Origin of the sequence: Streptomyces toyocaensis (assembly GCF_000725125.1) — a bacterium.
GTDB classification, from domain to species: domain Bacteria; phylum Actinomycetota; class Actinomycetes; order Streptomycetales; family Streptomycetaceae; genus Streptomyces; species Streptomyces toyocaensis.
This window is the reverse complement of the sequence record NZ_JFCB01000004.1, coordinates 1-57,671: the sequence shown is the minus strand read 5'-3', so window position 1 is coordinate 57,671 and position 57,671 is coordinate 1. Positions and strand designations below refer to the sequence as shown.

General features: G+C 71.7%; 47 protein-coding genes, 1 tRNA gene and 1 pseudogene (1 of these 49 running past the window's edge). 16 read left to right on the top strand and 33 right to left on the bottom strand.

Going from position 1 to position 57,671, the window contains the following annotated elements; all coding sequences use genetic code 11:
* Positions 1-739 carry the 3' portion of a trypsin-like serine peptidase gene (locus BU52_RS07075; RefSeq protein WP_037929933.1) on the top strand. Its footprint begins 476 nt before the window's first position, so 739 of the gene's 1,215 nt are visible here — the last part of the coding sequence; its start codon lies beyond the left edge, outside the window; it ends in the stop codon at positions 737-739.
* Between the two features lie 66 nt (positions 740-805).
* On the opposite strand, the gene hflX is transcribed toward BU52_RS07075, so the two are convergent.
* The 6 genes from hflX to miaA form a co-directional block, all read right to left on the bottom strand.
* A complete protein-coding gene (gene hflX, locus BU52_RS07070) occupies positions 806-2,299 on the bottom strand; it encodes a GTPase HflX (RefSeq protein ID WP_037929930.1) in 1,494 nt (497 codons plus the stop codon).
* Positions 2,300-2,455: 156 nt separating this feature from the next.
* Complete coding sequence (locus tag BU52_RS07065) at positions 2,456-3,976, bottom strand: M1 family metallopeptidase (protein WP_037929928.1); 1,521 nt, start codon at positions 3,974-3,976, stop codon at positions 2,456-2,458.
* 100 nt (positions 3,977-4,076) lie between these two features.
* Complete coding sequence (locus BU52_RS07060; RefSeq protein WP_037929925.1) at positions 4,077-6,245, bottom strand: RelA/SpoT family protein; 2,169 nt, start codon at positions 6,243-6,245, stop codon at positions 4,077-4,079.
* A 300-nt stretch (positions 6,246-6,545) separates the two neighbouring features.
* A complete protein-coding gene (gene dapF, locus BU52_RS07055; RefSeq protein ID WP_037929922.1) occupies positions 6,546-7,415 on the bottom strand; it encodes a diaminopimelate epimerase in 870 nt (289 codons plus the stop codon).
* Between the two features lie 63 nt (positions 7,416-7,478).
* A complete protein-coding gene (locus BU52_RS07050) occupies positions 7,479-7,982 on the bottom strand; it encodes a hypothetical protein (RefSeq protein WP_037929919.1) in 504 nt (167 codons plus the stop codon).
* A gap of 108 nt (positions 7,983-8,090) precedes the next feature.
* The gene (gene miaA, locus BU52_RS07045; protein WP_037929916.1) at positions 8,091-9,029 is read right to left on the bottom strand and encodes a tRNA (adenosine(37)-N6)-dimethylallyltransferase MiaA; all 939 of its coding nucleotides are present in this window, start codon (positions 9,027-9,029) and stop codon (positions 8,091-8,093) included.
* Positions 9,030-9,211: 182 nt separating this feature from the next.
* Between miaA and BU52_RS07040 the strand changes: the two genes are divergently transcribed.
* Both BU52_RS07040 and BU52_RS07035 read left to right on the top strand, forming a co-directional pair.
* Positions 9,212-9,475 (top strand): hypothetical protein, encoded by a 264-nt coding sequence (locus BU52_RS07040; RefSeq protein WP_037929913.1) that lies wholly within the window; start codon positions 9,212-9,214, stop codon positions 9,473-9,475.
* Positions 9,476-9,498: 23 nt separating this feature from the next.
* Positions 9,499-9,762, top strand: coding sequence for an antitoxin (locus BU52_RS07035; protein ID WP_037929911.1), 264 nt, complete (start codon positions 9,499-9,501; stop codon positions 9,760-9,762).
* 94 nt (positions 9,763-9,856) lie between these two features.
* On the opposite strand, the gene BU52_RS07030 is transcribed toward BU52_RS07035, so the two are convergent.
* The 3 genes from BU52_RS07030 to BU52_RS07020 all read right to left on the bottom strand — a co-directional run bounded on the left by BU52_RS07030 (position 9,857) and on the right by BU52_RS07020 (position 12,666).
* Positions 9,857-10,570: a class III extradiol dioxygenase subunit B-like domain-containing protein gene (locus BU52_RS07030; RefSeq protein ID WP_037929909.1), complete on the bottom strand. Its 714-nt coding sequence runs from the start codon at positions 10,568-10,570 to the stop codon at positions 9,857-9,859.
* A 74-nt stretch (positions 10,571-10,644) separates the two neighbouring features.
* Positions 10,645-12,162, bottom strand: a complete 1,518-nt coding sequence (gene miaB, locus BU52_RS07025) for a tRNA (N6-isopentenyl adenosine(37)-C2)-methylthiotransferase MiaB (protein ID WP_037929906.1) — start codon at positions 12,160-12,162, stop codon at positions 10,645-10,647.
* A 96-nt stretch (positions 12,163-12,258) separates the two neighbouring features.
* A complete protein-coding gene (locus BU52_RS07020; RefSeq protein WP_037929903.1) occupies positions 12,259-12,666 on the bottom strand; it encodes a pyrophosphohydrolase domain-containing protein in 408 nt (135 codons plus the stop codon).
* A gap of 106 nt (positions 12,667-12,772) precedes the next feature.
* Here BU52_RS07020 and BU52_RS07015 point away from each other — a divergent pair, with 106 nt between their 5' ends.
* On the top strand, positions 12,773-13,768 hold the full coding sequence (locus tag BU52_RS07015; RefSeq protein ID WP_037929900.1) for a TAXI family TRAP transporter solute-binding subunit: 996 nt from the start codon (positions 12,773-12,775) through the stop codon (positions 13,766-13,768).
* On the opposite strand, the gene BU52_RS07010 is transcribed toward BU52_RS07015, so the two are convergent.
* On the bottom strand, positions 13,747-15,180 hold the full coding sequence (locus tag BU52_RS07010; protein ID WP_037929898.1) for a sensor histidine kinase: 1,434 nt from the start codon (positions 15,178-15,180) through the stop codon (positions 13,747-13,749). The two genes, BU52_RS07015 and BU52_RS07010, sit on opposite strands and share 22 nt — an antisense overlap.
* A 12-nt stretch (positions 15,181-15,192) precedes the next feature.
* Complete coding sequence (locus BU52_RS07005; protein ID WP_037929895.1) at positions 15,193-15,879, bottom strand: response regulator transcription factor; 687 nt, start codon at positions 15,877-15,879, stop codon at positions 15,193-15,195.
* Between the two features lie 285 nt (positions 15,880-16,164).
* Between BU52_RS07005 and BU52_RS07000 the strand changes: the two genes are divergently transcribed.
* From BU52_RS07000 to BU52_RS06980, 5 genes are all read left to right on the top strand, one after another.
* On the top strand, positions 16,165-16,941 hold the full coding sequence (locus BU52_RS07000) for an amino acid ABC transporter ATP-binding protein (protein ID WP_037929893.1): 777 nt from the start codon (positions 16,165-16,167) through the stop codon (positions 16,939-16,941).
* Between the two features lie 81 nt (positions 16,942-17,022).
* On the top strand, positions 17,023-17,868 hold the full coding sequence (locus tag BU52_RS06995) for a glutamate ABC transporter substrate-binding protein (protein WP_037929890.1): 846 nt from the start codon (positions 17,023-17,025) through the stop codon (positions 17,866-17,868).
* A gap of 129 nt (positions 17,869-17,997) precedes the next feature.
* Positions 17,998-18,675: an amino acid ABC transporter permease gene (locus BU52_RS06990; RefSeq protein WP_037929888.1), complete on the top strand. Its 678-nt coding sequence runs from the start codon at positions 17,998-18,000 to the stop codon at positions 18,673-18,675.
* On the top strand, positions 18,672-19,574 hold the full coding sequence (locus BU52_RS06985; protein ID WP_037929885.1) for an amino acid ABC transporter permease: 903 nt from the start codon (positions 18,672-18,674) through the stop codon (positions 19,572-19,574). Before BU52_RS06990 ends, BU52_RS06985 begins: the two co-directional genes overlap by 4 nt.
* Positions 19,575-19,865: 291 nt before the next feature.
* Positions 19,866-21,485: an FAD-dependent monooxygenase gene (locus BU52_RS06980; RefSeq protein WP_037929883.1), complete on the top strand. Its 1,620-nt coding sequence runs from the start codon at positions 19,866-19,868 to the stop codon at positions 21,483-21,485.
* Positions 21,486-21,591: 106 nt separating this feature from the next.
* On the opposite strand, the gene BU52_RS06975 is transcribed toward BU52_RS06980, so the two are convergent.
* Together BU52_RS06975 and BU52_RS36190 are read right to left on the bottom strand one after the other, a co-directional pair.
* The gene (locus BU52_RS06975; protein WP_037929880.1) at positions 21,592-22,647 is read right to left on the bottom strand and encodes a TerC family protein; all 1,056 of its coding nucleotides are present in this window, start codon (positions 22,645-22,647) and stop codon (positions 21,592-21,594) included.
* Positions 22,640-23,275, bottom strand: coding sequence for a universal stress protein (locus BU52_RS36190; RefSeq protein ID WP_235216274.1), 636 nt, complete (start codon positions 23,273-23,275; stop codon positions 22,640-22,642). Before BU52_RS36190 ends, BU52_RS06975 begins: the two co-directional genes overlap by 8 nt.
* A 161-nt stretch (positions 23,276-23,436) precedes the next feature.
* On the opposite strand from BU52_RS36190, the gene BU52_RS06965 reads away from it, so the two are divergent.
* Positions 23,437-23,775, top strand: coding sequence for a helix-turn-helix transcriptional regulator (locus tag BU52_RS06965; RefSeq protein WP_268747597.1), 339 nt, complete (start codon positions 23,437-23,439; stop codon positions 23,773-23,775).
* 17 nt (positions 23,776-23,792) lie between these two features.
* On the opposite strand, the gene BU52_RS06960 is transcribed toward BU52_RS06965, so the two are convergent.
* Positions 23,793-24,326: a universal stress protein gene (locus BU52_RS06960; RefSeq protein ID WP_235216273.1), complete on the bottom strand. Its 534-nt coding sequence runs from the start codon at positions 24,324-24,326 to the stop codon at positions 23,793-23,795.
* A 283-nt stretch (positions 24,327-24,609) separates the two neighbouring features.
* Between BU52_RS06960 and BU52_RS06955 the strand changes: the two genes are divergently transcribed.
* The gene (locus tag BU52_RS06955; protein WP_037929874.1) at positions 24,610-25,449 is read left to right on the top strand and encodes a DUF4397 domain-containing protein; all 840 of its coding nucleotides are present in this window, start codon (positions 24,610-24,612) and stop codon (positions 25,447-25,449) included.
* Between the two features lie 5 nt (positions 25,450-25,454).
* Positions 25,455-26,123 (top strand): class F sortase, encoded by a 669-nt coding sequence (locus BU52_RS06950; RefSeq protein WP_037929871.1) that lies wholly within the window; start codon positions 25,455-25,457, stop codon positions 26,121-26,123.
* Between the two features lie 43 nt (positions 26,124-26,166).
* Here BU52_RS06950 and recX read toward each other — a convergent pair whose 3' ends face one another.
* The 4 genes from recX to BU52_RS06930 form a co-directional block, all read right to left on the bottom strand.
* Positions 26,167-26,970: a recombination regulator RecX gene (recX, locus tag BU52_RS06945; RefSeq protein ID WP_037929868.1), complete on the bottom strand. Its 804-nt coding sequence runs from the start codon at positions 26,968-26,970 to the stop codon at positions 26,167-26,169.
* A gap of 3 nt (positions 26,971-26,973) precedes the next feature.
* Positions 26,974-28,092, bottom strand: a complete 1,119-nt coding sequence (gene recA, locus BU52_RS06940) for a recombinase RecA (RefSeq protein ID WP_037929864.1) — start codon at positions 28,090-28,092, stop codon at positions 26,974-26,976.
* Between the two features lie 229 nt (positions 28,093-28,321).
* A complete protein-coding gene (locus tag BU52_RS06935; protein ID WP_200881162.1) occupies positions 28,322-29,584 on the bottom strand; it encodes an AI-2E family transporter in 1,263 nt (420 codons plus the stop codon).
* A gap of 58 nt (positions 29,585-29,642) precedes the next feature.
* Positions 29,643-29,837 (bottom strand): DUF3046 domain-containing protein, encoded by a 195-nt coding sequence (locus tag BU52_RS06930; RefSeq protein WP_037929858.1) that lies wholly within the window; start codon positions 29,835-29,837, stop codon positions 29,643-29,645.
* A 78-nt stretch (positions 29,838-29,915) separates the two neighbouring features.
* On the opposite strand from BU52_RS06930, the gene BU52_RS06925 reads away from it, so the two are divergent.
* A complete protein-coding gene (locus BU52_RS06925; RefSeq protein WP_037929855.1) occupies positions 29,916-30,860 on the top strand; it encodes a hypothetical protein in 945 nt (314 codons plus the stop codon).
* A gap of 50 nt (positions 30,861-30,910) precedes the next feature.
* Here BU52_RS06925 and BU52_RS33300 read toward each other — a convergent pair.
* The 3 genes and pseudogenes from BU52_RS33300 to BU52_RS06915 all read right to left on the bottom strand — a co-directional run bounded on the left by BU52_RS33300 (position 30,911) and on the right by BU52_RS06915 (position 32,835).
* Positions 30,911-31,220: pseudogene (locus BU52_RS33300) on the bottom strand (AzlD domain-containing protein).
* Complete coding sequence (locus BU52_RS06920; protein WP_037929852.1) at positions 31,217-31,894, bottom strand: AzlC family ABC transporter permease; 678 nt, start codon at positions 31,892-31,894, stop codon at positions 31,217-31,219. The pseudogene BU52_RS33300 and the gene BU52_RS06920 overlap by 4 nt, the downstream one beginning before the upstream one ends.
* The gene (locus BU52_RS06915) at positions 31,834-32,835 is read right to left on the bottom strand and encodes an AraC family transcriptional regulator (RefSeq protein ID WP_037929849.1); all 1,002 of its coding nucleotides are present in this window, start codon (positions 32,833-32,835) and stop codon (positions 31,834-31,836) included. The genes BU52_RS06920 and BU52_RS06915 overlap by 61 nt, the downstream gene beginning before the upstream one ends.
* Before the next feature lie 100 nt (positions 32,836-32,935).
* On the opposite strand from BU52_RS06915, the gene BU52_RS06910 reads away from it, so the two are divergent.
* Both BU52_RS06910 and BU52_RS06905 read left to right on the top strand, forming a co-directional pair.
* Complete coding sequence (locus tag BU52_RS06910) at positions 32,936-37,807, top strand: ATP-dependent helicase (protein WP_037929846.1); 4,872 nt, start codon at positions 32,936-32,938, stop codon at positions 37,805-37,807.
* Positions 37,808-37,838: 31 nt separating this feature from the next.
* A complete protein-coding gene (locus BU52_RS06905; protein ID WP_037929843.1) occupies positions 37,839-38,645 on the top strand; it encodes an Fpg/Nei family DNA glycosylase in 807 nt (268 codons plus the stop codon).
* Positions 38,646-38,692: 47 nt separating this feature from the next.
* Here the strand turns inward: BU52_RS06905 and BU52_RS33295 are convergent, their stop codons facing one another.
* From BU52_RS33295 to BU52_RS06860, 10 genes are all read right to left on the bottom strand, one after another.
* Positions 38,693-38,908 carry a hypothetical protein gene (locus BU52_RS33295; RefSeq protein WP_107061098.1) on the bottom strand — a complete coding sequence of 72 codons (216 nt, stop codon included), beginning with the start codon at positions 38,906-38,908 and terminating at the stop codon, positions 38,693-38,695.
* A gap of 64 nt (positions 38,909-38,972) precedes the next feature.
* A complete protein-coding gene (locus BU52_RS06900) occupies positions 38,973-39,443 on the bottom strand; it encodes a Dps family protein (RefSeq protein ID WP_037929840.1) in 471 nt (156 codons plus the stop codon).
* A 192-nt stretch (positions 39,444-39,635) separates the two neighbouring features.
* The gene (locus tag BU52_RS06895) at positions 39,636-40,016 is read right to left on the bottom strand and encodes a helix-turn-helix domain-containing protein (protein ID WP_003993396.1); all 381 of its coding nucleotides are present in this window, start codon (positions 40,014-40,016) and stop codon (positions 39,636-39,638) included.
* 109 nt (positions 40,017-40,125) lie between these two features.
* On the bottom strand, positions 40,126-40,671 hold the full coding sequence (locus BU52_RS06890; RefSeq protein ID WP_037929837.1) for a CinA family protein: 546 nt from the start codon (positions 40,669-40,671) through the stop codon (positions 40,126-40,128).
* Complete coding sequence (gene pgsA, locus BU52_RS06885) at positions 40,668-41,516, bottom strand: CDP-diacylglycerol--glycerol-3-phosphate 3-phosphatidyltransferase (RefSeq protein ID WP_037929834.1); 849 nt, start codon at positions 41,514-41,516, stop codon at positions 40,668-40,670. Before pgsA ends, BU52_RS06890 begins: the two co-directional genes overlap by 4 nt.
* A complete protein-coding gene (gene rimO / locus BU52_RS06880) occupies positions 41,513-42,988 on the bottom strand; it encodes a 30S ribosomal protein S12 methylthiotransferase RimO (RefSeq protein ID WP_078903139.1) in 1,476 nt (491 codons plus the stop codon). Before rimO ends, pgsA begins: the two co-directional genes overlap by 4 nt.
* Positions 42,989-43,081: 93 nt before the next feature.
* Complete coding sequence (locus BU52_RS06875) at positions 43,082-43,915, bottom strand: helix-turn-helix domain-containing protein (RefSeq protein ID WP_037929828.1); 834 nt, start codon at positions 43,913-43,915, stop codon at positions 43,082-43,084.
* A 252-nt stretch (positions 43,916-44,167) separates the two neighbouring features.
* The gene (locus BU52_RS06870) at positions 44,168-46,894 is read right to left on the bottom strand and encodes a DNA translocase FtsK (RefSeq protein WP_200881161.1); all 2,727 of its coding nucleotides are present in this window, start codon (positions 46,892-46,894) and stop codon (positions 44,168-44,170) included.
* A gap of 175 nt (positions 46,895-47,069) precedes the next feature.
* Positions 47,070-47,747 (bottom strand): response regulator, encoded by a 678-nt coding sequence (locus BU52_RS06865; RefSeq protein ID WP_037929825.1) that lies wholly within the window; start codon positions 47,745-47,747, stop codon positions 47,070-47,072.
* Positions 47,748-48,054: 307 nt separating this feature from the next.
* Complete coding sequence (locus BU52_RS06860; RefSeq protein ID WP_037929822.1) at positions 48,055-53,526, bottom strand: HAMP domain-containing protein; 5,472 nt, start codon at positions 53,524-53,526, stop codon at positions 48,055-48,057.
* Positions 53,527-53,939: 413 nt separating this feature from the next.
* Here BU52_RS06860 and BU52_RS06855 point away from each other — a divergent pair, with 413 nt between their 5' ends.
* Positions 53,940-56,684, top strand: coding sequence for a SpoIIE family protein phosphatase (locus BU52_RS06855; RefSeq protein ID WP_037929819.1), 2,745 nt, complete (start codon positions 53,940-53,942; stop codon positions 56,682-56,684).
* A gap of 62 nt (positions 56,685-56,746) precedes the next feature.
* On the opposite strand, the gene BU52_RS06850 is transcribed toward BU52_RS06855, so the two are convergent.
* A tRNA-Thr gene (locus tag BU52_RS06850) sits at positions 56,747-56,819 on the bottom strand.
* Between the two features lie 77 nt (positions 56,820-56,896).
* Positions 56,897-57,559 carry a DegT/DnrJ/EryC1/StrS family aminotransferase gene (locus BU52_RS06845; protein WP_037930342.1) on the bottom strand — a complete coding sequence of 221 codons (663 nt, stop codon included), beginning with the start codon at positions 57,557-57,559 and terminating at the stop codon, positions 56,897-56,899.
* Between the last annotated feature and the right edge of the window lie 112 nt (positions 57,560-57,671).

Sequence of the window (57,671 nt, the reverse complement as noted above, 5' to 3'; positions counted from 1 at the left end):
CGCGCCGGTCGGGAAGGTGTTCTTCGACTCCCCGGAGGGCCCCGCCGTCTGTTCCGGCACGGTCGTCAAGGACGTGAACCACCCGGGCAAGTCCAACCTCGTCTGGACGGCCGGGCACTGCGTGCACGCCGGCGGCAACGGCGGCTGGTACCGGAACCTCGTCTTCGTCCCGGCCTACAACGACCTCGGCAGGTCCGAGGCGGAGCTCGGCAGCGCGAGCGCCTCCGAGATCGCCCCGTACGGCAATTGGTGGGCGGACTGGGCCTCGACGTCCAACGGCTGGATCCAGGGCGGTTCGGAATCCGGCGGTGCCGGGGCCGCGTACGACTACGCCGTGCTGCACGTCAAGCCGGAGCAGGGAGGCAAGTCGCTGGAGGAGACCGTGGGCGCGGCGCTCGACGTGGACTTCTCCGCACCGTCCGCGGCCGCGGCGGGCCAGATGGGCGCCTGGGGCTACCCGGCCGCACCGCCCTACAACGGCCTGCAGATGTTCAAGTGCCTCGACGCGCCGGGCCGCTTCTCCCTCAGTGCGGACCTGCCGTCGATGTACCGCATCGGCTGCACCATGACCGGCGGTTCGTCCGGTGGCGGCTGGTTCCGGGTGCTCGACGGCGAGACGGTGCTGGTCTCCAACACCTCGATCGGCCCGACCGACAACACCTGGCTTGCGGGGCCGCGGCTCGGTGAGGACGCCGAGGCGGTGTACCAGAACATGAGCAGGACCTACGGCGGCCGGTGACGGCACCGCGCGAAGGCCCGCCCCTGCCGTGAGCGGGGGCGGGCCTTCGTCGTGCTGCCGGAGTGATCAGCCGGCCGGAGTGGGAACGTACGGCATGAGTTCCGCCGCCAGTTCCTCGTGCACCCGGACCTTGAGCAGGGTGCCCTCCGGGGTGTGCTCCTCGGAGATCACCTCACCCTCGTCATGGGCGCGGGCGACCAGCTTGCCGTGGGTGTACGGCACGAGCGCCTCGATCTCCACCGACGGGCGGGGCAGCTCGTCGTCGATGAGCGCCAGCAGCTCCCGGATGCCCCGGCCGGTGCGGGCCGACACGGCGATGGAGCGCTTCTCCACCCGCAGCAGCCGCTGGAGCGTCAGCGGGTCGGCCGCGTCGGCCTTGTTGATCACGACGATCTCCGGTACGTCGGTGGCGCCGACGTCCCTGATCACCTCGCGCACGGCGGCCAGCTGCTCCTCGGGGACCGGGTGCGAACCGTCCACCACGTGCAGGATCAGGTCGGCGTCGCCGACCTCCTCCATCGTGGAGCGGAACGCCTCGACGAGGTGGTGCGGCAGGTGCCGGACGAATCCGACCGTGTCGGCCAGCGTGTACAGCCGGCCGCTCGGGGTCTCGGCCCGGCGCACGGTCGGGTCGAGGGTCGCGAACAGGGCGTTCTCCACCAGTACGCCCGCACCTGTGAGGCGGTTGAGCAGCGAGGACTTGCCGGCGTTGGTGTAGCCCGCGATCGCCACGGACGGCACCTTGTTGCGCCTGCGCTCCTGGCGCTTGATCTCGCGGCCGGTCTTCATCTCCGCGATCTCCCGGCGCATCTTCGCCATCTTCTCGCGGATCCGGCGCCGGTCCGTCTCGATCTTGGTCTCACCGGGGCCGCGGGTGGCGAGGCCGCCGCCCTTGCCGCCGCCCATCTGCCGGGACAGCGACTGACCCCAGCCGCGCAGCCGCGGCAGCATGTACTGCATCTGCGCGAGCGCGACCTGCGCCTTGCCCTCTCGGGACTTGGCGTGCTGGGCGAAGATGTCGAGGATCAGGGCCGTACGGTCGATGACCTTGACCTTGACGACGTCCTCGAGGTGGATCAGCTGGCCGGGGCTGAGCTCACCGTCGCAGATGACGGTGTCCGCGCCCGTGTCGAGCACGATGTCGCGCAGTTCCTCGGCCTTGCCGGAGCCGATGTAGGTGGCCGCGTCCGGCTTGTCACGGCGCTGGATCACGCCGTCGAGGACAAGGGCGCCGGCGGTTTCCGCGAGGGCGGCGAGCTCCGCCAGCGAATTCTCCGCGTCCTGCATGGTGCCCGAGGTCCATACCCCGACGAGCACGACGCGCTCCAGGCGGAGCTGCCGGTACTCGACCTCGGTGACGTCCTCGAGCTCCGTGGAGAGGCCGGCGACGCGGCGCAGGGCCGCGCGCTCGGAGCGGTCGAACTGGTCGCCGTCCCGCTCTCCGTCGATCTCGAGGCTCCAGGCGACGTCCTCTTCCATCAGGGCATCGGCCCGAAGACCCTCGGGGTAGGTGTGCGCGAGGCGCTTGGTGTCCTGGGAAGGGGAAGAAGAGGAGGTCATTGGGTCCTTACGTCGTCGGTGAGGATTCTGCGACGGAACCGGTCCTGGGACCTTCCGTCACTGTCCACAACGTCCGGGGGGTTCGGGAGATTCCCCTGCCCTTCGGTGTTGCGGACCTGACGATGGTCGCACGGTACGGCTCGTCTCGTCACCGTCTTATTCCCGGCTCGCGTCCAGTCGATGCGCGGGGGCGACCGGGCGGCGGGCGGGCGTCGCGTCCCGGGCCGCGGCCCGCCATTCCGGATGGCCGGGCATCGGCGGGGTGGCGGTGCCGTAGAGCCAGGGGTGGAGGAAGCCGGTCAGGTCGCGTCCGGCGATGACGGAGGCCAGGCGGACGAAGTCGGAGGTGGAGGCGGTGCCGTCGCGGTGCCGGGTGACCCACTCCCGTTCCAGGCGCTCGAAGGCGGTGCGGCCGATCTCCTCGCGCAGGGCGTACAGCACGAGCGCCCCTCCCGCGTAGACGTTCGGCCGGAAGATGCCGATCTTGCGGCCCGGCTCCGGCGGCTCGGGCCTGGCGGGTGGTCCTCCTGCCGCGCGCCAGCCGTCGGAGGCCTCGTAGGCGGCCTTCATGCGGGCCTCGAGGGATCTGCCGCCCTTCTCCTGCGCGTACAGCGCCTCGTACCAGGTCGCGTGCCCCTCGTTGAGCCACAGGTCCGACCAGCTACGGGGGCTGACGCTGTTGCCGAACCACTGGTGGGCCAGCTCGTGCACCATGATCGATTCCACGTACCAGGCCGGGAGGCCGGGGTCGGTGAACATCTCCCGCTCGAAGAGGGAGAGCGTCTGGGTCTCCAGTGCGAAGCCGATGGAGGCGTCGGCGAGGAGCAGGCCGTAGGTCGCGAACGGGTAGCGCCCGGCCTTCTCCTCCATCCAGGAGATCTGACCGGGCGTCCTCGCCAGCCACGGTTCGGCCTTCGCGGCGTGCGCGGCGGGGACGACGTCCCGCAGGTGCAGCCCGTGCGGGCCGGTGCGGCGCAGGACCGTGGAGCGGCCGATGGACACCTGGGCGAGCTCGGTCGCCATGGGGTGCGGGGTCCTGTACGTCCACGTGGTGGCCCCCCGCGCGCGGCCGACGCCCGCCGGCAGACCGTTCGCGACGGCGGTGTGACCGTCGGGGGCGGTGATCCGGAAGGTGAACATCGCCTTGTCGGAGGGGTGGTCGTTGCAGGGGAACACCAGGTGGGCGGCATCGGCCTGGTTGGCCATGGCGAGACCGTCCGCGGTGCGCACCCAGCCGCCCTCGCGGCCGGCGGGAGCGGGGTCACTGGTGTGCCGGACGGTGATGCGCGTCGACCGGCCCTCGTCGAGAGCCTCCTCAGGGGTGATCACCAGGTCCTCGCCGGCGCCGGTGAAGGACGCGGGGCGGCCGTCCACGTCGACCGAGCGGACGGTGCCGTGGGCGAAGTCGAGGTTGATGCGGTCCAGGTCCGCGGTGACGCGGGCGTCGATCGTGGTGACGGCCTGGAGCGGCTGGTCGTTGCTGCCGGGATAAGTGAGGGCCAGGTCGTAGGACAGCACGTCGTAGCCGGGATTGCCCAGGTGCGGGAAGAGGCGGTCGCCGATGCCGAGGGGAGTGGCGGGCGCGCCCGAGGCGAGCAGGCAGACGGAGACGGCGGAGGCGAGCAGGGTCGTGGCCGCCCTCCGGCGGCGGGTGGCGTGGTGGCGGGTGAGCGGCATGTCCCACGGCTATCAGCGCGCGGTGGCGCGACGGCGACGGCGCGCTTCCGGCCCACCCGATCGGGTAATCACACCGCCGCTCGGACGCCAGGCCCCTCGGTCAGGCGCTCTGGCCGTGCGGCTGGGCCCGGCTCACGTCGTACACACCGGCCACGTCCCGCATCGCGCGCATCAGGGCGGGCAGGTGGGCGGCGTCCGGCAACTGCACGGTGTACGTGTGCCGTACCTGCTGCCGGTCGGGCGGCTCCACGGTCGCGGAGACGATCTCGGCGCCCTCGAGGGCCATGGCCTCCGTGAGGTCCGCGAGCAGATGCGGACGGACGAACGATTCCGCGACCAGCGTGACCCGGCACTCTGCGCCCTCCCCCCAGCGCACGCCGACCTCCGCCCGCCCCGCGCTCCTCATCCGCGCCACCGCGGCGCACTCCGCGCGGTGCACGGCGACCGCTCCCCCGCGCACGGCGAAGCCGGTCACCTCGTCGGGCGGTACGGGCGTACAGCAGCCCGCGAGCCGTGCCGTCGCGCCGGCCCGGTCGGTCAGGACCTGGGCGGCGGCGGGACGGACGGGCGCCGTCTCCGGGGCGTCCGGCGGCTGCGGGACGGCGGGGTCGCCGGCGGCGGGCCGGGGCCCGGCGGGCGCCTCGGCCCTTGCCGCGTCGTCCGGTGCGGGGTGGGTGGTCAGCCACCGCTGGATGGCGATGCGCGCCGCCGGGGTGTGGGCGTGCTCCAGCCATTCCCGGGAGGGCTCGGAGGCCGCGTCCTGGCCCATGAGCAGCTGGACCGTGTCGCCGTCCTTCAGCACGGTGCTCAGCGTCGCCAGCCGGCCGTTGACGCGGGCGCCGATGCACGCGTGGGCGTCCTCCCCGTACTGCGCGTAGGCGGCATCGACGCAGGTCGCCCCCTCGGGCAGGCCCAGCGTGCCGCCGTCGGGCCGGAACACGGTGATCTCGCGGTCCTGGGCGAGGTCCTCACGCAGGGTGGACCAGAAGGTGTCGGGGTCGGGCGCGGCCCGCTGCCAGTCCAGCAGCCGGGAGAGCCAACCGGGCCGGGTGGGGTCGACACGCTCGCCGTCGCCCGTGAACTGGTCCTCCGGCGGAGCGGCGTAGGGATTGCCGAGGGCGACCACTCCGGCCTCGGCGACCTTGTGCATCCGGTGGGTGCGGATGAGGACCTCGACGACCTGGCCGTCCCCGCCGGCCACGGCGGTGTGCAGCGACTGGTACAGGTTGAACTTCGGTACGGCGATGAAGTCCTTGAACTCCGAGACCACGGGCGTCATGCACGTGTGGAGCTCCCCCAGGACGCCGTAGCAGTCGGCGTCCTCGTTCACCAGCACCAGCAGGCGGCCGAAGTCGGCGCCCCGCAGCGGGCCGCGCTTGCGCGAGACCCGGTGCACGGAGACGAAGTGGCGCGGGCGGATGAGGACGTCGGCGGCGATGTCCGCCTCGCGCAGCACCTTGCGCACGTCCTCGGCGACGTCGGCGAGCGGGTCGTCCGCACGGGCGGCGTTGCGGACGATCAGCTCGCGTGTGTGCTCGTACTCGTCGTGGTGCAGGATCGCGAAGACCAGGTCCTCCAGCTCCGTCTTGAGCGCCTGGACACCGAGTCGTTCGGCGAGCGGGATCAGCACGTCCCGGGTCACCTTGGCGATGCGCTCCTGCTTCTCCGGACGCATCACGCCGAGGGTGCGCATGTTGTGCAGCCGGTCGGCGAGTTTGATCGACATCACGCGGACGTCGTTGCCGGTGGCGACGAGCATCTTGCGGAAGGTCTCCGGTTCGGCGGCGGCACCGTAGTCGACCTTCTCCAGCTTGGTGACGCCGTCGACGAGATAGCGGACCTCCTCGCCGAACTGGTCGCCCACCTGATCCAGCGTCACCTCCGTGTCCTCCACGGTGTCGTGGAGCAGGGACGCGGTCAACGTCGTCGTCTCGGCACCCAGTTCCGCCAGGATCAGGGTCACGGCCAGCGGGTGGGTGATGTACGGCTCACCGCTCTTGCGCATCTGGCCGCGATGGGAGGACTCGGCCAACAGGTAGGCACGGCGCAGGATTTCGAGATCGGCGTCGGGGTGGTGGGCGCGATGGGCGTCGACGACGTGTCCGATGGCGTCGGGGAGCCGGTCGCGCGCGGTGGTGCCGAGCAGAGCGGCACGGCCCAGTCGGCGCAGGTCCAGCCGGGGGCGGGCCTTCCTGCGGGACCCCGTGGGTGTGGCGTGATCAGATGTCACAGCGCCTGGGGTCGCAGGATTCACGGCCTCCGCGTTCATTGGGCACCTCCGGCTGCGTGGACCGGCGGACGGCGCGCCCCAGGGCGGACTCGGGCTCGGGGAACGGCGTTCGTCCCCCGTCCGGGCCGGTGCTTGATGCTACCGAGCCCGACCCCGTCGGGCTCACCGCCTCCGGCCGAGCGTGAAACGGATCACCCCATCGAGCGAAGGTCGATCGGAGGCCGCTTTCCGGCCGAAGGAGTGACGGTCCGCCGTGATCCCGAAGCCGAGGGAGCTCCCCTTCCTGCGGATGCGACCTCCGGGCGGGTGCGAGGCTGGGATACCGAGCCGGTGCCCCGGTCAGCGCGGGGCGTTCCCCAGCCACTCGGCGTCGAGCACGCCCTCGGCGACGATCACCGCGGGGCCCGTCATCTCGATCTCGCCGTCCGGCCGTTCGGTGATCACGAGCGTGCCGCCCGGCACGTCCACGGTGTACGTCGCCGGGGTGCCGCTGACCGCCGGGTCGGTGCCGTCCCTGCGGGCGGCGGCCACGGCGACCGCGCACGCGCCCGTGCCGCACGACCGGGTCTCGCCGGCCCCGCGCTCGTGCACCCGCAGCGCCACGTGGCGCGGGCCGCGGTCGACGACGAACTCCACGTTCACACCGTCCGGGTAGGCGGTCGCCGGGCTGACCGGGGGCGGGGTGAGGAGATCGCCCGCGTGGGCGAGGTCGTCCACGAAGGCCACGGCGTGCGGGTTGCCCATGTTCACGTTCCGCGCGGGCCAGTCGCGCTCGCCGACGCTCACGGTGACCTCGCCCTCGGGGAGCCGCGCCCGGCCCATGCCGACGGTGATGTCACCCTCCTTGGCGATGTGCACGGTCTTCACGCCCCCACGCGTGGCGACCGCGAGGTCCCCCTCGGACACATGCCCGGCGCGCTGCAGGTAGCGCGCGAACACACGCACCCCGTTGCCGCACATCTCCGCGACCGAGCCGTCGCCGTTGCGGTAGTCCATGAACCACTCCGCCTCGGCCGCCATCGCGCGGGCCTCGGGGTGGGCGGCGGACCGCACCACGTGCAGCAGTCCGTCACCGCCGATGCCCGCGCGGCGGTCGCACAGGGCGGCGACGGCGGCCGGGGGGAGGTCGACGGCGTTCTCGGGGTCCGGGACGATCACGAAGTCGTTCTCCGTACCGTGCCCCTTGAGGAAGGCGATCCGCGTGCTCATCCCTCGATCGTAAGGGGTGGCCGTCACGGCGCGCGTCGCCTGTGGACGGCGGCCCGAGAGGCGTCAGCGGAGCCGGGCCACCCGCCACACCGCCAGGGTCACCACCGCGGCGACCATCACGGCGTAGGCGGCCACGACCCGCCAGTCGGGTCTGCGCCCGGAGCCCCGGGCCGGCAGGCCCGGCCAGGTGTAGCCCACCCTGCGGGCGGCCATCATGCCCCAGCCCGCCGAGCAGGAGCAGATCAGCAGTCCCAGCATGGCGATCACGGCACCGCTGTCGCCGAAGTCGAAGGCGAGCGGGAAGGCGAACATCAGCGAGCCGACCGCGGCCAGTCCGACGATGGGCGCGAGCTGCCAGATGCGCAGCCTGCGCTGCGGGCGCAGCTCCACCTCGACCTCGTCGCCGCCCGCGAACATCTCGTCCGGCTCCGGGCCGTCGTCGGTCACACCGCCCTGCGTCTCCTCCGGCCCGTCGGGGCTGAGACGGTCGGTTTCCTGCTCCGCAGCACCCCGCTCGGTGATGAGGTGCTCGGTGCCGTGTGCGGTGTCGCGAGGGCCGGCCTCCATCGCCACGCGCCCTCCCAACTAGGACTCCACTTGGTCGATCGAAGCTCGATGATGGCACGGCGTCACGGGCCCCGATGACGGCCTGGGCGTCCCGATGCCAGGACGTGATCAGGCTGTAACCGGTCGTTCGACCAACGACATCGCACGCCGTGGAAGTTCCGCGAGGTCCTCCGCGGCCCCACTCAACCAGTGCACCCGGGGATCGCGCCTGAACCATGAATCCTGACGGCGCGCGAAGCGCTTGGTGGCACGCACGGTCTCGGACCGGGCCTCGTCGAGGGTGCACTCCCCGGCGAGCGCAGTGAGCACCTGCTGGTAGCCGAGGGCGCGCGACGCCGTACGCCCCTCGCGCAACCCCTGCGCCCGGAGTGCGCGCACTTCGTCCACGAGGCCCGCCTCCCACATCCGGTCGACCCGGCGGGCGATGCGCTCGTCCAGTTCGGGACGGGCCACGTCGACGCCGATCTGGAGCGTGTCGTAGACCGAGTCGTGGCCCGGAAGATTGGCGGTGAAGGGCTTGCCGGTGATCTCGATCACTTCGAGCGCGCGGACGATGCGGCGGCCGTTGCTCGGCAGGATCACCCGTGCCGCCTCGGGGTCGGCCACGACGAGACGGGCGTGCAGGGCTCCCGGGCCGCGCAGGGTCAGTTCGTCCTCCAGCCGGGCCCGGACATCCGGGTCGGTGCCGGGGAACTCCAGGTTGTCGACGGCCCCCCGGACGTAGAGACCGGACCCGCCGACCAGGACGGGCCAGCGTCCGTCGGCGAGCAGCGCGTCGATCCGCTCCCGCGCCAGCCGCTGGTACTCGGCGACGGAGGCGGTGACCGTGACGTCCCAGACGTCCAGCAGGTGGTGCGGAACACCGCCGCGCTCCTCGGGCGTCAGTTTGGCGGTGCCGATGTCCATCCCCCGGTAGAGCTGCATGGAGTCGGCGTTGACGACTTCACCGCCGAGCCGCTGGGCCAGAAAGACGCCCAGATCGGACTTTCCGGCCGCGGTGGGTCCGACGACGGCGATGACGCGGGGGGCGAGGGGTGCGCTGCTCACTGATCCAGTCTCGCAAACCTCGCACCCCGCCCTCGATCGGGTTACGTGACGTGGCGTCCGCCGGGTCGTTGCCCGTTGCGAGGTTCATGCCGCCGGATCGCGGTGGCGACGACCCGGGTCACACGAACGGGCACACCGGGCAACGCGGAACTTCGCCCGCACGAGTAACGTATGGAGTGGATATGGGCGTTTTTGCACGACTTTTGTGGAGGTCGAAGACCACGGAGGAGACGCGGACCGCCGAGTCTCAGTCCGGGGCGACCGGTGACACAACGGCGGGCGCGGCAGGGACAGAGGAGCCGAAGGGATCCGCCGAGGCGCGGGAGAGCGCCGAGCCCGCGGTGAAGGAGGCCGGTGAGGTCACCGCCACCGAGGCCGTCGACATTCCGAAGCAGCAGTCCTCCGAGGCCGCCGGCAGCGAAGCCGGTGAGGGCGCCCGCACGTAGATCGCCGCGAGGGAAGGTACATCATGGGTCTGCTGGACAATCTGAAGGCCAAACTCGGCCCGGCCAAGGACAAGGTCTCCGGCCTCGCGCAGCAGCACGAGGGCAAGATCCAGCACGGTCTGGACAGGGCCGCGCGGACCGTCGACGAGCGGACCAAGGGCAAGTACAGCGACCGGATCCAGTCGGGTACGGGCAAGGCGAAGAGCGCCGTGGACCGCATCACGCACAAGAACGAGCCCGGCGCGGGGGGCACCACGCCGCCGGCCGGACCGCCGCCCGCTTCCTGAGCCGAGCGGTACACCGACGGACGGTCGCGGAGCACATCGAGCGCTCCCGGCCGTCCGCCGCCGTCCCGGCGGGTTCCGGCCGTCGGCCGGACACTCAGGACCAGGTGGCCACGATGTAGCCCACCCCGTACGGGGCGTCCTCGTAGAGCAGCGCGCCCTTCAGCCCTCCGTTCGCGGACGCCGCGCCGGCGAGCACCTGCCAGGGGGCGCGGCCGGACACCTTCAGCTCGCGCGCCAGTCCGTCGTCCAGCGCACGCAGCGCTCCGGCGTCGGCGGCGCCCAGGGCGCGGGCGACGCCCGCGTCGAAGGGGGCCGCACGCTCGTCGAGGTAGCCCGGCGCCTTGAGCGTGCGGCAGGCGCTGGCGTCGCCCATCACCAGCAGCGCCACCCGCTCCGCCCGGCCCGCGACGGCCTCTCCCTCCTCGGCACACCGCTCGGCGGCGAGGGGTTCCCCCACACCCCGTCCCTCGACGGGAGCGTCCGCCCACCCGGTCCGGCGCAGCAGCCAGGCGCCGACGGCGAGCCCGTAGGGGAGGTGCCGCCCGGACGTGTCCTCGCCCCGGCCCAGCCGTACGTCCAGGTCGACGCCGAAGCCGCGGAAGGATCCCGGGGTGCCCTCCGGGTAGCTCTCGACGCCGGCGCCGGCCCCCGGTCCCACCACCACGAGCAGATCGGGCCGGGCCGCGGCGAGCACGCCCAGCGCGTCCACGCAGGCCGCACGCGCGGTGTCCAGCTCGGGGGCGGCGCCCGCGGCCACCTCGGGCACGAGCAGTGGCGGGCAGGGGCAGACTGCGGCGGCGACAAGCATGATCAGCAGCCTACTGCGGCGCTCGGGACCGGCCCCGCAAGACGGTAGCTCCGCCGGGCGCCGTGCCGGTTCGGTCAGTCGACGGCACAGCCCCCGGTGACCGCCGGAAGCGGCTCGGGTACGCCCACCGTGGGCAGGCCGAGCATCACGCCCGCGGGCCGGGCCGCCTTCTCGGCGTTCCGCTTCTCCCAGGCGTCACCCGCGCGGGTGCGGCGCAGGTCCAGCACGGTGCCCTCGGCGAGGAGGTGGTGCGGGGCGGCGTAGGTGATCTCGACGGTGACCACGTCGCCGGGGCGTACGTCCCGCTCCGGCTTGGTGAAGTGCACCAGGCGGTTGTCGGGGGCGCGGCCGGAGAGGCGGTGGGTGGTGTCGTCCTTGCGGCCCTCGCCCTCCGCGACCATCAGCTCCAGGGTGCGGCCGACCTGCTTCTTGTTCTCATCCCAGGAGATCTCCTCCTGGAGGGCGACCAGCCGCTCGTAGCGCTCCTGGACGACCTTCTTCGGGATCTGGCCGTCCATCTCCGCGGCGGGGGTGCCGGGACGCTTGGAGTACTGGAAGGTGAACGCCTGGGCGAAGCGGGCCTCACGGACGACGTGCAGGGTCTGCTGGAAGTCCTCCTCCGTCTCGCCGGGGAAGCCCACGATGATGTCGGTGCTGATCGCCGCGTGCGGGATCGCGGCCCGGACCTTCTCGATGATCCCGAGGAAGCGCTCCTGCCGGTAGGAGCGGCGCATCGCCTTCAGGACCGGGTCCGAGCCGGACTGCAGCGGCATGTGCAGCTGCGGCATCACGTTCGGCGTTTCCGCCATGGCGGCGATGACGTCGTCGGTGAAGTCACGCGGGTGCGGCGAGGTGAAGCGGACGCGCTCCAGGCCCTCGATCTTCCCGCAGGCCCGCAGCAGCTTGCTGAACGCCTCGCGGTCGCCGATGTCGGAGCCGTACGCGTTGACGTTCTGGCCGAGCAGGGTGATCTCGCAGACGCCCTCACCGACCAGGGCCTCGATCTCGGCGAGGATGTCGCCGGGGCGGCGGTCCTTCTCCTTGCCGCGCAGCGCCGGGACGATGCAGAAGGTGCAGGTGTTGTTGCAGCCGACGGAGATGGACACCCAGGCCGCGTAGGCGCTCTCACGCCGGGTGGGCAGCGTGGAGGGGAACGCCTCCAGCGATTCGGCGATCTCGACCTGGGCCTCCTCCTGGACGCGGGCGCGCTCCAGCAGGACGGGCAGCTTGCCGATGTTGTGCGTGCCGAAGACGACGTCCACCCAGGGGGCCCGCTTCACGATGGTGTCGCGGTCCTTCTGCGCGAGGCAGCCGCCGACCGCGATCTGCATGCCGGGGCGGCTCGCCTTCTTCGGGGCGAGGTGGCCGAGATTGCCGTACAGCTTGTTGTCGGCGTTCTCACGGACGGCGCAGGTGTTGAAGACGACGACGTCCGCCTCGCCGTCGGAGCCCTCGGGGGCGCGGACGTAGCCCGCGTCCTCCAGCAGCCCGGACAACCGCTCGGAGTCGTGGACGTTCATCTGGCACCCGTAGGTGCGTACTTCATAGGTGCGCGTGCCGCCCACTGACTGGCTCCGGTCGATGCTGCTCATGCCCCTAAGGGTAGGCCGTGCCGCGGACAGCCTTCCGCCGCGGCGGCCCGGGGGCCGGGGCGGGGGGCGGCTGCCCCGGGGTACCGGCCGCCTCCGTCAGGCCTGCCCGCGCGGCACCCACCCCTGCCGCCGCAGCACCCCGGGGACGTCCGGCGCCTCGTAGTGCTCCCCCTTGAGCACCTTGCCGTCGGCACGCCGGCTGACCTGCCCGCCGGGACCGAGCTTGGTCATGTTGGAGCGGTGGATCTCGGCGATCACCGCGTCGAGGTCGATGCCGTGCACCAGCGCCGTGCCGTAGGCGACGTAGACGACGTCGGCCAGCTCGTGCGCGAGCCTGTCGAGCGGTCCGGTCACCGATACCTCGGCGACCTCCTTCGCCTCCTCCGCGAGCAGTTCCGCACGGTGGGCGGCCAGTTCCGGGGGGACCTCGGCCGGTGTGTCACGGGCGTCGAGCGCGAAGGCACGGTGGAACTCGCGGACCAGGTCGGCGGGCGAAGCACTCATGCCGCGACTGTAGCGGCCGCCGCGGACACTCCCCCGGCCCGCGGCAGGTCGCGGTCTGTGAGCTCCGCCCTGGTCAGCTGCCGCACGGGCTGGCAGGATCGCCCGCATGTCCCACGCGCTGTCCCGGATCGGCAGGCGGCGGGCCCTGCGGGGCGCGGCCGCCGCCTTCGTGGCGCTCGGACTGCTGCTGTGGTGGCTGGCGCCGTGGAGCGAGGAGCCTCCCGGGGGGACGGTCACACTGAGCACGGGCACCCGCTCGGGCGTCTACCAGAAGTACGGTGAGCTGCTGCGCACGTCGCTCGGCCGGCACATGCCCGATCTCGAGGTCCGGCTGGAGACGAGTGACGGATCCCAGGAGAACGTGCGGCGCGTGGCGACCGGGGAGGCCGACTTCGCGATCGCCGCGGCCGACGCGGTCGAGACGTACCGGCTGGACGACCGGTCGGGCGCCCGCCGGCTGCGCGGGGTGGCGCGCCTGTACGACGACTACGTGCAGCTCGCCGTCGCGGCCGACTCGGGTATCCGCTCCGTCCAGGACCTGCGGGGCAGGCGGGTGGCCATCGGATCGCCGAACTCGGGGGTCCGGCTCATCGCCGACCAGGTGCTGAAGGCGGCCGGCATCGATCCGGAGACGGACATCAGGCCCTCGTCGGAGGGCATCGACAGCGGGCCGGAGCGGCTGGGCCACGGACTGGACGCGTTCTTCTGGTCGGGCGGACTGCCCACGGACGGTCTGAAGACGTACACCGAGAAGGCCGCGCTGCGGTTCGTGCCGATAGACGCCGATCTGGTGTCCGAGCTGCACGATCAGGGCGGCGCCACTCGCCACTACCGCGCCACCGACATGCCGGAGTCGGCGTACCCGGGCAGTCAGCTCGGCGCGGCCGTCCCGACGATGGCGGTGTCCAATCTCCTGATCACCCGGTCGGACGTGGACCCCCGGCTCGTCGAGTGGCTGACCCGCGTCGTGCTCAAGAGCCGGGACAACATCGGGGCGCACGTCCACTCGGCCCAGCTCGTCGACGTACGCACCGCGATCTACACCGATCCGCTCCGGCTGCACGACGGCGCCCGCCGCTACTACCGGTCCGTCAAGCCCTGAGCCTCCGGCTCACCCGCGGGGGCGTCTCTCGGCACCGTCACGGTCACCCGCAGTCCGTGCGGTTCGTGACGCTCGTACGCGATCGAGCCGCCCCCCGCGGCGAGCAGGGCGCGTGAGATGGACAGGCCGAGGCCCGAGCCCTTGATGTTCTGGTGCCGGCCGCTGCGCCAGAAGCGGTCGCCGACGCGGGTCAGCTCCTCGTCGGTCAGGCCAGGACCGTTGTCGGTGACGACGACGGTCGACACGTCGCCGTTGGAGGTGACGGTCACCTCGACGGTCTCGCCCTCGGGCGTGAACTTCACGGCGTTGTCGATGACCGCGTCCAGCGCGCTGGACAGCGCCACCGGGTCGGCCCAGGCGGTGGTCGGCGGGCAGGTGCCGGTCAGCCGGACGCCCTTGGCCTCGGCGGTGGGCGACCAGGCCGCGACGCGCTCGGCGGCCACGGCGCCGATGTCGGAGACCTGCAGGTCGGCCTCGCTGTGCTCGGCGAGCGCCAGGCCGAGCAGGTCGTCCAGGACCCGCGCGAGCCGCTTGCCCTCGGCCTGGACGGAGGCGATCTCCTCGTTGCCCTCGGGCAGCTCCAGGGCCAGCAGCTCGATGCGCAGCAGCAGTGCCGACAGGGGGTTGCGCAGCTGGTGGGAGGCGTCGGCGACAAAGGCGCGCTGCTGTTCCAGCACGCTCTCGACGTTGTCCGCCATCTCGTTGAACGACCGGGCGAGCCGTCTGAGTTCCGGCGGCCCGCCGGCCGCGGCGACCCGGGACTTCAGCCGCCCGGTGGCGATGTCGTGCGTGGTGGCGTCCAGGATCCGTACGGGACGGAGCACCCAACCGGTCAGCCGCAGGGCCGCGCCGACGGCCAGCAGCATCGCGGCCGCCTCCCCGGCGGCGATGACCAGCCAGCCGCTGAGGATGCGGGAGCGCATCTGCCCGGTGGGCGAGTCGGTGACCACGACCGCGACGACGTCGCCGTCCCGGATGACCGGCGAGGCCACCACCAGGCTGCGCCGCTGCCAGGGCCACACCTGTTCGGGATCGTGGCTGCGGCGGCTGAGCCGCGCCTCCTCGAAGGCGTCGCGCACCTCGCCCGTGCGGGGCAGGAACCAGTCGTCCGGGGCGTGCGCCATGGGTGAGTCGTTGCGGTAGAAGACGCCCGCACGGATGCCGTAGACCTCGTGGTAGCTGCTGAGCTCGCTGCCGAGCGTCTCGCGGCGCTCGTCGACGTCGCCGCCGGCCGGGTCGGCGGGCTCGGTGACGAACTGGGCGAGTGCCGCGAAGCGGGCCGTGTCGTCGATCCGGTCGACGACGACGTTCTGCTGCTGGGCGCCGGCGAGGCTGACGGCCAGCGGTACGCCGAGGGCGAGCAGGACGGCCGCCATCAGGACGATGAGCAGCGGAAGCAGGCGCGTGTGCACCCGGCCGCCCCGCTACGCCGTGGGCGCGACGAGCCGGTAGCCGACGCCGCGCACGGTCTCGATGAGGGCGGGCATGCGCAGCTTCGCGCGCAGGGAGGCGACGTGCACCTCCAGGGTGCGCCCGGTCCCCTCCCAGCTGGTGCGCCACACCTCGCTGATGATCTGTTCACGGCGGAAGACGACCCCCGGCCGCTGGGCGAGCAGGGCGAGCAGATCGAATTCCTTGCGGGTCAGCTGGACGGCCGCGCCGTTCACGCTGACCTGGCGGGTCGGCAGCTCGATGCGGACGGAGCCGAGGCGCAGCTCGGTCTCCGTGCTGACGGTGGCCTCCTCCTGGACGTTGCGCCGGCTGACGGCGTGGATCCGGGCGAGGAGCTCCCCCGTGTCGTACGGCTTGACCACGTAGTCGTCGGCGCCCAGGTTGAGGCCGTGGATGCGGGAGCGGACGTCGGACCGCGCGGTGACCATGATCACCGGAGTGCTGGTGCGCTTGCGGATCTTGCCGCAGACCTCGTATCCGTCCTGGTCGGGCAGCCCCAGGTCGAGCAGCACCACACCGAAGCCCTCACCTCCGGGAACGAGCGCCTGGAGGGCCTCCTCGCCGCTGCGCGCATGGGTGACGTCGAACCCGTGCCGCGCGAGTACCGCCGACAGGGCGGCGGCGACGTGGTTGTCGTCCTCGACGAGAAGCAGTCTCACCAGGGCCCCCTTCGGTTCATCGGCCGTACGATCTCTTCGTGTGGACTACGCGTGCGTGCGTGTCCCGCACCTTGCAGTCACGCCGATGAGGGAGGACGGCGTCAAGAGGGTTCCGGTTGCGCTTCCGTACCGTTACCGCGCCGAAATCACCCCTGCTCACAAGTGCTACGACAGGTGTCCGATTGCTATCGGATCGTGATGCTCAGATTCCCCTCAGATGTAATGACGCACGTCTGACGGGTTACTACTGTCCTCCGAAACCGAGGAGGACGGAGCCCGAGAGCGATGACCGAAGTATCGGTGGCCAAGGAAGAAGTGGCCGCGACCGGCGATCTGGTCGTCCTGAAGAGCGTCAACAAGCACTTCGGCGCGTTGCACGTACTCCAGGACATCGACCTGACGATCGCCCGTGGCGAAGTCGTCGTGGTCATCGGACCCTCCGGGTCCGGCAAGTCCACCCTGTGCCGCACCATCAACCGACTGGAGACGATCGACTCCGGCTCGATCACCATCGACGGCAAGCCCCTGCCCCACGAGGGCAAGGAGCTCGCCCGGCTGCGTGCTGACGTGGGCATGGTCTTCCAGAGTTTCAACCTCTTCGCGCACAAGACCGTGCTCGAGAACGTGACGCTGGGCCAGGTCAAGGTCCGCAAGAAGGACAAGAAGGCGGCCGAGGAGCGGGCCCGTGCCCTGCTCGACCGGGTCGGCGTGGGCGCGCAGGCGGAGAAGTACCCCGCGCAGCTCTCCGGCGGCCAGCAGCAGCGCGTCGCCATCGCACGTGCCCTGGCGATGGAACCCAAGGTCATGCTCTTCGATGAGCCGACGTCGGCTCTCGACCCGGAGATGATCAACGAGGTGCTGGAGGTCATGCAGCAGCTCGCCCGGGACGGGATGACGATGATCGTCGTCACCCACGAGATGGGCTTCGCCCGCTCGGCGGCCAACCGCGTGGTGTTCATGGCCGACGGCCGCGTCGTCGAACAGGCCTCGCCGGACCAGTTCTTCAGCAACCCGCGCAGCGACCGCGCCAAGGACTTCCTGTCGAAGATCCTCCACCACTGACGGCGCGCCTCGCGCCCTGCCGACCTGCGTCACCGGACATGGACCGGGCCGCGTCATTTCACCAGTCAAAGGATGTGCACCATGAAGCTCCGCAAGGTCACCGCCGCCTCGGCCGCCGTGTTCGCCCTCGCCCTGACCGCCACCGCTTGTGGCGGCGACGACGGTGACAGCGGTTCGTCCTCCTCCGGAAGCGGCAGCGACAAGATCAAGATCGGCATCAAGTACGACCAGCCGGGTCTGGGTCTGAAGGAGCCGGGCGGTTCCTTCTCCGGCTTCGACGTGGACGTGGCGACCTACGTCGCCAAGGAACTCGGCTACGGCCCCGACCAGATCGAGTGGGTCGAGACCAAGAGCGCCGACCGCGAGAACGCCCTCTCGCGCGGCGACGTGAAGATCATCACGGCGACCTACTCCATCACCGACGAGCGCAAGGAGAAGGTCGACTTCGCCGGCCCGTACCTGCTCGCCCACCAGGACCTGCTGGTCACGAGTGACTCGGACATCACCGAGGCGACGGACCTGAACAACAAGAAGCTGTGCTCGGTGACCGGCTCGACCTCGGCGCAGAACGTCAAGAAGGACTTCGCGCCGAAGGCCCAGCTCAGTGAGCGCGGTGGCTACTCGGAGTGCCTGTCCGCCCTGCAGACCGGCCAGGTGGACGCGCTGACCACCGACGACTCGATCCTCGCCGGCTACGCCGCGCAGGACCAGTACAAGGGCAAGTTCAAGCTCGCCGGCCTGAAGCTGAGCAACGAGAACTACGGCATCGGCGTCAAGAAGGGCGACACCGAGACCGTGAACAAGGTGAACAAGGCGCTCGAGAAGATGGTCAGCGACGGTTCGTGGCAGAAGGCCGTCGAGGAGAACTTCGGCCCGGCGAACTACAAGAACGAGCAGGCCCCGAAGATCGGCCAGATCGTCAAGTAGCGCGGGACTCCGCCGGCGCAGGATCCCCGCGGCCGACGCGGGGATCCGCCGACGCGCCGCCGCCCACTTCTGCGGGGGCGGCGCGCCACGTCCGCCACGTACGTCACACACCCGGAAGCGCGGGAGATCGTGTTCGACTTTCTTTCAGACTATGACGACCCGTCCCTGCTGGGCGCTTTCTGGGTCACGGTGCAGCTCACCGTCTTCTCGGCCATCGGATCGCTGATCTGGGGCACCCTGCTGGCTGCCATGCGGGTCAGCCCGGTGCCGCTGATGCGCGGGTTCGGCACCGCCTACGTGAACATCGTCCGGAACATTCCGCTGACCGTCATCATCGTCTTCACGTCGCTCGGCCTGGCCGACATCTTCGGCGTGGCGATGGGCGCGCCGGACGACTTCGAACTCAAGTACTTCCGCCTGGCCGTGCTCGGCCTCGTCGCCTACACCGCCGCGTTCGTGTGCGAGGCGATCCGCTCCGGCATCAACACGGTGCCCGTCGGGCAGGCGGAGGCGGCGCGGGCCCTCGGACTGAGCTTCAGCCAGGTGCTGCGGCTCGTCGTGCTGCCGCAGGCGTTCCGCTCGGTCATCGGGCCACTCGCCAACGTGCTGATCGCCCTGACCAAGAACACCACCGTGGCGGCCACCATCGGTGTGGCGGAGGCCGCGCTCCTGATGAAGGAGATGATCGAGAACGAGGCACAGACGCTGCTCATCGGCGCGGTCTTCGCCTTCGGGTTCGTGGTTCTGACCCTGCCCACCGGCCTGATCCTCAACTGGCTGAGCAAGCGCCTGGCGGTGAAGCGATGACTTCTGTTCTCTACGACGCCCCCGGCCCGAAGGCCAAGCGGCGCAATCTGATCTTCTCGGTCGTCTTCTTCGCCCTGCTCGCCCTGCTGCTGTGGTGGGTCTGGCAGGTGCTGGACGACAAGGGCCAGCTGGAGTGGTCCCTGTGGAAGCCCTTCACCACGGCCGACGCGTGGACGACGTACCTGCTGCCGGGCCTGGCCGACACGCTGAAGGCGGCGGGCCTCGCCATGGTCATCGCCCTCCCGCTGGGCGCGGTCCTCGGCATCGCGCGCATGTCCGACCACCGCTGGGTGCGCATCCCGGCCGGCGCCGTGGTCGAGTTCTTCCGCGCCATCCCGGTACTGCTGCTGATGCTGTTCGCCAACGAGTTCTTCGCCCGTTCCACGGACGTCAGCAGCGCGGAAAGGCCGCTCTACGCGGTCGTCACGGGTCTGGTGCTCTACAACGCCTCGGTCCTCGCCGAGGTGGTCCGGGCCGGCATCCTGGCCCTCCCCAAGGGCCAGAGCGAGGCGGCCCAGGCGATCGGTCTGCGCAAGAGCCAGACCATGAGCAGCATCCTGCTGCCGCAGGCCGTCACGGTGATGCTCCCGGCGATCGTCAGTCAGCTGGTCGTCATCGTGAAGGACACGGCGCTGGGCGGTGTGATGCTCGGCTTCACCGAGCTGCTGAACTCGCGCGGCACGCTGGCGGCCAACTACGCCAACGTCATCCCCAGCTTCATCGTCGTGGCGGTCATCTTCATCGTCCTCAACTTCATCCTCACCTCCTTCGCCTCCTGGCTCGAGGGACGCCTGCGCCGCAGCAAGCGCAGCACGGGCGCCGTGCTCGGCGTCGAGGACGTCGACGACCTCAACGCGGCCGAGGTCGGGGGCACCCACGGGACCGGCGCGGAGAAGTGACGCCCGGCCGACACCTGACATGAGTGTGGCCCGCCGGGAAACGGCGGGCCACACTCATGTCGAGTGCCGGCCGGCGCCCATGGCGCTGAAGAGTGGTGCACACCGGACTCATGTGATGAACCGTCAAGTGAAGGGGCGGCCCTGCCCCACTTCATGATCGCCACCGGCCTTCGGTCACTTGACGCAAGCACCGGCAATAGGTTGCATACGTTCTGTGATCGTGCACCCTGCTCCATCTTCCCGTTCCTCCACGTCCCCTCGGACGTCACTCCGGGCAGGGAGCGCCGCGCCGTGGACCCGGTGATCGTCGTCGGAGCGGGGCCGGTCGGGCTCACGCTCGCTCTGGCGCTGGCACGTCAGGAGGTGCCGTGCGTCGTCCTCGATGAAGGGCCGGGCAAGGACGAGCCCCGTCCGGCGCGCACCGTCGTCCTGCGTGAGGACACCGCCGCGCTCCTGGAACGGCTGACCGGTGTGCCGCTCGCGCACGCCGGTGCCCGTTGGGCCGGATGGCGGTCGATGCGGCGCAAGCAGGTGACGCGCGAGGTCGCGTTCGGCGACGCGGATCCCGCTCCCCTGCACATCGCCCAGCACGTCCTGACGGGTGCCCTGCGCGGGGCCCTCGCCGGCGAACGGCTCGTCAGGATCGCCGTGGACAGCCGGCTGGACACCATGGAGCAGGAGCCCTCGGGCGTGACCGCGCACACCCGCGGCTCGACGGGCACCTGGTGGCGCGGAAGTTACCTGGTGGGCTGCGACGGCCCGCGCTCGACCGTGCGCAAGCTCCAGGACATCCGCTTCCCCGGCCGCACCGCGGTGGAACGTCACGCCGTGGCCGCGCTGCGCACCGAACTGCCCTGGCACGACGAGGCACTGCTGCACCGTATTCCGCCGTGGCGTTCGTCCGGGCCCTCAGCCGGGGAGATCACCGCGCGGCCGCTTCCGGACGGGGTGTGGCGCCTGGACTGGCTGCTGCCGCCGGGCAAGGACCTGGTCACGCCCGAACTGCTGCTCGCCCGGGTCCGGGAGACGCTGGCCGGCTGGGCCGGCGGTCCGACGCCGCCGTACGAGTTGCTGGACACCGGGGTCCACACCGTGCACCACCGGCTGGCCCGGCGCTGGCGGGCCGACCGGGTGTTCCTCGCCGGGGACGCGGCCCACCTGCTCGGCTCCCTCGGCACGCACGGGCTGGACGAGGGCCTCCGCGACGCCGACAACCTCGCCTGGAAGCTGGCACTGGCCTGGCACCACGGTCCGCACGAGGCGCTGCTCGACAGTTATCAGACCGAGCGCCGGGCGATCGTCGCCTCCCGGTTGCGCGCCGCCGACCAAGCGCTGCCACTGGTGCGTGGCGGCGGGGGGCTGCGTTCCTGCGTCCCCGGCTCCACGCGGGGGCACGACACGCTCCTGGCGGACGGTCACCTGGGCCACGGCGCGCTGGGTGCGCCCGGCACGTACGCCGGTTCGCCGCTCGCGCCCGGCCGCCTCGAGGGCGAGGCGCCCGTCGGGACGGTTCCCGGCTCGGCGGTGACGGACGTACGGGTCACGGCGGAGGACGGCACGTTCGTCCGGCTGCGGGACCGGCTCGGCCGGGGTGCCCTGCTGGTGGTGCTGATCGCGCCGGGTACCGGTGTGTGGGATCGCCGGCACTGGGTGTCCGCCGGGATCATGCCCCGGCTGGCGGCGGCCGTCTCGGCGCTGCCGCACCGGGCCGAACTGCTGGTGGCCGAGAGCTACCCGGGCGCGGCGGCCCACACCGTGCTGCTGGTACGGCCCGACGGCCACCTGGTCACCGCGCTGAGCGGGGTTCGCCCCGCGGACCTGTACACGGCGGCCGAGGCAGTGCTCGGCGGACCGGGGGCGGCGGAGACGGAGACGGACGCCAAGGCGGACGCCGGGGCGGCGTCGCGCTGAGGCCGGGGGCCGGCGCCGCGTCGACGCCCGGCACCCGGCCCCTCGGCCCTCGGCCCCTCGCCCCCGGTGCGGACAGCGGACCGTGGGCGGCGGAGCGGAATGATCGCTACGGTCGGGGCGGCTCCGTACCGTGCGAGCGGGTGGAAGGCGCAGAGCCCTGGCCCGTCTCCCGGCCGGTGTTGGCGCCGTCCGCGCTGCTCGTACCCGGCGTGGCGCCGCCGTGGTCGCCGTGGTCGTCACGCGTGGCGATGAGGGACCAGCCGATGGACACGGTGATGGTGACGACGATGACGCCGAGGGTCAGGGGAATGGGCAGCTTGCCCACGGGAGTCTCGGACAGGATCAGCTTGACGCCGGCGAAGGCGAGCAGCACCGCGAGCCCGTAGTGGAGGTAGGCGAAGCGGCGCAGCAGGCCTGCCAGGCAGAAGTACAGACTGCGCAGGCCGAGCACCGCGAAGGCGTTGGCGGTCCACACCAGGAACGTGTTGGTGGTGATCGCGAGGATCGCGGCGACGGAGTCGACGGCGAAGATCAGGTCGGTGGCCTCGATCGCGACCAGGGCCACGAACAGCAGGGTGGCCACACGCCGCCCGTTGATCCTCGTGAAGAAGCGGCCACCGTGGAACCTCGGGTCCGTGGGAATGATCCTCTTGACCAGACGGACGACGATGTTGCGGTCCGGATGGACTTCCTCGTCCTTGGAGACGGCCATCTTGTAGCCGGTCCAGATGAGGAACGCACCGAACACGTAGGCGGTCCAGAAGAAGAGCTGCAGCAGTTCGGCGCCGACGAAGATGAAGACCAGCCGGAACACCAGTGCGCCGATGACACCCCAGAACAGGACCTTGTGCTGGTATGCGTCGGGCACGGCGAAGAACGAGAAGACCAGGGCGAAGACGAAGACGTTGTCGATCGACAGTGCCTTCTCGATCAGGTATCCGGCGTAGTAGGTGGAGGACACCTCACCGCCCTGCCACGCGAACAGGACCAGCCCGAAGGCCAGGCCGATCGCGATCCACACCCCGGACCAGACGGCCGCCTCCTTGAACCCGATGACGTGGTTGTCCCGGTGGGCGATCAGATCGACGGCGAGCATGACGGCGATGACGAGCGAGACCGAGGCCCACACCCACAGCGGGACGGTGAACGACAGATCATTCATGGGACATCGAGTTCCTCGGACGGAGTCGGAGCGCGGAGACGGCGGGCGGGCGCCGCCCGGCCGACGTGCCCACGGTGCGCATCACGGCGGGCGACGAATCCGCCGGGACGTGTTGGCATCCGCGGCGGGCGCCGTCCGGGGAGCCGGGTGTGACGGCGTGAACGGAGGGGCCGCCGCACAGGGCGGAGGCCCTGATCAGGCTGTGTGCGTCCAGGCCCGCCGGCCCCCGGGCGGAAGCGACCACGAGGGGCGAGTGGTGCCGCACGGCCAGCGCCAGCACCCCGTCCGCGGCCCTGGGCCTCGTCCGACCGTCCGCGGGAGCCGGTACGTGGTGAACGACGGGGATGTAGCCGACACCGGCGCTGCGAAGCCGGGGCAGTACCCGGGCCAGGGGTGCCCGGTCCGTCTGCGCGTCCGCGCGGGTGCGGTCCGCCGGCTGCCGCCGGGCGGACAGGACGGCGACCAGCAGCACCGGTGCGTTGCGGGCGGCGGCCAGGCGGACCGCCGCGTCCACCACGACGAGGTCGTCGAGCTGGTCGGTGACCAGCGCGGTGACCGGGTGCGGCAGGGAGACCGGGAGCGCCGGGGAGCCGGTCGCGGCGGGACGGGTCTGAGTGCGGACGGACATCGAGGACCCTCTCCGAAGGGGACAAGTGGGGACATCAGGTGATGTGTTCATCATCACCCGGCACCCCGAAACCCGTCAAGAGTTACGCGAAAATGTTTTCGTCAATCAAATTTCGCGAAACACTCTTGGTCGGGTGAAGTCGGCTTCGTATGATGAGGGCCATGAGCCGGCCTTCCTCCGCACGTGGCGACCAGTGGACGTTCCTGACCAATCACGCGCGCGTCCTGATCGCTCTCGCCCAGGACCCCGACGCGCGGCTCCGGGATGTCGCCGAGCGCATCGGCATCACCGAACGCGCCGTCCAGCTGATCGTCGCCGACCTCGAAACGTCCGGATACCTCACGCGCACGCGCGTCGGCCGCCGCAACCGCTACACGATCGACTTCACCGTCGCCCTGCGCCACCCCACCGAGGCCGACCACCCCGTCGGTGACCTGCTGACGACCTTCATCCACCGCGAGGACACTCCGGCAGCCGACTCCGGACACGCCGCCCCATAAGCCTCCCGGCGTCCGCGTCACACGAGGGAGCGCGGGGCGGTCAGCGGCGCCCAGGGCACCGGCGGAGCCTCGTGGACGAACGGGCCGCCCCTGATGGCGGCCGCCTCCATCACCGTGCTCGCGTCGAGCCCTTCCGGTCCGCTGCGGGAGACCACCAGCCGTGAGCAGCCGTGGGCGATGGCCACGTCCAGCAGATCCCTCGCCGCGCGCAGCCGGCCGCCCCGCCCGGCAGGACGGTGACAGACGGCCGGTTCGAATCCGATGCCCGCCCGGGCCAGGTGCGGCAGAGCACGCCCCAGTACCGCGCGGGCCGTGGCGCCGTCCGGTGCCGCCGCCGCGGCTCGCGGCAGCAGCGGCGGCAGCACCGCGATCAGCAGCAGCGGAGCACCGCGCGCGACGGCGAGGCGGGCAGCTTCATCAACCACCGGGACGTCGTCGAGACGGTCGGCCAGCACCGCGGCCACCGGACGCGGTGGACGTGAACGTCCGGACGTCGAGGCGGCGCTGGCGGCCTTCGCGGCGGGCGAGGAGGGCAGGCACAGGGAGGTCATGATCGTCACACCTTCCGGAGGAGGGCACACCTCCAGGCTCTCCTCCCTCAAGAAAGCACGTCAATAGTTACGTGAAAATTTTTTCGCATGATGAGGGCGCATGCGCATCGGCGCGGACCGACCCGCACCAGGTCGGCAACAAGCGGCCATGTGGTGCAAAAATGCACTTATGTGACTCAAGTGGCGGAAAGCCTCATCGCTTCCCACAATGGATCAGGCGCCGCCACGGGGTTCGTGATGACGACCGCGGCAGCGCAGACCGGCCCCCACGAAGGGAGTTCCGATGACGAAGCGCAGCAGGAAGACAGTCGCCGCCACCGCCGGTGCCTGCGTACTGTCCCTCGCCGTGGCCGTTCCCGCCTCCGCGCAGAGTACGGCGCAGGAGGACGGCAAGGCGTCCGTGTCCGTGTTTCACGGCGTTCCCGGCCTCACCGTCGACGTGTTCGCCAACGGGAACGAACTGCTTCCCGACTTCAAGCCCGGCACCCTGACCGAGCCCCAGCCCCTGGACGCGGGCACCTACGACATCAAGATCTTCCCTGACGGCGAGGGCCCCGACGGTGATCCCGCCATCCAGAAGAGCGTCGATGTCCCGGCCGGGGCGAACGCCACGCTCGCGGCCCACCTCGACGCGCAGGGCAACCCCACGCTCACCGCGTTCGTCAACGACACCTCCGAGGTTGCGGCCGGTCAGGCGCGGCTGACCGTCCGTCACGTGGCCGCGGCACCCGCCGTGGACGTCCGAGCGGGCGGCGAGCCGGTCGTCCGGGACCTGACCAACCCGAACGAGAAGTCGCTCGAGGTGCCCGCCGGCACGGTGAACGCCGATGTCGTCCTGGCCGGGACCGACACCGTGGCCATCGGCCCCGCGGACCTCGACCTCGCCGAGGGCACCAGCACGGTCGTCTACGCCTGGGGCAGCGCCGAGGACAAGAACCTCGCGCTGAAGACGCAGACGATCAGCGGCATGGACTCCGCGCCGAACGGTGTGGACGCCGGCGAGAGCGGAGCCATGGCCTCCGACAACGAGTCCGCCACCGCCTGGCTGGCCTGGAGCGCCGCGGGTGCCGTCGCGGTCGCCGGTCTGCTGGCCGCCCGCCACCTGCGCGCCCGGGGCGACTGACGGCCGTGCGTTCCTCCACAGGGGCCGGACGGCCCCCCGCGGCGGCCGTCGTGGCCGCCGCGGTCGCCGCCGTCGTCCTGGCGGCGCTGCTGGTCTGGTCGCTGTGGCCGTCCGGAACCTCGGTGCCGTCGGACTTCGGCGCCCGTCCGCGTGCCCAGGAGCCCGCGACCGCGACGTCGTCCGGGGTTCTCGACGACGCGCCGGGCGAGGGAAAGACAACCGGCCCCGCGTCCGAACCGACGGCGCTGCGCGTTCCCCGGGTTTCCCTGGAGGCCCTTGTCCAGGACGTCGGCGTCCGGGGCGACGGCACGGTCGAGATCCCCGACGACGCGGGGCAGGCCGGCTGGTACCGCTTCGGGCCCGCACCGGGCGCCCCCGCAGGCTCCGCCGTCCTGATCGGCCACGTGGACGACCGCACCGGTGATCTGGGCGCCTTCGCCAAGCTGTACGGGGTCCGGAAGGGCGACGCCATCACCGTCGCCCGCGAGGACGCGCCTCCCGTCCGGTACGAGGTCACGGCCCGTGAGGTGGTCGACAAGGACAGGCTCCCCGACGAGGTGTTCCGGCGTCACGGGCGGCCGGTCCTGACCCTGGTCACCTGCGCGCCCCCGTACGACCGCGAACGCGGCGGTTACCAGCGGAATCTGCTGGTGTACGCCGTCCCCGCCGGATGATCCGCAGGACCGGACACGGGCGACCGAGGCGGGACCCGCCGCTTCAGAACGGCTCGTCGCCGAGGAGGTCCGTGTCCTCGCCCTCCTCCTCGAGCGCCTGCCGGACGACGCGCAGGGCGAGGCCCTCGGGATATCCCTTGCGGGCGAGCATGCCCGCGAGACGGCGGACGCGTTTGTCCCGGTCGAGTCCGCGAGTGGTGCGCAGTTTGCGGGTGACCAGTTCGCGGGCGGTCTCCTCCTCCTGCTCGGCGTCGAGCCGGGAGACGGCCGCGTCGATGAGCGCGGGGTCGACGCCCTTGGTGCGCAGCTCCCGCGCGAGCGCGCGCCGGGCCAGCCCCCGGCCGTGGTGCCGGGACTCCACCCAGGCGTCCGCGAAGGCGCTGTCGTTGATCAGCCCGACCTCCTCGAACCGGGACAGCACCTCCTCGGCGGCCTCGTCCGGGATCTCCCGCTTGCGCAGGGCGTCGGCGAGCTGCTGCCGGGTGCGCGGGGTCCCGGTGAGCAGACGCAGACAGATGGCCCGCGCCCGCTCGACCGGGTCCCCCGGAGGTTCCTCCCGCTCCGCCCTCGACGAGGAAGAGGCGCCCCCGTCCGCCGCGGCCGCGTCGCCGGGGCTCCGGCGTCCGCGCCCGCGTCCACCGCGCGGCCCGCCGTCACGCGAGCCGCCCGCCCGTGCGCCCCGGCCGCGTCGGCCGGGGCCGGAGTCCGCGTCACGGAGGCCGCCCGTGCCGTCGTCGTACTCCGCGTCACCGCCCAGCGCTGGGCCCTCGCCGCCCGCGGTGCCCCTCCCCCGTGGGGCACCGGAGGCATCGAACTCGTACTCGGCCCAGTCGGTTCGTCGGGTCACGGGTCAGCTCTTGGCCGCCGCGGCCTTGGACTTGGTGGCCTTGGCCGCCGGGGCCGCAACCGCGGCCGGCTCGGCCGGAGCCGTGCCCGTGGCGTCCGCGCCCTGCTCGGCCGCGGGCTCCTCGGGCCGTACGCCGACGCCCAGCTTCTCCTTGATCTTCCTCTCGATCTCGTTGGCGAGGTCGGGGTTGTCCTTCAGGAAGTTGCGGGCGTTCTCCTTGCCCTGGCCGAGCTGGTCGCCCTCGTACGTGTACCAGGCGCCCGCCTTGCGGACGAAGCCATGCTCCACGCCCATGTCGATCAGGCCGCCCTCGCGGCTGATGCCCTGGCCGTAGAGGATGTCGAACTCGGCCTGCTTGAAGGGCGGCGCCACCTTGTTCTTGACGACCTTGCAGCGGGTGCGGTTGCCGACCGCCTCGGTGCCGTCCTTGAGGGTCTCGATGCGGCGGATGTCGATGCGCACCGAGGCGTAGAACTTCAGCGCGCGGCCACCGGTCGTGGTCTCCGGCGAGCCGAACATCACGCCGATCTTCTCGCGGAGCTGGTTGATGAAGATCGCGGTGGTCTTGGACTGGTTGAGCGCGCTGGTGATCTTCCGCAGGGCCTGGCTCATCAGGCGGGCCTGCAGACCCACGTGGCTGTCGCCCATCTCGCCCTCGATCTCCGCGCGCGGGACGAGCGCGGCGACGGAGTCGATGACGATGAGGTCGAGGGCACCGGAGCGGACCAGCATGTCCACGATCTCCAGAGCCTGCTCGCCGTTGTCCGGCTGGGACAGGATCAGGTTGTCGATGTCGACGCCGAGCTTCTTCGCGTACTCGGGGTCGAGGGCGTGCTCCGCGTCCACGAAGGCGACCTGACCGCCTGCCTTCTGCGCGTTGGCCACCGCGTGCAGGGTCAGGGTCGTCTTGCCGGAGGATTCCGGTCCGTAGATCTCCACCACACGGCCACGCGGCAGACCACCGACGCCGAGGGCCACGTCGAGCGCCGTCGACCCGGTCGGGATGACCTCGATGGGCTCCCTCGACCGCTCGCCCATGCGCATGACCGCGCCCTTGCCGAATTGTCGTTCAATCTGTGCGAGCGCGGCGTCGAGCGCCTTCTCGCGGTCGGTTCCTGCCATGGGTTCCACCCGGTTTGCTTGAGTCGATCGCTTCACGTCAAAGACGCTAACGCCTGCCACTGACAACGCGCCCCGACGCACGTCCGGCCTGTGGATAACACGGGTGCTTTCCTACCCCTACCGGGACGGAACACCCGCCGTTGAGCCTCACCGGCGTTCCCATAAGAATAGATGTTCGATTTTCGTGTCAAGCCGCGCCGCGCCGCACCCGCACGGGGCGGCCTGCTCTTCAGGAAGCGCCGGTCTCCTCCTTGCCGGGGCGCGCCGCTCCCGGCCGGCGGGCCCACGCACGGCGGATGCGCGTGAGCGCCCGCGGCGCCCCGCCGGGACCGCGGTGGCCGTGCACACGGGGGTCGTCCGTGACGTCGTACCGCTTCACATACGCCCCGAGGAACGCCTGGAGGGTGGCGACGGCGGGGATCGCGATCAGCGCGCCCACGGCGCCCAGCAGGGCGGTGCCCGCAACGACCGACCCGAAGGCGACCGCCGGGTGGATGTCCACGGTCTTGGAGGTCAGCTTGGGCTGCAGCACGTAGTTCTCGAACTGCTGGTAGAACACCACGAAGATCAGCACCCACAGCGCGTACCACGGGTCGACCGTGAAGGCGATCAGCATGGGCAGCGCGCCCGCGAGATAGGTGCCGATGGTGGGGATGAACTGCGACACCAGGCCCACCCACACGGCCAGCACGGGCGCGTAGGGCACTTCGAGGAGTTCCAGCAGGACGTAGTGCGCCAGTCCGGAGACGAGTGCCATCAGTCCGCGCGAGTACAGGTAGCCGCCCGTCTTGTTCACGGCTATCTCCCACGCGCGCAGCACCTCGGCCTGCCGTGCGGGCGGCAGCAGGGAGCAGACGGTGCGCCGCAGCCGCGGTCCGTCGGCGGCGAAGTAGAACGAGAACAGGCCGACGGTCAGCAGCTGGAAGAGACCGCCGAGGACCTGGGCGGACACGTCCAGCACCCCGGTGGCGCTGTTCTGGACGTAATTGCGCAGCCAGTCCGAGCGCAGCAGGCCCTCCTGGATGTCCACCCGCCGCAGTTCGGTGTCGAAGTGGGCGTTGACCCAGTTGATCACGGAGTCGAGGTAGTCCGGGAAGTCCTCGACGATCTTGACGATCTGCCCCGCGAGCATGGACCCGAGCAGGGTGACGAAGCCCGCGCCCACGACCAGGATGCCCAGGATGACGAGGAAGGTGCCCAGACCCCGGCGCACCCCGCGCGCGGCCATCCAGCTCACCGCGGGCTCCACGGCGAGCGCCAGGAAGAACGCGATCAGAACGTTGATCAGCAGGCCGGTGAGCTGGTGGAAGGCCCAGCTGCCCAGCTGGAACACACCGAACAGGGTGAACGCCAGCACCATGGCACGCGGCAGCCAGCGCGGCATACGGGGGCCCGGCGCGACCGCGGGCCCCACCGGAGGCCCTGCGGGCGGCGGCGTGCCGGGCGTGGTGGGTTCCGGGGCCGCCGGCCCGGTCTCGTCGGTGGGTGCCACGGCCCAAGTCTCACCCACGCCGAGGACGGCCGTCCGCCAGGGGCGGAATCTGTGACGATCAGCGCTTTTCCCGGGGGACGTCCATCACCGCGCAGACCACCTGCCAGACGTCCCTGGCGTCCCAGCCGGCCGCCAGCGCCTCGTGCACGGTGCGCCCGCCGAGCTCGGACATGACGTGGTCGCGCGCGAAGGTGTCCGCGTAGTCCGCGCCGAAGTGCTCCGCCATCCGCTCCCAGAAAACCGTCAACCGCATGCCCTCAGTATCCCGCCTGTGGGGGTGGCCCCCGGCCACTGCGCCCGTCGGCGCCGCTGTGCGCCTACGGTCACTCCCATGGCCGACACCAGAACCGCCCCACCGCCCCCGACGTCCCCGCCGAACGGCGCGCTCGCGCGAGCGGAACGGTTCGTCCGGCTCACCGCACGGGTGCTGGAGCAGCACCTCTTCGCCCACCTCTTCCGGGACGGCGGCGCGGCTCCGGTGGAGACGGCGCTGGACGCCTACCGCAACGAGGACGGCGGATACGGCCACGCGCTGGAGCCCGATCTGCGCGGCCCGGTCAGCCAGCCTCTGCACACCGCCCGCGCGCTGCGCGTGCTGGACGCCGTGGGACGCTGCGGCGGCCGGCGCGCGGAGGACGTGTGCCGTTACCTGACGTCCGTCTCCACACCGGACGGCGCGCTTCCGGCCGTCCACCCGAGTCAGCGCGGCTACCCGGCGGCGCCCTTCGTGCCGGTCGTGGACGACCCGCCCGGCGAGCTGCTGGCCACCGGGCCGGTGGTGGGGCTGCTGCACCGCAACGAGGTGTGGCACGCCTGGCTGTTCCGCGCCACGGACTTCTGCTGGCAGGCCGCGGAGACCCTGGAGAGGTCCCACCCCTACGAGATCGAGGCCGCCGTGGCCTTCCTGGACCACGCGCCGGACCGCGCCCGCGCGGAGGCCGCCGCCGAGCGGCTGGGCCGCCTGGTGCGCCGGCAGCGGCTCGCGGCGCTCGACCCGGACGACCTCGGCGCGTACCCGATCGCCCCCGGCTACGCGCCGGGCGAGCACCACTTCCCGCACGACTACGCGCGGACCCCCCACTCCCTGGCCCGCGCGTGGTTCACCGACGAGGAGATGGCACGCTCGCTGGACCACCTCGTGGCCGAGCAGCGGGAGGACGGCGGCTGGCCCGTCCGCTGGCGCCAGTGGGCCCCGGGCCCCGCTCTGGAGGCCCGCCCGATGGTGACGATCGAGTCCTTGAGCACCCTGGTGGCGTACGGCCGCGCCGTCGACTGACGGGCGGCCTGTCTCCTGCGGTACTCGTGACGGCGGGGGGCGGGCCCGTGTCACCCGCCCAGTGCCCGCACCCCCCGCCGTCACGACGACGGCCGCGGCGACCACGAGCAGGAACGGGGCGCGCAGGATCAGCGCCACGGCGGCCGCCCCCAGTCCGGCCGCTCGGGCGTCCAGGACCAGGGTCTGGCCGACGGAGAAGGTCTGCTGGGCCGTCAGCGCGGCGAGCAGGGCCACCGGCAGGAGCGCGGCCAGACGCCGGACGAGGGGCCGTTCCAGGACCCCGGCGGGCACCAGCAGCCCCGCGAGCTTCACGGCGTAGCAGCCGAGGACGGTCACGCCGATCGCGATCCAGATGGTCAACGGTCCTCCCCCGGTGCGTCACCGCGCGACGCGCGGGCGCGGCCCCGCGCCCACAGGACGGCCGGTGCCGCGAGCGCGGCCACCAGCACCGGCACACCGGCCGGCAGCAGGGGCAGCAGCCCGAGCCCCAGGAGGACGGCGAGCGCGGCGACGGTGCGCTCGGTGCCGGTCCGCAGCATCGGCGCGAGCAGCGCCAGGAAGACAGCGGGACCGGCCGCGTCCAGCCCCCACGCGCCGGTGTCCCCGATCGCCTCCGCGCCCAGCGCGCCGAGCAGCGTGGTGAGGTTCCACAGGACGTACAGGCTGAGCCCGGTCACCACGAAGCCGATCCGTGCGCCGCGCCGGGTGGGCTGGGCGAGCGACACGGCGGCCGTCTCGTCGATGACCCACTGCGCGGCGAACGGCCGCACCGCGCGGGGAAGCGCCAGCAACTGCGACAGCCGCAGCCCGTAGAAGGCGTTGCGCACCCCGAGGAAGAACGCCCCCGCCGCGGCGGTGAACGGCCCACCGCCGGCGGCCAGCGCCCCCACCAGCGCGAACTGGGAGGCGCCGGTGAACACGAGCAGACTGAGCGCACAGGTCTGGAGCAGGGTGAGACCGCTGCCCGCCGAGGTCACGCCGAAGGCGAAGCCGGAGAGTCCGACGGCGATCCCGACGCCGAGGGCGTCCCGCACGACGGCGCCGTCCGGCTTTCCTCCGCCGTCGTCCCGTACGTCCGCGAGTGCTGTTGCTGTCCGTTGCGCTGCCACGCCCCGGACGGTACGGGAAGGCCGCCCCGGGCGTCTTGTACGTTCTTGCGCTCGCGCTGGTAGGCGCCCGGCGGCACGCCGACGATGCGGCTGAAGTGCCGGTTCAGATGCGGCTGATCACTGAACCCGACCGCGAGGGCCGCCTCCGACGGCGCCGTCCCCGCGTCCAGCAGGCGCCGCGCACGCCGCACCCGCGCGTCGGTGAGCCAGGTGTGCGGCGGCATCCCGTAGGTGTCCCGGAACGCGCGCAACAGGGCGAACGGGCTGGTGCCGAGTTCGGCTGCCAGCCGCTCCAGGGTCGGCGGCCCGGCCATCCTCTCCTCGAGCACGGCACGCGCGCGTGCCGCGATCCGGGAGCCCGCCGTACGCACCTCGCGTCGCGGCAGCGTTCCGCCGTTCAGCCGGAGCAGCCGGGTCACCGCCACCCGGAGCAGGGTGTCGGCGGCGAGCGCGTTGCCCTCGTCGGTGGCCCGCAGCACCTGGTGCACCAGCCGCACGGTGTACGGGTCGTCGAGCACCGGCGTGACGAAACCCGGGGCACCGCGCAGCGAGGTGGTCTCCGCGGCGATCGCGGCCACCACTTCCGGCGAGGGGTACACCGCCCCGTACCGCCATCCCTCGGGGACACCCGCCCGGCCGGTGTGCGGGGTGTCGGGGTTCACCAGCGCGAGGGCTCCGGCGCCCGCGTACTGATCGCCGCCGCCGTGGTGGAAGATTTCGACCCCGTCGGCGATGGCGGCGATCACGAAGTGCTCATGGGTGTGCCGGACGAACGTCTTGCGTATGTACCGGGCACGCAGCAGATCGACACCGGGCAGTTCGTCGTACTGCCAGTGCCGCGCCCGCTCCCTGCGCGATTCCGCCATACGGCCATTGTCACGCGCGGTGCGCCGTCATCCTCCTCGGCCCGGCCGCCCCCGCCCCCGCCCCGGCCCGATTGTCAGTGGCCGGGTGCACGATGGACGCATGGTCAGCGATCCGCAGCGAGCCCTGGACGGCTTCTCCCCCGCGACCCGCGGCTGGTTCACGGGGGCGTTCTCCGCGCCCACGGCCGCCCAGGCGGGCGCGTGGCAGGCCATCGGGGAGGGCTCGGACGTGCTGGTGGTCGCACCCACCGGTTCCGGGAAGACCCTGGCCGCCTTCCTCGCCGCCCTGGACGGGCTGGCCACCGCGCCGCCGCCCGCGGACCCCAGGAAGCGCTGCCGTGTGCTGTACGTCTCGCCCCTGAAGGCCCTGGCCGTCGACGTCGAGCGCAACCTCCGCAGCCCGCTGACCGGAATCCGCCAGGAAGCGGTCCGCCTGGGTCTGCCCGAGCCCGAGGTGAAGGTCGGCATCCGCTCCGGCGACACCCCGCCCGCCGAGCGGCGCGCCCTGGCCACGCGCCCGCCGGACATCCTGATCACCACGCCCGAGTCGCTGTTCCTGATGCTGACGTCCGCCACGCGGGACGCGCTGACGGGCGTGGAGACGGTGATCCTGGACGAGGTGCACGCGGTCGCGGGCACCAAGCGCGGCGCGCACCTCGCGCTCTCCCTGGAGCGACTGGACGAACTGCTGCCCCGCCCGGCCCGCCGCATCGGCCTCTCGGCGACGGTGCGCCCGGTGGACGAGGTCGCCCGGTTCCTCTCCCCGCGCCGCAGGGTGGAGATCGTGCAGCCGGAGTCCGGCAAGGAGTTCGACCTCTCCGTGGTGGTGCCGGTCGAGGACCTGGGCGAGCTGGGCGGCTCCCCGGTCGCCGACGGCGCGGAAGGCGCCGAGCGGCCGTCGATCTGGCCGCATGTCGAGGAGCGGATCACCGACCTGGTGCAGTCGCACCGCTCGACCATCGTGTTCGCCAACTCCCGCCGCCTCGCCGAGCGCCTGTGCAACCGGCTCAACGAGATCGCCTACGAGCGGGCCACCGGTGAGCCCCTGGACGAGCACCACTCCCCCGCCGAGCTCATGGGCGGCTCCGGCGCCGCCCAGGGCGCGCCCACGGTCATCGCGCGCGCCCACCACGGTTCGGTGTCCAAGGAGCAGCGCTCGCTGGTCGAGGAGGACCTCAAGGCGGGCCGGCTGCCCGCGGTGGTCGCCACCTCCAGCCTGGAGCTGGGCATCGACATGGGCGCCGTGGACCTGGTGGTCCAGGTGGAGTCCCCGCCGTCCGTCGCTTCCGGCCTCCAGCGCGTCGGCCGTGCGGGGCACCAGGTGGGCGCGGTCTCCACGGGCGTGGTGTTCCCGAAGTACCGGGGCGACCTCGTGCAGGCGGCCGTGGTCACCGAGCGGATGCGCACCGGGGCGATCGAGTCCCTGAGGGTTCCCGCCAACCCTCTCGACGTCCTGGCCCAGCAGGTCGTCGCCATGACGGCCATGGACACCTGGCAGCTCGACGACCTGCTCGCCACGGTCCGCCGCGCGGCGCCCTTCGCCTCCCTGCCCGAGTCCGCCTTCACGGGCGTCCTGGACATGCTCGCCGGCCGCTACCCGTCGGACGCCTTCGCGGAGCTGCGCCCGCGCGTGGTGTGGGACCGGGTCACGGGTGAGATCACCGGCCGCCCGGGCGCCCAGCGCCTCGCCGTCACCTCCGGCGGCACGATCCCCGACCGGGGCCTCTTCGGGGTGTTCCTCGCGGGCGCCGATCCGAAGAAGGGCGGCGGGCGGGTCGGCGAACTCGACGAGGAGATGGTCTACGAGTCCCGCGTGGGTGACGTCTTCACGCTCGGCACCAGTTCCTGGCGCATCGAGGACATCACGCGCGACCGGGTCCTGGTCTCCCCCGCGCCGGGCGTGCCCGGACGGCTGCCGTTCTGGAAGGGCGACCAGCTGGGCCGGCCGCTGGAGCTCGGTCGCGCGGTGGGCGCCTTCCTGCGCGAGGTGGGCTCGCTGTCCCGGGACGACGCCCGGCTGCGGCTCCTCGCGGCGGGACTGGACGCCTGGGCCGCGGACAACGTCCTGTCCTACCTCGACGAGCAGCGCGAGGCCTGCGGCCACGTCCCCGACGATCGCACCATCGTGGTGGAGCGCTTCCGCGACGAGCTGGGCGACTGGCGGGTGGTCGTGCACTCGCCGTTCGGCGCCCAGGTGCACGCCCCGTGGGCGCTCGCGCTCGGCGCCCGCCTCTCCGAGCGGTACGGCATGGACGCCCAGGTGATGCACGCCGACGACGGCATCGTGCTGCGGCTGCCGGACGCGGACCTGATGGGCCTGGACCTGCTCGACCACGAGCCCATGAGGGCCGGTGCCGAGTACGACGCGGACCAGGCCCCCGTGGGCGCCGCCGACGTCGTCTTCGACAAGGGCGAGGTCGACCAGGTCGTCACCGACCAGGTGGGCGGCTCGGCACTGTTCGCGGCCCGGTTCCGCGAGTGCGCGGCCCGCGCACTGCTGCTGCCGCGCCGCAACCCGGGCCGGCGCACCCCGCTCTGGCAGCAGCGCCAGAGGGCCTCCCAGCTGCTCCAGGTGGCCGGCGAGTTCGGCTCGTTCCCGATCGTCCTGGAAGCCGTCCGCGAGTGCCTCCAGGACGTCTTCGACGTTCCGGGACTCGTCGAGCTGATGGGCGACCTGGAGTCCCGCACGGTACGGCTGGTGGAGGTCACCACCCCGGCGCCGTCCCCCTTCGCCCGCTCCCTGCTGTTCGGGTACGTCGCCCAGTTCCTGTACGAGGGCGACTCCCCGCTCGCCGAGCGCCGCGCCGCCGCCCTGTCGCTGGACTCGCGGCTGCTTGCCGAGCTGCTCGGCCAGGCGGAGCTGCGCGAACTGCTCGACGCCGAGGTACTGACCGAGCTGGAGCGCGAGCTGCAGTGGCTCACCGAGGACCGGCGCGTCAAGGACGCGGAGGGCGTGGCCGACCTGCTGCGGCTGCTCGGTCCGCTCACCGATGCGGAACTCGCCGAGCGCGGCGCCGAGCCGCAGTGGGCGCGGGACCTCGCGTCCGCGCGGCGCGCCCTCCGGGTGCGGGTGGCCGGGGCCGACCACTGGGCGGCGATCGAGGACGCCGGTCGGCTGCGCGACGCGCTGGGGACGGCCCTGCCGGTGGGTGTTCCGGAGGCGTTCACCGAACCCGTCAAGGATCCCCTCGGCGACCTCCTCGCGCGGTACGCGCGCACCCACGGCCCGTTCACGTCGGCCACGGCGGCGGCCCGCTTCGGACTGGGCGTGGCGGTCACCGAGGGCGCCCTCCAGCGGCTCTCGGCGGCGGGCCGGGTCGTCCAGGGCGAGTTCCATCCGGCCGGGATCGGGCAGGAGTGGTGCGACGCCGCCGTACTGCGCAGGCTGCGCCGCCGCTCCCTGGCCGCGCTGCGGCACGAGCTGGAGCCGGTGCCACCGGCCTCGCTCGCCCAGTTCCTGCCCCAGTGGCAGCACATCGGCAAGGGGCACACCCTGCGGGGCGTCGACGGACTGGTGCGCGCCGTCGAGCAGTTGCAGGGCGCGTCCGTGCCCGCGTCCGCCCTGGAGAAGCTGGTCCTGCCGTCCCGCGTGGCGAACTACGCGCCGGCGATGCTGGACGAGCTCACAGCCTCCGGGGAGGTGGTGTGGGCCGGTGCCGGTTCACTGCCCGGGAAGGACGGCTGGGTCTCCCTCTACCTCGCGGACGCCGCCCCGCTGCTCCTGCCGCCCCCGCACCCCCTGGAGCCGACCGCCCTCCACCAGTCCGTGCTGGACACCCTCTCCGGCGGCTACGGCCTGTTCTTCCGGCAGATCGCCGACCAGGTCCGCGCCACCACCCACCCCGAGGCCACCGATCCGCAGCTGGCCGACGCCCTGTGGGACCTCGCCTGGTCCGGACGGCTCACCAACGACACCCTCGGTCCCATGCGTTCTCTGCTCGGCTCCGGGCGCACGGCGGGCTCCACCGCCCACCGCGCGAAGCGCCCGGTCCCGCGCGGGCGCTACGGCTCCCTCACGGCAGCCGCCCGTGCCGCCTCGCGGACCGGCCCGCCGACCGTGGCCGGCCGCTGGTCCCTGCTCCCGGACCGGGAGACCGACACCACGGTGCGGGCGCACGCGCTGGCTCACACCCTGCTGGACCGGCACGGTGTGGTGACCCGGGGGGCCGTCTCCGCGGAGGGCGTCGAGGGCGGCTTCTCGGCGACGTACCGCGTTCTGTCTGCCTTCGAGGAGACCGGACAGGCCCGTCGGGGCTATGTGGTCGAGGGCCTGGGCGCCGCCCAGTTCGCCATGGACGGGGCCGTGGACCGCCTGCGCGCGGCGGCCAACGCCCGCGAACGGGGCGAGACCCTCCCGCCCGCGGACGAGCCCGGCCCCTTCGACGCGGGGCCCGGCTCCTTCGACCCGGCGCAGGGCCACGACGGCTCCCCCGGCGCCGGCGACAGCCCGTACCCGCGCCTGTCGCCGGGCGACTACGCCTCCCCGCGCGACCTGGCCCCGCAGGCCCCGCCCCCCTGGCGGAACGGCGGAGGTCCGTCGTACGACCCCTTCGCCGGCCGCCGTACCGGCCAGGACCGCACCGCGCGGGCCGTCGTCCTCGCCGCCGCCGACCCGGCCAACGCCTACGGTGCCGCGCTGGGCTGGCCCGAGCCCCCGACCGGCGCCGGACACAAGCCCGGCCGCAAGGCGGGCTCCCTGGTGGTGCTGGTGGACGGCGAGCTGACGCTCTACATGGAACGCGGCGGCAAGACCCTGCTGGCCTGGCCTGCGGACCCCGACGGCGAACCCGCCGGGGATCCCCGTCTCCCGGCCGCCGCCGAAGCCCTCGCCACGGCGGCCCGCGCGGGCTCCCTCGGCACGGTCACGGTGGAGCGCGTCAACGGCACCCCGGCTCTGACGTCCCCGCTGGGCGCCCTCCTGGAGAGCGCGGGTTTCGTGGCCACACCCCGAGGTCTGCGCCTGCGCGCCTGACCCGGCCGGTCCGACGTGCCACCCTTGACGCATGCCCGAAGGAGACACGGTCTGGCAGGCCGCGCGACGGCTGCACGGCGCCCTCGCGGGGAGGACGCTGACCCGCAGCGACCTCCGGGTGCCCCGGTACGCCACGGCCGACCTCACCGGCCGCACCGTGCTGGACGTCACCCCGCGCGGCAAGCACCTGCTGACCCGCGTCGAGGGCGGCCTGACCCTGCACTCGCACCTGAGGATGGACGGTTCCTGGCGGGTGTACGCCGACGGGCAGCGCTGGAACGGCGGCCCGTCGCACCAGATCCGGGCGATCCTCGGCACCGCCGACCGCACCGCCGTCGGCTACCGGCTGCCCGTGCTGGAACTGTTGCGCACCGCCGACGAGGACCGCGCGGTCGGCCACCTCGGGCCCGACCTGCTGGGCCCGGACTGGGACCCGGACGTCGCGCTGGCCAACCTGCTGAAGGACCCGGCCCGCCCGCTCGGCGAGGCTCTCCTCGACCAGCGGAATCTCGCCGGTATCGGCAATGTCTTCAAGAGCGAGCTCTGCTTCCTGATCGGCGTCACTCCCTGGCTCCCCGTGGGGGAACTTCCCGCCGAGCGGGCCGCGAAGCTGCCGGAACTCTCGAGGAGACTGCTGGAGTTCAATCGCGAACGCCCGATCCGCAGCACGACGGGCCGCCGCGGCCAGGACCTCTTCGTGTACGGCCGGGCACGCCGCCCCTGTCTGCGCTGCCGCACACCCGTCCGCGTCGCCGACCAGGGCGATGGCTCCCGCGACCGCCCCACGTACTGGTGTCCCACATGCCAGCCGGGCCCGGCCCCCACCCGACCGCGCTGATCACGCCCGCGTCCGCGACCACACGGCAGGACGCGGACGCGCTGCCCTCACCGATCGCCCGAGCGCCAGGCCCGCCGCCAACGCCCCGCCATGAGCGCGCCATGGGCCCGTGCCCGCGGAGTGCAGTGCACCGGCAGCAGGCTGAGCCCCCAGCCGCCGGCCGCGACCGCCCCTTCCAGCGCACCGGCCTCGGGGGCCAGCAACAGTCGCGCCACCGCCCACCACCACAGCGCCCCGCATCCCAGGGCGGTCCCCCAGCGCACCGTCCGTGCCGTCGCGACGGCACCCGGACCGCTCGCCGAAGGGCCGGCGGCCCTCAAGGCGACGTCACCCGTTCTCGGCCTGGAACATCCAGTGCTGCTTCTCGAGGTCCGCCGTGACCGCGATGAGGATGTCCTGGCTCACCGGGTCCGGGTCCGCGGTCGCCGCGACCCGTTCGCGCATCCGGGCGATGACCGCGCCCAGCGCGTCCACGAGCGCTCCCACGGCGGCTGAGTCGTCGACCCAGCCCTCCGGCGTCACGCCGATCCCGCTGCCCACGGCCACCGTCGCCGCACGCCCGTCGGGCGAGACGCCCAGTGCGGCGGCGCGCTCCGCCACCGTGTCGGAGTGCCCCCGCGCCAGGGTCACGACCTCGTCGAGCTGGAGGTGGACGGAACGGAAGCGTGGCCCGACCACGTTCCAGTGGATCTGCTTCGCCACCAGGGCGAGATCCACCAGGTCGACCAGGGCGCCCTGCAGCGCCTCCGACACGGTCTTCAGGTTCTCGTCGGACAACGGGCTCTTCACGACGTACATCCGCACCTCCGTGGCTGGTCCCCGCCTCGTCCTTCCACGATGACGGCCCCGGGCCGCACCGGCAAACGCACACGGGACACGTGGAGCGGCCCCCGCATGCGAAAAACCCCGGCGGCACCTCTCCGGATTTCCGGAGAGGCCCCTACCGGGGCATCTCACACCTTCACACCGCGCGGGCGCCGGACATCGTGCTCAGGCGGCGACGACGTCCACCGCCTCGGCGGGCGCCTTGATGGTCACCCGTTCCGGTGGCACACCGGTCACCGAAACAGAACCCAGCATCGGACGAACCGGCGTGGGTACGGGTTCGCTGGGGGTCGCTGCAGCAGACTGGGCCAGCTCGGCGAGGGCGAGCTCGTCGCTCACTTCCCGCATGAGCTCGGACATCCGTACGTCCAGCGCGTCGCAGATGGCGGAGAGCAGCTCGGAGGAAGCCTCCTTCTGCCCCCGCTCCACCTCGGAGAGATAGCCGAGTGAGACTCGGGCGGACGAGGAGACTTCGCGCAGAGTACGGCCCTGGCGCTGGCGCTGCCGACGCAGCACGTCACCCAGCAGGCGACGGAGCAGAATCATCGGTGGCTCCCTCCTCGGACCGCGTAGCCGCATCCTTCTCGCCCCACCGTACCGCCTCGCGCCGCGGCCGTGCGGGGAGCGATGTCGTGTTCACTCAGGGCTGCAAACATCAAAACCCCCCGTTCCGTTCCGTATCCTGTGCCCGCTCATTCCCGGTCTGTTCGCCCTCAAGCTCCCTCAGAAGCAGGGCGAGTACGCTCCGTGCACTCTCCATACGAATTTCCGCACGGTCGCCGTTCAACCGCAGATGCTCCACTTTTCCGCCACCGGCAGAACGGGAGCCCGCCCCGGGGGGCCCGTGCACGGCCACGAAGACCGTCCCGACGGCCTGCCCGTCCTGGGGGTCCGGACCGGCGACACCGGTCGTGGCGATGCCCCAGTCGGCGCCCAGCGCCGCGCGGACTCCGGCCGCCATCTGAGCCGCCACCTGCGGGTCCACCGCTCCGCGCTGCGCCAGCAGAGTGGCGTCCACGCCGAGCAGCCGGTGTTTCAAGTCGGTGGCGTAGGCCGTCACCGAGCCCCGGAAGGCCTTGGACGCCCCGGGCACCGAGGTGATCTCCGCCGCCACCAGGCCACCGGTCAACGACTCGGCGACGGCGAGGGTTCCGCCGTTCACGGTGAGTAGTCGCACCACGTCGGTGGCCGTGGAACTCACGCTTCCGTCTCCTCCAACGCGGCTTTGCGCTCGGCGATTCCCTCTCTGCGGAGCACAATGGCCTGTTTCACATAGTCGAGTCCGGTGACCACGGTCAGCACGACGGCCGCGGCCATCACCCACCACCGCAGCGTCGCCAGCCACCCCGTCAGCGCGAGCACGTACATGCCGACGGCCACGCCCTGCGTGAGGGTCTTCAGCTTGCCCCCGCGGCTCGCCGGGATGACGCCGTAGCGAATGACCAGAAAACGCAGCAGGGTGATCCCGAGTTCCCGGCCGAGGATGACCCCGGTGACCCACCAGGGCAGATCGCCCAGAGCGGAGAGACAGATCAGCGCCGCTCCCATGATCGCCTTGTCGGCGATGGGATCGGCGATCTTCCCGAAGTCGGTGACGAGGTTGTAGGTGCGCGCCAGATGACCGTCGAACAGGTCGGTGATCATGGCGACGGCGAAGGCCGCCCAGGCGAACGACCGCCATGCCGGGTCGTCACCACCGTGGGCGAGCATCAGCATCACGAACGCCGGTACCAGGAGCAGCCGGAGCATGGTCAGCAGGTTGGCGATGTTCCAGACGCTGGCCTGGTTGACGGCCGCCGCCGCGATCTTGGCACCGCGCGCCGGCTTCGTACCGTCCTCGGCGCCGACGCCCTCGTGGGGCGAGCGCGCCGCAGCCGCCTCGTCGCCGTGCGCCCGGTCGCCGCCCCGGCCGGACGACCCCGGAGCCGCGCCCCGGGCCTCCCGTGCGACGGCGCGGCCGGCGGCGGACACGCCTCCGGCCGCGGCGCCCGCCGCGCTCCTCGCGCCGGCGGGGCCACCTGCCGCCGATGCCGGGACACCCGTCATCTGCCCGCCTCCTCACCACGCGCGAGCGAACCCTGGAACAGTGGCTCGGCAACCAGATCGACACCTTCCGTGCCGACCACCTTCGCCTCGACCATACGGCCGACACTCAGACCCTCGCCGCTCGTGAGCAGCACCTGGCCGTCCGTCTCGGGAGCCTGGTGCGCGGCCCGGCCGTACACGCCCTCCTCCTCGTGCACCGACTCCACCAGCACGTGCACGGTCTCGCCGACCCGCTCCTCGGAGCGCTGCGAGACGAGTTCCTCGGCCATCCGGGAGACACGGGCCAGCCGCTCGGCGACGACCTCCTCGTCCAGCTTGCGGTCGTACGTGGCCGCCTCGGTGCCCTCCTCGTCGGAGTAGCCGAAGACGCCGATGGCGTCCAGCCGCGCGTGGTTCAGGAACCGCTCCAGCTCGGCCAGGTCGGCCGCGGACTCGCCGGGGAAACCGACGATGAAGTTGGAGCGCACACCGGCCTGGGGCGCCTTGCTCCGGATGGTGTCGAGCAGTTCCAGGAACCGATCGGTGTCGCCGAAGCGGCGCATCGCGCGCAGCACGTCGGGCGCGGAGTGCTGGAAGGACAGGTCGAAGTAGGGGGCGACCTTGGGCGTGGAGGTCAGCACGTCGATGAGGGTGGGCCGCATCTCGGCCGGCTGGAGGTAGCTGACCCGCACCCGCTCGAGGCCGTCGACCTCGGCGAGCTCGGGCAGCAGGGACTCCAGCAGGCGGATGTCGCCGAGGTCCTTGCCGTAGGAGGTGTTGTTCTCCGAGACCAGCATGACCTCCTTCACTCCCTGTTCGGCCAGCCACCGCGTCTCGTTCAGCACGTCGCCGGGCCGGCGCGAGATGAAGGAGCCGCGGAAGGAGGGGATGGCGCAGAAGGAGCAGCGCCGGTCGCAGCCCGAGGCGAGCTTCACGGAGGCGACCGGGGAGCCGTCCAGCCGGCGGCGCAGGGGGGCGCGGGGGCCGGAGGCGGGGGCGAGACCCTCGGGCAGATCCACCGGGCCGTGTCCCGGGAGCGCGACGGAGGCGGCGGAGTCCTGCCGCTCGGCCGGGCTGATCGGCAGCAGCTTGCGCCGGTCGCGCGGGGTGTGGGAGGCGTGGATGCCGCCGTTGAGGATGGTCTGGAGGCGATCGGAGATGTCGGTGTAGTCGTCGAAGCCGAGCACGCCGTCGGCCTCGGGAAGGGCCTCGGCGAGTTCCTTGCCGTACCGCTCGGCCATGCAGCCCACCGCGACGACGGCCTGCGTTCTTCCATGTCCCTTGAGGTCGTTGGCCTCCAGGAGGGCGTCGACCGAGTCCTTCTTGGCGGCCTCGACGAACCCACAGGTGTTGACGACGGCGACGTCGGCGTCCTCGGCGTCCTCCACGAGCTGCCAGCCGTCCGCCTCCAAACGGCCTGCGAGCTCCTCCGAGTCCACCTCGTTACGGGCGCAGCCAAGGGTGACGAGTGCGACGGTACGGCGTTCAGGCATGGGCTCAAGACTACTTCGTCCCGCAGACACCCCACGTCGACGGGGTTGGCCGATCTCGACCGCCCCCGTCGCCGATGCGCCCTTCGACGCCGCTCATCCGGCCTGCGGGTCACCCTTGGTGTAGGTCAGGCGCTCGACCGCACCCGGCTGCCAGTCGTCCTCGATCTTCTTGCCGTTGACGAACAGGTCGATCGCGCCGGCGTCACCGAGGACCAGGTTGATCTTGGAACTGTCCTGGAACGTCTTGGAATCGCCCTGCTTGAGCAGTCCGTCGAAGAGCAGCCGGCCGCTGTGGTCCTTGGCGGAGATCCAGCTGCGTCCGTCGGCCGCGGTGACCTGGACCGTCACCTTGTCCTGCGGGGCGGCGGCGATGGCGCTGTCCGACGGTTCCGGCTCGGGCGCAACCGGCTTCTCGGACTTGGGGGTGGGCGAGGTGGACGTGGTGGGCGTGGCGCCGTCGGCGACGTTCGCCTTGCCGCCGTCGTCGTCGCCCTTGACCATCGTGAATCCGACGAAGCCGATCACCACGACGATCGCCGCGACCATGGCCGCGGTCCAGTTGGGCCCGCGCCGCTCCGGACGGATGCGTTCCGCCTCGAAGAGCGGGGCGGCCGGGGTCGGGGCCGGACGGCCACCGCCGTGCTCGGCTTCGAACTGGGCGATCAGCGGGGCCGGATCGAGGTCCACGGCCTTGGCCAGGGTCCGGATGTGCCCGCGTGCGTAGACGTCGCCGCCGCAGGGCGTGAAGTCGTCCGCCTCGATGGCGTGCACGATGGCGATGCGGACGCGGGTGGCGGTGCTGACGTCGTCGACGGTGAGCCCGGCGGCGATGCGTGCCTGCTGCAGCGCGCGGCCGACGGAGGGGCGGGCTTCCTCGGAAACGTCTTCGAAGGGACGCTCGTCTTCAGGGGAGTTGCCGATGGACACGGGGGCGCCTTTCGAGCGTGTAGCCGCCTGTGCTGGAGGTTCAGTCTAGGAGGGGTACGAGAGGGTGAGGCAACCGGGCGGTGGGACTTTGTACGCCATCGGTATGGCCCGACATCCCGATGGTGGGACTGCAGTGTGCCGTTTCCCTCAAGTTGACGTACGGAGGCGGGAAACGGTTGCTCAATGATCGCTTACGGGTGGGTCACGATCGGCCACCCGGGTGCCCGGAGGTGACGACCCTGTCCCGTCCGCCTACCCTTCAGACTCCCCCCGGATCACCGCGAGCACGCCATCCAGCTCATCAGGCTTCACAAGAACGTCACGTGCCTTCGAACCTTCGCTCGGCCCGACGATGTTCCGGGACTCCATGAGGTCCATGAGCCGGCCGGCCTTGGCGAAACCGACGCGCAGTTTGCGCTGGAGCATGGACGTGGACCCGAACTGGGTGGAGACGACCAGCTCGGCCGCCTGGCACAGCAGGTCGAGGTCGTCGCCGATGTCCTCGTCGATCTCCTTCTTCTGCTTGGTCCCCACGGTGACGTCGTCCCGGAAGACGGGCGCCATCTGGTCCTTGCAGTGCCGGACGACGGCCGCGACCTCCTCCTCGGTCACGAACGCGCCCTGCATGCGTGTGGGCTTGTTCGCTCCCATCGGCAGGAAGAGGCCGTCGCCCTTGCCGATCAGCTTCTCGGCGCCCGGCTGGTCGAGGATGACCCGTGAGTCCGCCAGCGAGGAGGTCGCGAACGCCAGCCGTGAGGGCACGTTCGCCTTGATCAGGCCGGTGACGACGTCGACCGACGGCCGCTGCGTGGCGAGCACCAGGTGGATGCCGGCCGCCCGCGCGAGCTGCGTGATGCGCACGATGGCGTCCTCGACGTCGCGCGGGGCGACCATCATCAGGTCGGCCAGCTCGTCGACGATCACGAGCAGGTAGGGGTACGGCTGGAGCTCCCGCTCGCTGCCCTCGGGCGGCTTGGCCTTGCCCTCGCGCACGGCGCGGTTGAAGTCGTCGATGTGGCGGTAGCCGTAGGCGGCGAGGTCGTCGTAACGCAGGTCCATCTCGCGCACGACCCACTGCAGGGCCTCGGCGGCCCGCTTGGGGTTGGTGATGATCGGCGTGATCAGGTGCGGGATGCCCTCGTACGCCGTCAGCTCCACGCGCTTGGGATCGACCAGGATCATCCGGACGTCCTCCGGGGTCGCCCGCATCATGACCGAGGTGATCAGGCAGTTGATGCACGACGACTTGCCGGAGCCGGTGGCGCCGGCGACCAGCATGTGCGGCATCTTCGCCAGCGAGTCCATCACGTAACCGCCCTCGACGTCCTTGCCGAAGGCGACCAGCATCGGGTCGTCGTCCTCGGCGGACTCCGCGAGCCGCAGCACGTCGCCGAGATTGACCATCTCCCGGTCGGTGTTGGGGATCTCGATGCCGACGGCGGACTTGCCGGGGATCGGGCTGATGATCCGCACGTCGGGGCTGGCGACGGCGTAGGCGATGTTCTTGGTCAGCGCGGTCACCCGCTCGACCTTCACGGCCGGGCCGAGTTCCACGACGTAGCGGGTGACCGTCGGGCCGCGGGTGAAGCCGGTGACGGCGGCGTCCACCTTGAACTCGGTGAAGACCTTCCGCAGGGCGTCGACTATGGCGTCGTTGGCCGCGCTGCGCGCCTTGCCCGGGCCGCCGCGGGTGAGCAGGTCGAGCGAGGGGAGGGAGTAGGTGATGTCGCCGGAGAGCTGGAGCTGCTCGGCGCGGGCCGGCAGGTCGCGGGGCTCGCGGGGCGGCTCCTTGGTCATGTCCAGGACGCCCGCCGGGGGCTTGTCCCGGGCCGGCTTCTCCGCCTTCGGCCCGTCCTGCTGCGGGCGGGCGGCCGGGACCGGCGTCGGAGTGGTCGGTTCGCGGTCGCCGGTGCTCACGCCCTGGGTCAGGTCGGCGACGACCGGCGAGGGCGGCATGCCGTGCAGCACGGCGCCGTCGAGCGCGGAGGCCGCGGCGGCGGCCACGTCCACCGCGTCCAAGGGCCGGTCCACGTCGGGCTGCGGCACCGCGGACCTGCGGGGCCTCGTGCGGCGTCGCGCCGGCGCCTCCTGCTCCGGGCTGCCGGGGTCGTACTCGTCGGGGGCCGGCCGTCTCCTGCGGCGGCTCGCGGGCAGCGCCTCGCGCCACTGCTCCTCGTAGCGCGTGTCGTCCTCGCCGAACTCCTCCGGATCGGGATCGTGGACGAGCCCGAGCCGCACCCCGAGCAGGCGCAGGCGCTGCGGGATGGCGTTCACCGGCGTGGCCGTGACGACCAGCAGCCCGAACACCGTGAGCAGCACCAGCAGCGGCACGGCGAGGACGTCGGTCATGGTGGACGACAACGGCGTGGCCGCGGCCCAGCCGATGAGCCCGCCCGCGTCCCTTATGGCCTGCATGCCGTCCCCGCGCGCGGGCGACCCGCATCCGATGTGGACCTGTCCGAGCACGCCGATGACCAGCGCGGACAGGCCGATGACGATCCGTCCGTTGGCCTCGGGCTTCTCCGGGTGCCGGATGAACCGTACGGCGACGACGGTCACCAGGATCGGCACCAGCAGGTCGAGCCGGCCGAAGGCACCGGTGACCAGGATCTCCACGAGTTCGCCGACGGGACCCTTCAGGTCGGCCCAGGTGCCGGCGGCGACGATCAGGGCGATGCCGAGCAGCAGCAGCGCGAGACCGTCCTTGCGGTGCGCGGGGTCGAGGTTCTTCGCGCCCTGCCCTATGCCGCGGAAGACGGCGCCGACGGCGTGCGCGAGGCCCAGCCACAGGGCGCGCAGGAGCCGGTAGACGCCGCTGGTCGGGTTCGGGGCCGGCGCCGGTTTCCTGGCCGGGGGCTTCTTGGCGGGAGCCCTCTTCACCGGCGGCTTCCTGGCAACGGCCTTCTTCGCCGGGGCCTTCGCGGAAGCGGCGGCCTTCTTCGCGGGCGGCTTCCTGGCTGCGGAGGGACGTGAGGCCATAGGTGTGAGGTTACCGGTGGAGACGTCAGGGGACACGCGTGGCGGTCGCTTCACCCGTTCGTGTCGCACGCGTCGAGGCGCGAAGCTGACGCGCGGGAACATACGGCGATCGGAGTTGACGAGCCCTCAGGCAGGGTGCACTCCGCGGGACCGGGCAAGCCCGGTGTGTGCGCGGTCAGTTCTGCGAGGGCACCGACGACGCGCTGCCGGTTCCGGGCTCCAGGGCGTCCAGCGCCCGCCGCAACCCCGTGAGCTTCCGCTCCAGATGGGCGGCCGTGGCCACCGCGGCGGCGTCGGTCGACTCGTCGTTGAGCTGCTTGGTCAGCGCCTCGGCCTGCTCCTCGACGGCCGCGAGCCGCGCCGAGAGCTCGGCGAGCAGCCCCGCGGGCTCCTTCGCCTCACCGGCGTCCTTGTCGCCGCCCTCCAGCTGGAGCCGCAGCAACGACGCCTGCTCCCTCAGCTGGCAGTTCTTCATGTACAGCTCGACGAAGACCGAGACCTTCGCGCGCAGGACCCACGGATCGAACGGCTTGGAGATGTAGTCGACCGCGCCCGCCGCGTAGCCGCGGAAGGTGTGGTGCGGGCCGTGGTTGATCGCGGTGAGGAAGATGATCGGGATGTCCCGGGTCCGCTCCCGCCGCTTGATGTGCGCGGCGGTCTCGAAACCGTCCATGCCCGGCATCTGGACGTCCAGCAGGATGACCGCGAAGTCGTCCGTGAGCAGTGCCTTGAGTGCTTCCTCCCCGGACGATGCCCGCACCAGCGTCTGATCGAGCGCCGAGAGGATCGCCTCCAGCGCGAGCAGATTCTCCGGCCGGTCATCGACCAGGAGGATCTTGGCCTTCTGCACCATGGCCCGCCCTCCTCGCCCCGGCTTGGGGCCTCCCCTGTCCGCAGGACCTGGGGACGCACCCGTGGGTACCGCCCCAGGGGACGACTCCCTTGCGCCGCCCGTCCTTGTGCCGGTCATCGTAGCCGCACCCCGCCTGTCGCCACACCCTGTCACCGTGATGTCACTGTGCACACAGCAGAAACGCGGCGGGAGACCAGAAGGTTCCCCGGATCCCGTACTTCTACACGACTTCGCGCGCACCGCCTCGGCAACTCCGCATGAACACCGAAGCCTCCCGTCACCTCCGCGTGCCCTCCGGGCGCCGGCCTCACTCCCCCCGCATCCACTGCTGCATCACCGACAACAGGTGATCGGGGTCGACCGGCTTCGTCACGTAGTCGGAGGCACCCGACTCGATCGCCTTCTCACGGTCGCCCTTCATCGCCTTCGCGGTGAGCGCGATGATCGGGAGCCCGGCGAACTGCGGCATCCTGCGGATCGCCGTGGTCGTGGCGTAGCCGTCCATCTCGGGCATCATGATGTCCATCAGCACGACCGCCACGTCGTCGTGCTGCTCCAGCACCTCGATGCCCTCACGGCCGTTCTCCGCGTACAGCACGGACAGCCCGTGCTGCTCCAGGACGCTGGTGAGCGCGAAGACGTTGCGGATGTCGTCGTCGACGATCAGCACCTTCTGACCGCCGAAGCGGACGCCCCTGCGCGACGACCCGGGCGCCGACTCCTGCTGTTCCACGCCAGGCCACTGCTCCGGCTCGGCGGCTGCCGGCCGCTGCTCGAGCGCGACCCTGCGGCGGCGCCGGAACAGCGCGGCCGGACCGTTCTGGGTGTCCCGGTACGACGTGACCTCCGCCGGCGTCTCGGCCCGCGGGGCGACGGGCTCGGCCGACGCCACCAGGTCACCGGCCTCCAGCGCCGGCATGGGCTGGGCGTAGCCGTGCGGCGGCAGTTCGCTGGGGTGCAGCGGCAGGTACAGCGTGAACGTGGAGCCGCGGCCCGGCTCGCTCTGCGCGTGGATCTCACCGCCGAGGAGCTGGGCGATCTCCCGCGAGATGGACAGCCCCAGCCCCGTACCGCCGTACTTCCGGCTGGTGGTGCCGTCGGCCTGCTTGAACGCCTCGAAGATCACCCGCATCTTGCTGGCCGCGATGCCGATGCCGGTGTCGCTCACCGAGAAAGCGATCAGGTCCGCGTCCGGGTCGGTGAGCGACCCGGCCTCCGACAACTGCTCCCGGATGGCCTGCGGGACGTCGTCCCGGGCGGGCCGGATGACCAGCTCGACCGACCCGGAATCGGTGAACTTCACCGCGTTGGACAGCAGGTTCCGCAGCACCTGGAGCAACCGCTGCTCGTCGGTGTGCAGGGTGGCCGGCAGTTCCGGCGAGACCCGTACGGACAGGTCCAGGCCCTTCTCCGCGGTCAGCGGCCGGAACGTGGCCTCCACGTAGTCCACGAGCTGGACGAGCGCGATACGCGTCGGGGAGACGTCCATCTTGCCCGCCTCGACCTTCGACAGGTCGAGGATGTCGTTGATGAGCTGGAGCAGGTCGGACCCCGCACCGTGGATGGTCTCGGCGAACTCGACCTGCTTCGGGGACAGGTTCGCGTCGGCGTTGTCGGCGAGCAGCTTGGCCAGGATCAGCAGCGAGTTGAGCGGCGTGCGCAGCTCGTGCGACATGTTGGCCAGGAACTCGCTCTTGTAGCGCATGGACACCGCGAGCTGCTCGGCGCGCTCCTCCAGGACCTGCCGCGCCTCCTCGATCTCGGTGTTCTTCACCTCGATGTCGCGGTTCTGGCGGGCCAGCAGCTCGGCCTTCTCCTCCAGTTCGGCGTTGGACGCCTGCAGCGCCTTCTGCCGCTGCTCCAGCTCCGCCGACCGCTCGCGCAGTTGCTCGGTCAGCTCCTGCGACTGCGCCAGCAGCCGCTCGGTCTTGGTGTTGACCGAAATGGTGTTGACGCTCGTCGCGATCATCTCGGCGATCTGGTTGAGGAAGTCCTTCTGGATCGCCGTGAACGGCGTGAACGACGCCAGTTCGATGACGCCGAGCACCTTCCCCTCGAACACCACCGGGAGCACGATCACCTGGGCCGGCGGAGCCTCCCCGAGCCCCGAGGAGATCTTCAGGTAGCCGCTGGGCGCGTTCTCCACCAGGATCGTGCGCTTCTCCGTGGCGGCGGTCCCGACGAGCCCCTCACCCGGCTGGAACGACGTCGGCATGGAACCCATGGAATAGCCGTACGAACCGAGCATGCGCAGCTCGAACTGGTCGTCGTCCGCCGCGTTCAGGTCCTCGCCGTCGACCAGCGGCATCGCCAGGAAGAACGCGCCGTGCTGCGCGGACACCACCGGCGTCAGCTCGCTCATGATCAGCGATGCGACGTCGTCCAGGTCGCGGCGGCCCTGCATCAGCGCGGAGATCCGCGCCAGATTGCCCTTGAGCCAGTCCTGCTCCTTGTTGGCGATCGTGGTGTCGCGCAGGTTGGCGATCATCTTGTTGATGTAGTCCTGGAGTTCCTGGATCTCCCCGGACGCGTCCACGTCGATCTTCAGGTTCAGGTCGCCGCGGGTCACCGCGGTCGCCACGCGCGCGATGGCACGCACCTGCCGGGTGAGGTTCCCGGCCATCTCGTTCACCGACTCGGTCAGGTCCCGCCAGGTGCCGTCGACGTCACGCACGCGTGCCTGGCCGCCCAGCTGGCCCTCGGTGCCCACCTCGCGGGCCACCCGGGTGACCTCCTCCGCGAAGGACGACAGCTGGTCGACCATCGTGTTGATGGTCGTCTTCAGCTCCAGGATCTCGCCCCGGGCGTCGATGTCGATCTTCTTCGTCAGGTCACCCTTGGCGATGGCCGTCGTCACCATCGCGATGTTGCGCACCTGTCCGGTCAGGTTGGACGCCATCTGGTTCACCGACTCGGTGAGGTCCTTCCACGTACCGGCCACACCCGGCACGTGCGCCTGGCCGCCCAGGATGCCGTCCGTGCCCACCTCGCGGGCCACCTTGGTGACCTGCTCGGCGAACGCGCTCAGCGTCTTCACCATGGTGTTGATGGTGTCGGCGAGCTGCGCCACCTCGCCGCGCGCCTCGATGCTGACCTGCCGCGTCAGGTCGCCGTTGGCGACGGCGGCGGAGACCTGCGAGATGTTCCGCACCTGGGTGGTGAGGTTCTTGGCCATCAGGTTGACGTTGTCGCTCAGGTCCTTCCAGATGCCCGTCACGCCCGGCACATTGGCCTGCCCGCCGAGGATGCCCTCCGTGCCCACCTCACGGGCCACGCGGGTCACCTGCTCGGCGAACGACGACAACTGGTCCACCATCGTGTTGACGGTGGTGACCAGCTCGAGGATCTCGCCCTTGGCGTCGACCGTGATCTTCTTCGACAGGTCGCCCTTGGCGACCGCGGTGGTGACCTCGGCGATGTTGCGCACCTGGAGGGTCAGGTTGTTCGCCATGCCGTTCACGGACTGCGTGAGGTCCTTCCAGGTGCCCGAGACACCCTGCACCTCGGCCTGACCGCCGAGGATGCCCTCCGTACCCACCTCACGGGCCACGCGGGTGACCTCTTCGGCGAACGACGACAGCTGGTCCACCATCGTGTTCAGCGTGTTCTTGAGCTCCAGGATCTCCCCGCGCGCGTCCACGGTGATCTTCTGCGACAGGTCACCACGCGCCACCGCCGTCGCCACCTGCGCGATGTTGCGCACCTGACCGGTCAGGTTGGACGCCATGCCGTTCACGGAGTCCGTCAGGTCCCGCCACACACCGGCGACACCGGGCACCTGCGCCTGACCGCCCAGCCGTCCTTCCGTGCCCACCTCACGGGCCACGCGGGTCACCTGATCGGCGAAGGAGGACAGCTGGTCCACCATCGTGTTGATGGTGTTCTTCAGCTCGAGGATCTCCCCGCGCGCGTCGACGTCGATCTTCTGCGACAGGTCACCGCGCGCGACGGCCGTCGTGACCTGGGCGATGTTGCGCACCTGACCGGTGAGGTTCGACGCCATGGAGTTGACGGAGTCGGTGAGCTCCTTCCAGGTGCCCGACACGCCGTCCACGCGTGCCTGACCGCCCAGCCGGCCCTCCGTGCCCACGTCCCGGGCCATCCGCGTCACCTGGTCGGCGAAGCTCGACAGCTGGTCCACCATCGTGTTGACGGTGTTCTTCAGCTGGAGCATCTCGCCGGAGACGTCCACGGTGACCTTCTGCGACAGGTCGCCGTTGGCCACCGCCGTCGTCACCTGGGCGATGTTCCTCACCTGTCCGGTGAGGTTGCGGAACGCCGTGTTGACGGAGTCCGTCAGGTCCTTCCACGTCCCCGCCGCGCCCGGCACCTGGGCCTGGCCGCCCAGCTCGCCCTCCACGCCGATCTCCCGCGCCACGCGCGTGACCTCGGCACCGAAGGCGGACAGCTGGTCGACCATCGTGTTGACGGTGTTCTTCAGTTCCAGCATCTCGCCGGCCACGTCCACGGTGACCTTCTGCGACAGGTCACCGTTGGCCACCGCCGTCGTCACCGCCGCGATGTCCCGCACCTGAGTGGTCAGGTTCCGGAACACCGTGTTGACGGAGTCCGTCAGGTCCTTCCACGTCCCCGCCGCCCCGGGCACGTTCGCCTGACCGCCCAGCCGCCCCTCCGCCCCGACCTCGTTGGCGACCCGCGTGACCTCGTCGGCGAAGATCCGCAGCGTCTCGGTCATCTGGTTGATCGTCTCGGCGAGCTGCGCGACCTCGCCGCGCGCGGGCACCGTCACCTTCCGCGACAGGTCACCGTTGGCGACCGCGGTCGTCACCTCGGCGATCCCGCGGACCTGCGCCGTGAGATTGCCGGCCATCGTGTTGACGGAGTCGGTGAGCTCCTTCCACACACCGTCCACCCCGGGCACCTGCGCCTGACCGCCCAGAGCCCCCTCGGTGCCGACCTCGCGGGCGACGCGTGTCACCTCGGAGGAGAACGCGGAGAGCTGGTCCACCATCGTGTTGACGGTGTTCTTCAGCTCGAGCATCTCGCCCTCGACATGCACGGTGACCTTGCGGGAGAGGTCACCGCGCGCGACGGCGGTCGTCACCAGCGCGATGTCGCGCACCTGCGCCGTCAGCCGCTCCGCCATCGTGTTGACGGAGTCGGTCAGGTCTTTCCACGAACCCGACATACCCCGCACCTGGGCCTGACCGCCCAGCTTGCCCTCGGTACCCACCTCACTGGCCACGCGCGTGACCTCGTCGGTGAAGGTCGACAACTGGTCGACCAGGTTGTTGACGGTACGGCCGACCTTGAGGAACTCGCCGCGCAGCGGATGCGCCGTCCCCTCCGGCGACTGCGTCCGCAGCTCCATGCGCGGCGACAGGTCACCCTCGGCCACCGCCGACAGCACCCGGCTCACCTCGGAAACCGGCCGCACCAGGTCGTCCACCAGCGCGTTGGAGTTGTCGATCGCGGTCGCCCAGGAGCCCTGGGAGGCGCCCGTCTCGAGTCGCTCCGTGAGCTTTCCCTCCCGGCCGACCATGCGCCGCACGCGCGCCAGCTCACCCGTCAGGTGGAGATTGCGGTCGGCCACCTCGTTGAAGACCGCCGCGATCTCCGACATGACTCCGTCGCCGGACACCGTGAGCCGCTTGCGGAAGTTGCCGTCCCGCATCGCCAGCAGGGCCGCCAGGAGGCGGTTCAGGGCCGCCGTGTCGACCGTCGTGGTCCCGCCCCGTGCCCTTCCCGGCTTGCCCAGGGACTGTCCGCCTTTCGCGCGCGTCGTCTTCGTGCCCCGCGTCGCTGCGCCAGACTCCACTGTGTCCCTCCCGCAGGGGTCGACCGTTACCGCTGTGCCCGGGCGCACCACCAGGGTGCTCCCGTTGCTTCTGCGCTTTTCCCGTATGACTGCGATGTCCCGCCCGACGTTCCCGGGCGCCACCAGGGGCTGCTGCCCAGCCGCCGCGAAGGACACACCGCCTGCCAGGACCTTCACTACAAGCCTGCCCAGTGTTTCACCCTCACCGAACCAGGCCATAACAGTTCGGCAGCTTCGCACATCGTCCGCACACCCGCCGGTGAGCAGACACCTCCGGACGGAAACACAGCGGACCGGCATCCGCTCGGACCGCGAAGGTAAGTAACCTTGCATCCGGCTGTCCAGCCACGCCGGTCCGTCCGGCCTGGGCGGTGGCACGGAGACGAGCGGGCATCGGAGGGGCGGCCGCACACATGACCACCGGACTGATCCCGGGGGAGCAGCCCCCGGACCCACGGCCGGCTGACGGCCTGCCGCACCCGCGGCGCGCGCCGGTCGGCCACGAAGACCCCGTCGAGAACCGGTCGAGGAGTTCTGTGATCACCGCGCGCGCGGCCGCCACCTTCGAGCCCGTCGGACGGTCCGTCGCGAGCGCCCGTTCCTTCGTCCGCGACACCCTCCAGGGCTGGGGATTCGGCGACATCGTCGACGACGCCGTCGTTCTCACCAGCGAACTGGTCACCAACGCCGTGGTCCACGCCGGCACCTCCGCCGACCTGCTGTGCCTGCGCAGCGACGACGGCGTACGGATCGAGGTGGCCGACCGGTATCCGGAACGGGAGGTCCCCCTCCAGGGCTCGCCCGTCAACATGGGCAGCCCCGACCGCGAGGGCGGCCGCGGACTCCAGCTGTGCGCGGCTCTGGCCGGCCACTGGGGCGTGGACTACACGCCCACCCACAAGACCGTCTGGTTCCGGCTCGACCTTCCCGAGCGCCCGGTCGGCACCCGCGCGGCCGGTCCCTCCCTGCCCGCCCACCTCCTCCCGCTCGCCGACACCCGGGTCCGGGTCGCCGTCGTCCAGATCGACCGGGTCGGCTCCATCGCCGCCTGGAACGAGGACGCGGAGGACCTGTTCGGCTACTCCGCCGAGCAGGTCACCGGTAAACCGCTCACCGACCTCGCGGCCTGGCCGCACACCCCGGGCACCGGCACCGGCATCGCCGACGCGCTGCGGCTCTCCCGCTGGGAAGGCAGCTACGGCATCAGGGGAGCCCACGGCCGGGTGATCCCGGTGTACGCCTCCCACCTGCGTGTCCGCGACACCGACGGAGAGCCGTCAACCGTCTGTCTGCTCGTGCGGGACCACGAACGGGCGGTTCTGCAGACCCCTCTGCGCGGCCCCGCGTCCGACAGCGGCTCCGAGGGGCCAAGCACCGACCCGTTCGAGGTCTTCATCGGCTCCCCCGCACCGGACGACCTCGACGGCCTGCTGCAGCGCACTGTGGAACGCGCCCGCGACATGCTCGACGGCGACTCCGCCTTCCTGCTCCTCGCCACCGACGACGAGACGGAGCTGGAGGTCCGTGCCTCCACCGGCCTCCCCTCGGCCCGCCAGCGCTTCGCCCGCGTGCCCGTCGAGGCGGGCCCCGGCCGCTACGGCTCCGCCCGCATGCCCGCCGTCCATGAGGATCTCACTGCCGTCCCCGGCGCGGTCCCCCTCCTCAACGGCACCGGCATGCGCTCGGTCGTCACCGTCCCGCTGAAGGTCGAGGGCCGCCTCACCGGCTCCCTCGGCGTGGCGGCCGAGGCGCCCGGCAGGTATTCCAATGAAGAGGCGCTGCGCCTGCAGTTCGCGGCGGACCGCATCGCCCTCGCGGTGGAGTCGGCCCGCCTGGGCGAACTGGAGCGTCTGCGCCGCGGCTCGCTCAGTTTCCTCGTCGAGGCCTCCGACCTGCTGGCCGGCACCCTGGACCGGGACCAGACGCTGGCCCTGATGGCCCAGATGACCGTCCCTACCCTCGCCACCTGGTGCGCCGTCTACACGATCGCCGACCAGGCCTCCGAGCCGTATCTGTCCTACGTGCTCCACGAGGACGAGGAGCTGATCGACGGCATCAAGTCCCTGCTGTCGAAGATCCCCCCACCGGATCCGGTCCCGACCCCCGGCGCCCGCGTCTGGTCGGCTCCCGCGGAGGTCGCCCACCAGGCGGCCCTGCGCACCTCCATGCGCAGCCTCGGCCTCAGCGGCGGTCCGGCCCAGCAGGTCACCAAGGGCATCGGCCCGACGCTCGCCACGGCCTCCGCGGTCGGCGGCGAGACCGTGGTCCTCCCCCTGGTCGCCCGCAACCGCGTCATCGGCATGCTCACGCTCGGCAAGCCGACCGACGAGCACTTCCGTCAGGAGATCCTGGAGCTCGCGGAGGACCTTTCCCGGCGTGCCGCCCTGGCCCTGGACAACGCCCGCCTCTACTCCGAGCGCACGGCCATCAGCCAGTCCCTGCAGCGCAGCCTCCTGCCGCCGGAACTGCCCACGATCGAAGGCGTCGAGGTCGAGGTCATCTACCGCGCGGCCGGCGAGGGCAACGAGGTCGGCGGCGACTTCTACGACCTCTTCCCGATCAGCGACGGCGCCTACGGCTTCGCCATCGGCGACGTCTGCGGCACCGGCCCGAACGCGGCGGCCGTCACCGGCCTCGCCCGGCACGCGCTCCGCCTGCTCGCCCGCGAGGGCCTCAGCGGCCCGGCGGTCCTGGAGCGCCTCAACTCCGCGATCCTGGACGAGGGCGCCCGCAGCCGCTTCCTCACGCTCCTGTACGGCGAGATGCGCCCCCAGGAGGACGGCAGCGCCGAACTGAAGGTGGTCTGCGCGGGCCATCCCCTCCCGCTCCGTCTCCGCCCGGACGGCACGGTCGAACCGGCCGCCGAACCGCAGCCGCTCCTGGGCGTTCTGGAGGACCTCGACCTGTACGAGGAGACGGTCACCCTCGATCCCGGAGACGTTCTTCTCTGCGTCACCGACGGAGTCACCGAACGCCGCGAGGGCCCCCGGATGCTGGGCGACGACGGCCTGGCCGAGGTCCTGACGACCTGCACGGGCCTGACGGCCGGCGCGGTCGCCGCCCGGATCATGCGCGCCGTGGAGCGCTTCGCCACCGATGCGCCGTCCGACGACATGGCCATCCTCGCCATGCGCGTTCCCGGCCTGCAGACGGATTAGCGCACGCCTTGCCGTAGGACATGAGAAAGGCCCCGCCCGAAGGGGCGGGGCCTTTCTTTCGGAGCCCCCAAACGGAATCGAACCGTTGACCTTCTCCTTACCATGGAGACGCTCTACCGACTGAGCTATAGGGGCCTGTTGCCTCTTGGGAGGTTTCCCCCGCAGCAACGGAATAGATCATACCCCGAACCTCCCCGTGCTCCCAACCACGCTCAGACGGCCGGTTGCAGAAGACCGCCCAGCGCATTGCAGGCGGACGCGATGCGCTGCATCTCCCTCTTGGTCAGCGTGCCGTCCACCGGGAGCGCGAGCGCCTCGTCGGCAGCCCGCTCGGTCTCGGGCAGGGACACGCACCGCCGGAACTCGGGGAGCCGGTGCACCGGCGTCTTGACCGGGACCCGGCAGTCAACGCCCTTGGCCCGTATGGCCCGTGCGAAGGCGTCGCGATCGGGCCGCCCGTTCCCGGGCACCCTCACCACGTACTGCTGGTAGGTGTGCCCGGCTCCGCCCTCGGGGGTGCGCACGCCCCTCAGCTTGGCGTCGAGGAACGCCGCCCGCTCCCGCCGCTGCGCTATCTCGTCGAACGGGGCCTCGGTCTCCCCGTGCTCCAACACCAGCAACCCGCGCCGCCGGCCGAGTGCGTGCAGCGGCCCGACGTCGGCGGGCCTGCCGAAGCGGTGCACGACAACGACGGCCGCTGTGCGCGGAGTTACGGCCGCGTCGACCGCGGCCGGCTCCAGGCAGTACGTCGCCGGGTCTATGTCGGCGAACACCGGCAGCGCCCCGGTCGTCGCCACAGCGTCGGCAAGCTCCACGTTGCCGAAGGCAGGTAGGACGACCTCGTCACCGGCTCCGACACCCGCAGCCCTGAGCAGTGCAGCAGTACCCATGGGAGGGATGCTGGTTGCGCAACGTGAACTTCAAGTGACGCAGAACAAAAAAGGGTTGGACCCTGAACCGAAGTTCGGGGTCCAACCCTTTGAAGAA

Bases quoted from the DNA above. Each gene is read 5' to 3' on its own strand.
- hflX (WP_037929930.1), bottom strand. From the start codon at position 2,299: ATGACCTCCTCTTCTTCCCCTTCCCAGGACACCAAGCGCCTCGCGCAC.
- BU52_RS07065 (WP_037929928.1), bottom strand. From the start codon at position 3,976: ATGCCGCTCACCCGCCACCACGCCACCCGCCGCCGGAGGGCGGCCACG.
- BU52_RS07060 (WP_037929925.1), bottom strand. From the start codon at position 6,245: ATGAACGCGGAGGCCGTGAATCCTGCGACCCCAGGCGCTGTGACATCT.
- dapF (WP_037929922.1), bottom strand. From the start codon at position 7,415: ATGAGCACGCGGATCGCCTTCCTCAAGGGGCACGGTACGGAGAACGAC.
- BU52_RS07050 (WP_037929919.1), bottom strand. From the start codon at position 7,982: ATGGAGGCCGGCCCTCGCGACACCGCACACGGCACCGAGCACCTCATC.
- BU52_RS07040 (WP_037929913.1), top strand. From the start codon at position 9,212: ATGGGCGTTTTTGCACGACTTTTGTGGAGGTCGAAGACCACGGAGGAG.
- BU52_RS07035 (WP_037929911.1), top strand. From the start codon at position 9,499: ATGGGTCTGCTGGACAATCTGAAGGCCAAACTCGGCCCGGCCAAGGAC.
- BU52_RS07030 (WP_037929909.1), bottom strand. From the start codon at position 10,570: ATGCTTGTCGCCGCCGCAGTCTGCCCCTGCCCGCCACTGCTCGTGCCC.
- miaB (WP_037929906.1), bottom strand. From the start codon at position 12,162: ATGAGCAGCATCGACCGGAGCCAGTCAGTGGGCGGCACGCGCACCTAT.
- BU52_RS07020 (WP_037929903.1), bottom strand. From the start codon at position 12,666: ATGAGTGCTTCGCCCGCCGACCTGGTCCGCGAGTTCCACCGTGCCTTC.
- BU52_RS07015 (WP_037929900.1), top strand. From the start codon at position 12,773: ATGTCCCACGCGCTGTCCCGGATCGGCAGGCGGCGGGCCCTGCGGGGC.
- BU52_RS07000 (WP_037929893.1), top strand. From the start codon at position 16,165: ATGACCGAAGTATCGGTGGCCAAGGAAGAAGTGGCCGCGACCGGCGAT.
- BU52_RS06995 (WP_037929890.1), top strand. From the start codon at position 17,023: ATGAAGCTCCGCAAGGTCACCGCCGCCTCGGCCGCCGTGTTCGCCCTC.
- BU52_RS06985 (WP_037929885.1), top strand. From the start codon at position 18,672: ATGACTTCTGTTCTCTACGACGCCCCCGGCCCGAAGGCCAAGCGGCGC.
- BU52_RS06975 (WP_037929880.1), bottom strand. From the start codon at position 22,647: ATGAATGATCTGTCGTTCACCGTCCCGCTGTGGGTGTGGGCCTCGGTC.
- BU52_RS36190 (WP_235216274.1), bottom strand. From the start codon at position 23,275: ATGTCCGTCCGCACTCAGACCCGTCCCGCCGCGACCGGCTCCCCGGCG.
- BU52_RS06965 (WP_268747597.1), top strand. From the start codon at position 23,437: ATGAGCCGGCCTTCCTCCGCACGTGGCGACCAGTGGACGTTCCTGACC.
- BU52_RS06960 (WP_235216273.1), bottom strand. From the start codon at position 24,326: ATGACCTCCCTGTGCCTGCCCTCCTCGCCCGCCGCGAAGGCCGCCAGC.
- BU52_RS06955 (WP_037929874.1), top strand. From the start codon at position 24,610: ATGACGAAGCGCAGCAGGAAGACAGTCGCCGCCACCGCCGGTGCCTGC.
- recA (WP_037929864.1), bottom strand. From the start codon at position 28,092: ATGGCAGGAACCGACCGCGAGAAGGCGCTCGACGCCGCGCTCGCACAG.
- BU52_RS06930 (WP_037929858.1), bottom strand. From the start codon at position 29,837: ATGCGGTTGACGGTTTTCTGGGAGCGGATGGCGGAGCACTTCGGCGCG.
- BU52_RS06925 (WP_037929855.1), top strand. From the start codon at position 29,916: ATGGCCGACACCAGAACCGCCCCACCGCCCCCGACGTCCCCGCCGAAC.
- BU52_RS06915 (WP_037929849.1), bottom strand. From the start codon at position 32,835: ATGGCGGAATCGCGCAGGGAGCGGGCGCGGCACTGGCAGTACGACGAA.
- BU52_RS06910 (WP_037929846.1), top strand. From the start codon at position 32,936: ATGGTCAGCGATCCGCAGCGAGCCCTGGACGGCTTCTCCCCCGCGACC.
- BU52_RS06905 (WP_037929843.1), top strand. From the start codon at position 37,839: ATGCCCGAAGGAGACACGGTCTGGCAGGCCGCGCGACGGCTGCACGGC.
- BU52_RS06900 (WP_037929840.1), bottom strand. From the start codon at position 39,443: ATGTACGTCGTGAAGAGCCCGTTGTCCGACGAGAACCTGAAGACCGTG.
- BU52_RS06895 (WP_003993396.1), bottom strand. From the start codon at position 40,016: ATGATTCTGCTCCGTCGCCTGCTGGGTGACGTGCTGCGTCGGCAGCGC.
- pgsA (WP_037929834.1), bottom strand. From the start codon at position 41,516: ATGACGGGTGTCCCGGCATCGGCGGCAGGTGGCCCCGCCGGCGCGAGG.
- rimO (WP_078903139.1), bottom strand. From the start codon at position 42,988: ATGCCTGAACGCCGTACCGTCGCACTCGTCACCCTTGGCTGCGCCCGT.
- BU52_RS06870 (WP_200881161.1), bottom strand. From the start codon at position 46,894: ATGGCCTCACGTCCCTCCGCAGCCAGGAAGCCGCCCGCGAAGAAGGCC.
- BU52_RS06865 (WP_037929825.1), bottom strand. From the start codon at position 47,747: ATGGTGCAGAAGGCCAAGATCCTCCTGGTCGATGACCGGCCGGAGAAT.
- BU52_RS06855 (WP_037929819.1), top strand. From the start codon at position 53,940: ATGACCACCGGACTGATCCCGGGGGAGCAGCCCCCGGACCCACGGCCG.